This is a genomic window from Shewanella sp. SW1 (assembly GCF_025653545.1).
Taxonomy (GTDB): Bacteria; Pseudomonadota; Gammaproteobacteria; order Enterobacterales; family Shewanellaceae; genus Shewanella; species Shewanella oncorhynchi.
Window position 1 is genome coordinate 288358 of record NZ_JAKKSG010000003.1, and the last position, 42588, is coordinate 330945.

36 protein-coding genes (1 of these 36 only partly in view) are annotated in these 42588 nt (G+C 45.7%); 27 read left to right on the forward strand and 9 right to left on the reverse strand.

What is annotated here, in order from left to right; genetic code table 11:
• Positions 1-429: the final stretch of an S-(hydroxymethyl)glutathione dehydrogenase/class III alcohol dehydrogenase gene (locus L5M71_RS04475; protein WP_006081880.1), read on the forward strand. Its footprint begins 711 nt before the window's first position; 429 of the gene's 1140 nt are visible here — the last part of the coding sequence; its start codon lies off the left edge, out of view; its stop codon occupies positions 427-429.
• Positions 430-594: 165 nt separating this feature from the next.
• Positions 595-1437: an S-formylglutathione hydrolase gene (gene fghA, locus L5M71_RS04480; RefSeq protein WP_261272584.1), complete on the forward strand. Its 843-nt coding sequence runs from the start codon at positions 595-597 to the stop codon at positions 1435-1437.
• A gap of 118 nt (positions 1438-1555) precedes the next feature.
• On the opposite strand, the gene L5M71_RS04485 is transcribed toward fghA, so the two are convergent.
• Positions 1556-2932: an L-serine ammonia-lyase gene (locus tag L5M71_RS04485; protein WP_131524458.1), complete on the reverse strand. Its 1377-nt coding sequence runs from the start codon at positions 2930-2932 to the stop codon at positions 1556-1558.
• Between the two features lie 385 nt (positions 2933-3317).
• On the opposite strand from L5M71_RS04485, the gene nagZ reads away from it, so the two are divergent.
• From nagZ to L5M71_RS04500, 3 genes are all read left to right on the forward strand, one after another.
• Complete coding sequence (nagZ, locus tag L5M71_RS04490; protein WP_263148097.1) at positions 3318-4346, forward strand: beta-N-acetylhexosaminidase; 1029 nt, start codon at positions 3318-3320, stop codon at positions 4344-4346.
• 79 nt (positions 4347-4425) lie between these two features.
• The gene (gene ycfP / locus L5M71_RS04495) at positions 4426-4965 is read left to right on the forward strand and encodes an alpha/beta hydrolase YcfP (RefSeq protein WP_028759796.1); all 540 of its coding nucleotides are present in this window, start codon (positions 4426-4428) and stop codon (positions 4963-4965) included.
• A gap of 184 nt (positions 4966-5149) precedes the next feature.
• Positions 5150-5278 (forward strand): hypothetical protein, encoded by a 129-nt coding sequence (locus tag L5M71_RS04500; protein WP_263205229.1) that lies wholly within the window; start codon positions 5150-5152, stop codon positions 5276-5278.
• Positions 5279-5614: 336 nt separating this feature from the next.
• On the opposite strand, the gene L5M71_RS04505 is transcribed toward L5M71_RS04500, so the two are convergent.
• The gene (locus L5M71_RS04505; RefSeq protein ID WP_263205227.1) at positions 5615-10144 is read right to left on the reverse strand and encodes an NACHT domain-containing protein; all 4530 of its coding nucleotides are present in this window, start codon (positions 10142-10144) and stop codon (positions 5615-5617) included.
• A gap of 503 nt (positions 10145-10647) precedes the next feature.
• On the opposite strand from L5M71_RS04505, the gene L5M71_RS04510 reads away from it, so the two are divergent.
• From L5M71_RS04510 to L5M71_RS04520, 3 genes are all read left to right on the forward strand, one after another.
• A complete protein-coding gene (locus L5M71_RS04510; protein WP_263205225.1) occupies positions 10648-12891 on the forward strand; it encodes a hypothetical protein in 2244 nt (747 codons plus the stop codon).
• A gap of 10 nt (positions 12892-12901) precedes the next feature.
• Positions 12902-14602 carry a toxin-antitoxin system YwqK family antitoxin gene (locus tag L5M71_RS04515; RefSeq protein WP_263205223.1) on the forward strand — a complete coding sequence of 567 codons (1701 nt, stop codon included), beginning with the start codon at positions 12902-12904 and terminating at the stop codon, positions 14600-14602.
• Between the two features lie 598 nt (positions 14603-15200).
• On the forward strand, positions 15201-15476 hold the full coding sequence (locus L5M71_RS04520; RefSeq protein ID WP_028759808.1) for an acylphosphatase: 276 nt from the start codon (positions 15201-15203) through the stop codon (positions 15474-15476).
• Between the two features lie 48 nt (positions 15477-15524).
• Here L5M71_RS04520 and L5M71_RS04525 read toward each other — a convergent pair whose 3' ends face one another.
• The 3 genes from L5M71_RS04525 to L5M71_RS04535 all read right to left on the reverse strand — a co-directional run bounded on the left by L5M71_RS04525 (position 15525) and on the right by L5M71_RS04535 (position 20738).
• Positions 15525-16526 carry a peptidoglycan binding protein CsiV gene (locus tag L5M71_RS04525; RefSeq protein ID WP_263172020.1) on the reverse strand — a complete coding sequence of 334 codons (1002 nt, stop codon included), beginning with the start codon at positions 16524-16526 and terminating at the stop codon, positions 15525-15527.
• Entirely contained in the window at positions 16526-20011 is a 3486-nt protein-coding gene (gene mfd / locus L5M71_RS04530; RefSeq protein ID WP_263205696.1) for a transcription-repair coupling factor, read from the reverse strand. Before mfd ends, L5M71_RS04525 begins: the two co-directional genes overlap by 1 nt.
• An 85-nt stretch (positions 20012-20096) precedes the next feature.
• Complete coding sequence (locus L5M71_RS04535; protein WP_168827490.1) at positions 20097-20738, reverse strand: hypothetical protein; 642 nt, start codon at positions 20736-20738, stop codon at positions 20097-20099.
• 94 nt (positions 20739-20832) lie between these two features.
• Between L5M71_RS04535 and L5M71_RS04540 the strand changes: the two genes are divergently transcribed.
• The 3 genes from L5M71_RS04540 (at position 20833) to lolE (ending at position 24143) form a co-directional block, all read left to right on the forward strand.
• Positions 20833-22065: a lipoprotein-releasing ABC transporter permease subunit gene (locus L5M71_RS04540; RefSeq protein WP_263205221.1), complete on the forward strand. Its 1233-nt coding sequence runs from the start codon at positions 20833-20835 to the stop codon at positions 22063-22065.
• A 135-nt stretch (positions 22066-22200) separates the two neighbouring features.
• Complete coding sequence (gene lolD, locus L5M71_RS04545) at positions 22201-22896, forward strand: lipoprotein-releasing ABC transporter ATP-binding protein LolD (RefSeq protein ID WP_263205219.1); 696 nt, start codon at positions 22201-22203, stop codon at positions 22894-22896.
• On the forward strand, positions 22893-24143 hold the full coding sequence (gene lolE, locus L5M71_RS04550; protein ID WP_263205217.1) for a lipoprotein-releasing ABC transporter permease subunit LolE: 1251 nt from the start codon (positions 22893-22895) through the stop codon (positions 24141-24143). The genes lolD and lolE overlap by 4 nt, the downstream gene beginning before the upstream one ends.
• A 276-nt stretch (positions 24144-24419) precedes the next feature.
• Here the strand turns inward: lolE and suhB are convergent, their stop codons facing one another.
• Positions 24420-25223 carry an inositol-1-monophosphatase gene (suhB, locus tag L5M71_RS04555; protein WP_263205214.1) on the reverse strand — a complete coding sequence of 268 codons (804 nt, stop codon included), beginning with the start codon at positions 25221-25223 and terminating at the stop codon, positions 24420-24422.
• Between the two features lie 153 nt (positions 25224-25376).
• Between suhB and trmJ the strand changes: the two genes are divergently transcribed.
• From trmJ to L5M71_RS04625, 14 genes are all read left to right on the forward strand, one after another.
• On the forward strand, positions 25377-26105 hold the full coding sequence (trmJ, locus tag L5M71_RS04560) for a tRNA (cytosine(32)/uridine(32)-2'-O)-methyltransferase TrmJ (protein WP_263205212.1): 729 nt from the start codon (positions 25377-25379) through the stop codon (positions 26103-26105).
• Positions 26106-26145: 40 nt separating this feature from the next.
• Positions 26146-26967 (forward strand): serine O-acetyltransferase, encoded by an 822-nt coding sequence (gene cysE, locus L5M71_RS04565; RefSeq protein ID WP_028759817.1) that lies wholly within the window; start codon positions 26146-26148, stop codon positions 26965-26967.
• Positions 26968-27345: 378 nt separating this feature from the next.
• Positions 27346-27807, forward strand: coding sequence for a Fe-S cluster assembly transcriptional regulator IscR (gene iscR, locus L5M71_RS04570; RefSeq protein ID WP_006081858.1), 462 nt, complete (start codon positions 27346-27348; stop codon positions 27805-27807).
• 80 nt (positions 27808-27887) lie between these two features.
• Complete coding sequence (locus L5M71_RS04575) at positions 27888-29102, forward strand: IscS subfamily cysteine desulfurase (RefSeq protein ID WP_028759818.1); 1215 nt, start codon at positions 27888-27890, stop codon at positions 29100-29102.
• Between the two features lie 37 nt (positions 29103-29139).
• Positions 29140-29523: a Fe-S cluster assembly scaffold IscU gene (gene iscU / locus L5M71_RS04580; RefSeq protein WP_006081856.1), complete on the forward strand. Its 384-nt coding sequence runs from the start codon at positions 29140-29142 to the stop codon at positions 29521-29523.
• 14 nt (positions 29524-29537) lie between these two features.
• Positions 29538-29861: an iron-sulfur cluster assembly protein IscA gene (iscA, locus tag L5M71_RS04585; RefSeq protein ID WP_006081855.1), complete on the forward strand. Its 324-nt coding sequence runs from the start codon at positions 29538-29540 to the stop codon at positions 29859-29861.
• A gap of 16 nt (positions 29862-29877) precedes the next feature.
• On the forward strand, positions 29878-30402 hold the full coding sequence (hscB, locus tag L5M71_RS04590; RefSeq protein WP_263164781.1) for a co-chaperone HscB: 525 nt from the start codon (positions 29878-29880) through the stop codon (positions 30400-30402).
• 67 nt (positions 30403-30469) lie between these two features.
• Positions 30470-32332 carry a Fe-S protein assembly chaperone HscA gene (hscA, locus tag L5M71_RS04595; RefSeq protein WP_263205210.1) on the forward strand — a complete coding sequence of 621 codons (1863 nt, stop codon included), beginning with the start codon at positions 30470-30472 and terminating at the stop codon, positions 32330-32332.
• Positions 32333-32340: 8 nt separating this feature from the next.
• The gene (gene fdx, locus L5M71_RS04600) at positions 32341-32679 is read left to right on the forward strand and encodes an ISC system 2Fe-2S type ferredoxin (RefSeq protein ID WP_168827498.1); all 339 of its coding nucleotides are present in this window, start codon (positions 32341-32343) and stop codon (positions 32677-32679) included.
• A 157-nt stretch (positions 32680-32836) separates the two neighbouring features.
• Positions 32837-33742, forward strand: a complete 906-nt coding sequence (gene rimK / locus L5M71_RS04605; RefSeq protein ID WP_006081851.1) for a 30S ribosomal protein S6--L-glutamate ligase — start codon at positions 32837-32839, stop codon at positions 33740-33742.
• 113 nt (positions 33743-33855) lie between these two features.
• Complete coding sequence (gene iscX / locus L5M71_RS04610) at positions 33856-34053, forward strand: Fe-S cluster assembly protein IscX (protein WP_028759821.1); 198 nt, start codon at positions 33856-33858, stop codon at positions 34051-34053.
• Positions 34054-34270: 217 nt separating this feature from the next.
• Positions 34271-34438, forward strand: a complete 168-nt coding sequence (locus L5M71_RS04615; protein WP_006081849.1) for a hypothetical protein — start codon at positions 34271-34273, stop codon at positions 34436-34438.
• 197 nt (positions 34439-34635) lie between these two features.
• Entirely contained in the window at positions 34636-35067 is a 432-nt protein-coding gene (ndk, locus tag L5M71_RS04620; RefSeq protein WP_011789197.1) for a nucleoside-diphosphate kinase, read from the forward strand.
• Between the two features lie 361 nt (positions 35068-35428).
• Positions 35429-35872: an Hsp20 family protein gene (locus L5M71_RS04625; RefSeq protein ID WP_028759822.1), complete on the forward strand. Its 444-nt coding sequence runs from the start codon at positions 35429-35431 to the stop codon at positions 35870-35872.
• A 100-nt stretch (positions 35873-35972) separates the two neighbouring features.
• Here L5M71_RS04625 and ilvN read toward each other — a convergent pair whose 3' ends face one another.
• The 3 genes from ilvN to L5M71_RS04640 form a co-directional block, all read right to left on the reverse strand.
• Complete coding sequence (gene ilvN, locus L5M71_RS04630; RefSeq protein ID WP_028759823.1) at positions 35973-36467, reverse strand: acetolactate synthase small subunit; 495 nt, start codon at positions 36465-36467, stop codon at positions 35973-35975.
• A complete protein-coding gene (locus L5M71_RS04635; RefSeq protein ID WP_198572275.1) occupies positions 36467-38185 on the reverse strand; it encodes an acetolactate synthase 3 large subunit in 1719 nt (572 codons plus the stop codon). The genes ilvN and L5M71_RS04635 overlap by 1 nt, the downstream gene beginning before the upstream one ends.
• Before the next feature lie 513 nt (positions 38186-38698).
• Positions 38699-39922: a multidrug effflux MFS transporter gene (locus tag L5M71_RS04640; protein WP_263205206.1), complete on the reverse strand. Its 1224-nt coding sequence runs from the start codon at positions 39920-39922 to the stop codon at positions 38699-38701.
• Positions 39923-40476: 554 nt separating this feature from the next.
• On the opposite strand from L5M71_RS04640, the gene L5M71_RS04645 reads away from it, so the two are divergent.
• Both L5M71_RS04645 and L5M71_RS04650 read left to right on the forward strand, forming a co-directional pair.
• Positions 40477-42333: a choice-of-anchor I family protein gene (locus L5M71_RS04645; RefSeq protein WP_263205204.1), complete on the forward strand. Its 1857-nt coding sequence runs from the start codon at positions 40477-40479 to the stop codon at positions 42331-42333.
• Between the two features lie 98 nt (positions 42334-42431).
• A partial coding sequence (locus tag L5M71_RS04650) for a transposase (protein ID WP_259573881.1) occupies positions 42432-42588 on the forward strand: 157 nt, incomplete at its 3' end.

The window sequence follows — 42588 nt, forward strand, 5'->3', positions numbered from 1 at the left end:
CTCGGCGCGACCGATTGCATCAACCCAAAATTATTGGATAAGCCCATCCAAGAGGTGATCGTTGAGATGACCGACGGTGGCGTGGATTACTCATTCGAGTGTATCGGCAACGTCAACGTGATGCGCAGCGCCTTAGAGTGTTGTCATAAGGGCTGGGGTGAATCAGTCATCATCGGTGTTGCCGGTGCTGGTCAAGAGATTTCAACCCGTCCATTCCAATTGGTGACTGGCCGCGTTTGGCGCGGTTCTGCCTTTGGCGGTGTGAAAGGGCGTTCTGAACTGCCACACATTGTTGAGCGTTACATGGCGGGTGAGTTTAAGCTCGATGATTTTATCACCCATACTATGGGGCTGGAGCAAATCAATGAAGCGTTCGAGCTGATGCACGAAGGTAAGAGCATCCGTAGCGTGATCCATTTTGATAAATAAGCGATTTTGCACGCTAAGTTGATGCTTCAGCTTGATGTGACAAACCGGCAGACAGGTGCAAATCTGTCTGCTGTGTTGCCAACTGATCTGACGATAAGCGCCATGACTAACGCTAAGACTAACGTTATAAATAGCGCTAAAAGATTGAGCTTAAAAAGGACTTGTATGACCATAGAAAATATCAGTTGTAACAAGAGCTTCGGCGGTTGGCATAAGCAGTATCGCCATCAATCTCAGTCGTTAAACTGCGAGATGCGCTTTGCCATTTATCTGCCGCCTGAGGCGGTGAATAAACCTGTGCCTGTGCTGTATTGGCTTTCAGGTCTAACCTGTACCGATGAAAATTTTATGCAGAAGGCGGGTGCACAGCGCATGGCAGCAGTACTTGGGATGGCGATTGTCGCCCCTGATACCAGTCCTCGCGGTGACGATGTGCCCGATGCGGCGGATAAAGCTTACGATTTAGGCTTAGGCGCGGGTTTTTACCTCAATGCGACAAAAGCACCTTGGAATCGTCATTACAAAATGTACGATTACATAGTCCACGAGCTGCCGGCGTTGATTGAAGCCCATTTTCCTGTCACTACCCAGCGCGCCATCTCCGGCCATTCGATGGGCGGTCACGGTGCTTTGGTGATTGGTCTGAGTAATCCGCACAGATATAGCTCAATTTCGGCTTTTAGCCCGATTTCGAATCCGAGTAATGCACCTTGGGGTATTAAAGCCTTTAGCGAGTACTTAGGTGAAAATCGTGAACATTGGCGCCAGTACGATGCCTGTGAGTTGCTTAAGCTCGCGATTAGCGAAGTGCCAGTACTGATTGACCAAGGTGAAGCTGACAGCTTTTTAGATACCCAATTGATGCCACAATCGCTGGTGGATATCGCCCATACCAAGGGTTATCCCTTGGATGTGCGGATGCAAGCGGGGTACGATCACAGCTACTACTTCATCGCGAGCTTTATTGAAGAGCACCTTAAGTTCCATAGCTTGTACTTTAAGCCATAAATAGCCGATTCGGCAGTCACGTCGATGCGTTAAAACAAAAATGCCGCAACTCACTGAGTTATGGCATTTTTTATGGTGCGATTTAAGCAATTAGCGAAAGTGAATTAACACTCAGCACTTAGCACTCAACAATGTTGACCGCTAAACCACCTTTGGCGGTTTCTTTGTATTTACTGCGCATGTCTTTGCCTGTATCCATCATGGTTTTGATCACTTTATCCAGTGAAACCTTATGGTTACCGTCACCGCGTAGGGCCATACGAGAAGCGTTGATCGCTTTGATCGCGCCCATGGCATTACGTTCGATACAAGGCACTTGCACTAGGCCGCCCACAGGATCGCAGGTTAAACCTAAGTTATGTTCCATGCCGATTTCAGCCGCGTTTTCAACGTGCTCAACTGTACCGCCCATGATTTCAGTCAGTGCGCCAGCGGCCATAGAACAGGCCACGCCCACTTCACCTTGGCAACCGACTTCGGCGCCAGAAATTGAGGCATTTTTCTTGTACAAAATACCAATCGCAGCGGCAGTTAATAGATAACGGGCGCAGACATCGATATCCACTTCTTGTACGAAGGTATCGTAATAGCATAATACGGCAGGAATAATTCCCGCAGCACCGTTTGTTGGCGCAGTGACGACGCGATCACCGGCCGCATTTTGCTCGTTGACCGACAGTGCGAATAAATCGACCCAATCCATAGCGGTTAATGGATCGACATTGTTACGGCCTTCGGCTTTCAAACGACGGTACAGTGCAGGAGCACGACGACGCAGTTTTAGGCCGCCAGGTAAAATACCTTCCTTCTGATAACCGCGTTCGATACAGGTTTTCATCGTCTGCCAAATATTCCACAGCTTGGCTTTGACTTCATCTTCAGTGGCTAAACTCAGTTCGTTCGCCATCATTAAAGAAGAAATGCTGAGACCTTGCTCGCCGCATAATTCCAGTAAATGAGCCGCACTCACAAAATCAAAAGGTGCCGATTCAATTTGTGAGGCTGGCGATGCATTACGTTGGCTAATTTCATCTTCATCTAAAATAAAGCCGCCACCCACTGAGTAGTAAGTGCGATCAAAAATGCATTCTCCTTTACAGTAAGCGTACAAGGTCATGGCGTTAGCATGTGCAGGTAGCGTTTTGCGTCTGTGATAGGTAATGCCTTGCTCACGGGTAAACTTAACTACTTTGCCACAGTGCAGCGTTAAGGTTTCGTCCTTGGAGACGTGTTCTAAAATACCGTCGATACTGTCAGTGTCCACGGTTTCGGGATCTTCGCCCATTAAGCCTAAAATCACTGCTTTGCCCGTGCCGTGGCCTTTGCCTGTTTGGCCGAGGGAGCCAAAGAGTTCGGCTCTTAATTCATCAATCTGGGTCACGAGTCCTGAGTCAGTCAGGTTTTGCATAAAGATTTTGCCCGCTTTCATTGGGCCGACGGTATGTGAACTCGATGGACCTATGCCGATCTTGAACATGTCAAATACGCTAATCATGATAGAAGTCCTGTTGTGTCTTGTTTATTATTTTAGTCTGAGTGCATGGGATTGCTCGCTCTGCAGATTGAAGCACGCTAATCTTGCGCGTGTACTCTGGTCAGTGGCGGCGTTCTTTCATGCGAAATCTGCTTGTGTGATACTCTAACGCCAGTATCCCATAGATTAGTGTGACAATTCACATTAGTTTTTTTTATTCGTAATAGTTCGGATAAGCTGAACTTAATTGGGACTTTTTTACAGGCCATTTTATGGCCAAGAATACAGGCTTCGATAGCGCTACAAGAGTAGGTGGCTCGCTTTTTTTAGCTTTTTTGTGAGCGTGAACTACTTATGGCTTGAGTGGTTATTTTTTGAGTATTAATGAATATTTTTAGGGAGAAGTATGAGCTATTTAATGTTGGATTTACTGTCGTTGGACGTCAGTGAGGCTGAATCTGAGATGCTACGCCATCCACAGGTGGGTGGTCTAATCCTATTTTCCCGCAATTTTTCGAGCCGTGATCAGTTGATCCGTCTGGTACAACAGATACGCCAAATCCGCCCAGAAATATTAATCGCCGTCGATCATGAGGGGGGCCGAGTACAACGTTTCCGTGATGGCTTTACCATTATTCCCGCCATGGGCGACATTCTCCCCGCAGCAAAGGGTGATATGGTATTGGCCAAGCGTTGGGCCTGTGAGCTCGGTTTCTTGATGGCGATTGAATTACTGGCTTGCGATATCGACTTAAGTTTCGCGCCCGTGTTGGACTTAAACGGCGTGAGCCAAGTCATAGGTAAACGCAGCTTTAGCCCAGAGCCCGCCGAGGTTATTACATTGGCCGAAAGCTTTATTGCTGGCATGGCCGCAGCTGGCATGGGCGCCGTGGGTAAACATTTCCCCGGACACGGCAGTGTAGTGGCGGATTCGCACTACGAGAAACCCATTGATGAACGTGATGCCGAGGCGATTTTTGCAAAGGATATCCTGCCGTTTAAAGAATTGATCGCAAAAGAAAAGTTATTAGGCGTGATGCCCGCGCACGTGGTTTACCCTAAAGTCGACCCCAACTCTGCGGGCTTCTCTGAATACTGGCTAAAACAAGTGCTGCGTAAAGAACTTGGCTTTAACGGGGTGATTTTCTCCGACGATCTCGGCATGCAAGGCGCAGGATTTGCGGGCGATTACCGTGCAAGGGCCAGCGCCGCCTTAGCCGCAGGTTGTGACATGATTTTAGTGTGTAATGACAATGCGGGCGTAATGTCGCTACTCGATGGCTTTACTTGGCCTGTGAGCGCGCCACAGTATCCTGCAAGTTTACTTAAACCCAATGCCGCGCAAACGGCAGCGGCGCTCGATAATACGGCCCGTTGGGAAAATGCCAAGCAGCTTGCAGAGCAAATTTGTTTGGCTCAACAGGCGAAAGTTTGATGTAGCGCAAGGTGTGAGATCACTCTTTTGCTAGGGTTAGCTAATTCACTGTAATCAAAAATGATTAAAAGGCCTTGATATGATTTTCTATCTTCATGGATTTGATGCTACTAGCCCAGGTAATCACGAAAAAATGCGTCAGTTGCAATTTATTGACCCTGATGTGCGTTTGATCAGTTACAGCACCTTGCACCCTAAGCACGACATGCAACACTTGCTCAAGGAAGTCGCTAAGCAAATGCAGCATAGTGACGATCCCGCGCCGTTAATGGTTGGCGTGGGACTCGGCGCTTATTGGGCCGAGCGGATTGGATTTTTAAATGGTCTTAAATCAGTACTGATTAATCCTAATTTGCACCCAGAAAATAATATGCAGGGCAAGATCGATCGCCCAGAAGAATATGCCGATATTGCCAATAAGTGCGTGTCGCAATTTCGTGAAAAGAATACCCACAAGGCCATGTGCATATTTTCTGTGAATGATGAGATGTTCGATAATCAGCAACTCGCCAGTGAATTAAGCGCCTATTATTCGATTGATTGGGATGACGTTCAACCCCACAAATTCCCCCAACTCGCCGCCCATCTCCCCAAAATAAAAGCCTTTAAGTTGGCTTGATTGATATCGATTGAATAAAAGTATCACTCCTCTTTTTATATTTAAGAGGGGGAGTGGATTTATCTTATCGATTATTCTGCCTTATGGTTTGGCTTTCGTACTTCATGTGGCGGACATATGGCTGTGGCTATTGGGGATAGATTAAGTAGGATTTTAGTGTTGGCTGATATCCACGCATATAGGCTTGCCATGGTATTTACTCACCGACGCGCAGCCAGTCCATCCTTGGATGCTCGACCGCCCCGTCCATGGGGCGGGCGGTCGTCTCGCCAATCACCATGGTTCACCTTTAGTGCATTCACGTAACCTGTAGATTTAAAAGACATACGCAACACACTTTGGGATATTTCCGTGTTACAAAGATCGGACAGAATTTGGTTTTCAGATAACTTCTAGTATCCCAATGACCTACAAATGCCTGCTCAAAATTACTGCACCAACACATTGGGCAGCTTCAAGTTTGAATTCAGCACTAAATGTTTTTCTGGTTGTCGGTCTCATATGTTCACCTAAGGTCATCTATGAGGCAATAATATCACCTCTATTTAGGTGGCCAAAATTAGTGTGCCACTTCATTTAGCCCCAAACTTATGTAAACGTGGTTCCGATTACGATTGCTATAAGATTATTTTGTGAACTAGCTTATGTCTCAATTTTTTGACTCTTCCTTATTGAACCATATACTGCCTACAGGTTTTCCATCTTCATATTTAAACAAGCCGCTATACGCCAAACGGCCAAAAAAATGACTTGCTCCAGAAGAAAACATTTCCTTCTCTCCGCCTATTAACCAGACAATCTCCATATCATTATCATCAAGCCATTTCTGTAATTTATCAGAACGCATTAATGCATATGAAGGGCCGTACTCTTCAAGGCTTGGATCAAAGAATACAAGTTGCCCCTTATGCTCCCAGCGTCCCCATTGACCAAAAGATCTAGACAAATCCATGTCCTTAATCAATTCCTTGGCTGGCATATGAAAGTAGAGTGAGCTATTAAGAGAATAGTCGTTACCGCTTTTTTCCCATTCATATTTAGAAAATGGGACAAAGTGTTCGACTGTAATTTGATCCCTAAAGACCTCTTCTGGTTCTCTCCACCCAGAAAGATGGTGATATATAGTGTGCCAAGGATATTCCCCTAAAAATCCTTCGTGTTGTGTTGATGGTGCGCTGACAATATGAGGATCGCAAAGTATTTTTCCCTCAACTCCTTTGGCTAATGAATCATAATCACCTTTGCGGATGAAAATAGAGTTGATCCTGAACCAACCGTCAAGATAAGGAGCCTCGATATCATCATCTGTATACTTCCTGTTTTCGGACCAAAAGCCATGCAAAACTAGCCAATCAGAATTGTCAGCAGGCATTGTCCTTTGAAGTAACTCAGAGAATTCAGGTATAATCCCTTCATCCCACAAGAAGTTAGTTTTGGCTACCACGTCATTTTCATTTGGGAATGGGAAGTGATAAGGTTGCCACCAAGTACACTGTTTGTTGTGATAAGTTTTGTATTCTCCAGATTGTCTTGCCCAGTTAGTCGGATCAATATCGCGTTTGCTTATTTGCCAAGGCCCTTCATAAATATCATCATCTGGTACATCGCTATAACCTCTATTAATCCAATGGAAGTTATCAGAAAGTCTGGCCAAAAACTCATGGAAGGCCATCCATTGATATTTTTTCCCGACACGCTCCATTGCTCCACCACTGTGGCCGCCACTCCTTCCGTAAGAGCACATTCTTTCAAAATCAGCAAATAGTTCTTCAGTCCAACCAAATTCATGAGAGCGTTTGCAAACCCATCTTTGAGCCCATTTCCTGCTAAAGGGGGCTGGCCCATTATTTCTTATCCCAGAAAGCCAACGATAATACTCTTTCTGCTCGTCGCTGAGTTGTGCGCTTACCATGCTATCAAAATTTTCTTGTTCTTTTCTTTGCTCTTCAAAGCTGCGTTTACAGTCTTCGGAATCATACTTAATTCTTCTAATAGCCTTTAATAACTCTTTTGGTGAAACTGAATTATCACTTACTGGCATTGGTTCTATTTTTGCCAAATATTCTTCTTTCAGATCGTCAGTTAATAGCTCGTGCGCAAATCGTTTCTTAATCTCATATCCATTCTCAATTTTTGGTAAGGCTATAGGTGTTGAAGACCAATTATGCACACAGCCCATGGTGTAGTTTCCAAAGTCACCAGGAAAGCCCATTAAAGAACTCTTTATTCTTGATGAAAATTCATCTCCTGCTATGCGCTCCATCTCTTTTGGTGATGGATTATCCAGTTGTGAGCTGCTCGTATAAGGTGGTCTGAATTGTTCCGGAGTAATTTCTGCCGAAAGCACTCCAATATGCAAGGCATACTCTAAAATTCCTCGGGCATAGTCTCTAAGAAGAATGTGCGAAGGTGGCTCACCATCTCTAAATATTAATTCAAATGTAGTACTCGCTATACCTCTAATAATATCTTCTTTATTGGTATTGCAAACGACACCATATGCTACGGCATAAAGCCTCTCGGTTAAGTATGTATCCTCTAGATGCGAGAAATCGTTTAATAAAATTTCAACAAGATTAGGGTAACTAGAAAGAATTCTTACTAGTGATTTCGTAGATCGATCTCTTATTCTTCTATTCGGGGTAGTCAAAAACCAAATAAGGGTAATAGCACAGAGCCTAATTCGCTCTTCTTCTACAGAATCTAATATGCCAGAGTGTGACCACTCAATAATAGTTCTAATGATAGACTCATATTCATCATCTTCTTCAGAGCTATCACCGTATGCTATGTGTATAGACCAAAAGTGGTCTCTCTCAGCAATAGCTTTTTTTGCAAGATTTCGATGAAGAAACTCAGCATTCCATGGATGATTGGGTTCCGTTGACAATTTCAATAAAATATCCATGGCTGGGTGACTATAGGAATAACCCTCTAGGTTATTTAAAAGCTCCAGCGTCCTTTCAGAAAAAGAGCTTGGGCTCCTCCATAAAATAGTATTCTGAAAAGTCTCATCTAATTGCCGTTTCCCGACTTCAATATCATCAGGAAGCAAATCTTCTAGTTCCCTATTAAAGCATTCAGCAACAATGATAGCCAAGGCTTCGAATATTCCAGAAAAACGATAGTAACCATTATTTTTCAGTAATTCCCCTATAGAACCTTCATCTGAAAAGGCTACTTTAATGTCATCTACCTTATTTACTAGTTCCTGTGCAATAAAATAATCACTAAATCGTTCATATGTAAATCTGATAATAAGATTTCCACGCTGATCTTCTTTATAAGAAACATCCTCAGATAGAATGCCCTCATCGATCAATATGTCGAAAAGACTATCTCCATGATTAGGGTTTGGATCATAATTATTGACCAATCTTCTAACATATTGCTTCAGAAGACCTTCAAGATTATTTGGTAACAGTTTTGAAGCGATATGTATAAGTGTGGACTTAACGATATTCTCATCCGGATTGAACTTTTTCCTTTTGGCTACAACCCTTTCAATACTTGAAACATAGAAATCAAATAATGAGGTAATATAATTAAGCCCTTTTGGAAATGAGTTCTTTTTATTTTGCCTTAGAGCTCGGCAGCATGTTTTCAAGAAAAGTGGATTTGTAAATTCAGGCGCTAATATTGGTGCGCTTGGTTTGAATATGCCTTGCTGGGAAAGAAATTTCTCAGCAGCCCTATGTTCATGCCCCCTAAACCCATGATGCTCTATGCGAGGCAATAAGCTTTCGTCTGCACTATCGGGAAGAATGTAACTTAGATAAGTGCTGCGGCAACTAAACAGAACAGCAATATATGGAAATCTTGATAAATCTGACAAAAATCCTGTTATTTGGTTATGCCAGTCATCTCTATTATTTCCCTCATTTATAGCATCAATGATAATGAGTGCTCTCGCCCCCGATGCTTCACCGGCTGCATCTATAGCTCCTAAGACTTGGGAGCTTCTATAGTTTTGTAAGTCTAATGACTCCTTTAGAAAACCAGTTGGGTTCCCACCTTGATATTGAGCACCTAATAAAAACAATGTGGGTAAATTAATATTGATTCTATGTAAGCTCAGGTCACATAGGAGGTGTGACTTACCTATTCCAGCTTCCCCGTAAAGAAGCGCAGCTTTTGTCTGGGACGAGATCGCCTTTTTTTGCTTTATGAAAGATGCTAGATCATCTATTGCATTGTCTAATTTATACAGACTACTTCTAGAGTTATCCTTTCTTTCAGACCAATCGATTTTATCATGCACATCTTTATATACCTCGGCATATAGCTTAGATAGCTCTTCTAGCAAAGAGTTTATTTTTGATATTCGATTGTGAAAATCCTTGTCAGCAATCCCTTTGCCAAATTCATCCACAACATCATTAAGCTGATCAGCTAAGCTATTTATGCTTTCAATGTTTAATGAAACATCCCCTTTTTTATTTTCTGCTTTTAAGAAAGAAATAACATCTGAGCTAGCGTCTTTTAGCTCTGATCTTCTCTCTTTGAGAAGATCCCACCATGAGAAATTCAAACAAAGGCCATCAAAACTCTTTGCAATTGGCAATTCGACATGAAACTCAGGGGTATACCTATCTCCTAAGCTGTCTTGCGACCGTTTTGCGATACTTCTGAATACCTCTTTCCCGAGAAATGGTTCATTAAACCAATACAAAGCCCTACCTGAGTAAAGGGGGTCATCAAGCGTAAGAAAAGTGGTAATCTCATGCTTACCCCAGTATGAGAATTCAATTTTACGACCAACAGCTTTTGCTTGGCCCTCCCACTTTTTAATGTGCTCTAACCACTGATCCTCGACAGAAACTACTTGTTTTCCACCTTTTCCTTTCTTTCTGCTATCGGCTTTATCTAGAGGTAAGCAGACAATATAATGTGTTAACTTGGAGTGCTTTTCTAAGGCTGTAGTAAATGACTCATCTATTTGTTGCCAACGGGAAGAATTCATTCCATCTAAAAAATATTTAGCTTGCCAGCATATTTCCGAGTCATCTTCAAGAATCCAGTAACATTCAACACCTGCATCGCCTCCAGCGCCATCCTTCTTAACGAATCTCTTTCCATCACCTGGCTTTTGAAGATGGGCAATTTGGCAAATCAACTCTTCAAATCCTGAGTTTTTACTACCATCATGTGTTCTAATGCAAGAGAAGTTAATATCCATATAAGAAGTCTTAAATAACTGAATTAATACCAAATTAAGTACATACTCTATCATTAGAAAAAATAGGTCAATTAATAGCAAAGGAAATGTGTGCTAAATCTTAGGCTAGCCCACAATGGGGCAATCGCTTTTTAGATGAACGAACAGCGAGAGGGTTAGTGAGGATTGGCATTGTTGCACCAGTGACCGTTGGCGGCATGGATGCCGCCGTCGAGCCCTCAGGGACGAGTTTATGGCGTGTCACTGGGGAAGCAATGACAATTCAAGCCGCAAACTGACGACAAAATTATCTTGCTTTGGGGCAAATATCTTTTTAGCTAAACGAACAGCAGAAGTGTTATTTAAGATTGGCATTGTTGTACCTGTGACTATCTAAAAAGGATGCTTAGTCGCGCACTCTGGTGTTGCGCTGGATAGGCATAAATAGCCAAAGCATTTTATTTACTGGGTATGAAAGGGCATAATGCGGCGCTTACTATTTGTTTGAGATACAAGGAATAACCATGAAGTACTTGGTTAGCGTAGTTGCATGCTGTTTATTATCGGCCTGTTCTTTTGGGGATGCTGATGTTGAGTTTACGCCTGAAAAAGGGGAAGAGCGCTCGTATCAGCTGTATAGCACCACTAACATCACTGTAGACAATGGTCAGCGTACCGAAACGGTTAACGCCACGTCACATCAATTGCTGCGTTATAAGGTCCTCGAAACAGGCAAAAACAGTCGGTTTCAAGTGCATGTCGATTATATGAACATGCGCGATGGCCAAGGGAGCGGCGTCAGTAGTGGCCAGCGGGCCGATCGTAATCCCGAAATGCACGCTATTTTCTCGCAGGGATTTGAATTTTCTTTAAATCTAGACGATGGCAGCGTTAAAGAATTCAGTGCATTGAACAAACCTCTATGGCAGGCCCTGCTGGCTGAACGCGGCGCAGAGCTTGAGCAGGAACTGAAAAAGCTCTTTAGCTCATCGGCCTTTCTTAGCACCATACCCGCCAAAGCGGGGGCGGTTGTCGCGCTTCCTGCCTATCAAGGCCACGCGAATGCAAAACTTACCGTCTTGCAAGTCACTGATACTCATGTGTTAGCCAAAGTTGAAAGTGGCGGCGAGCAAGCCAAAATATACGGTCAGCTGATGTTAGAACGTGAGCGGGGGTGGTTAGCGCAGTTAGCCTTAGTGGCAGAAGCGCCGTTTGAGCGCTACGGCTATAAGGGCACAGTGCGCAGCAACGTTATTATGTTGCCGCAGGAGCGCCAGTTGGGCGATCTGACACAGTATTTAGGTTTTTATGATTTCCCAGTATTTGAGTATCAAAAACAACCTGACGTTGTGTTGGATAATGTCAATAAGACCTTAACCCAAGATGCTGTATTTGCCTATGATGCGGGCTACTTTTACCAGCAAGATGATTTATTAAAGCTGACTTATCAGTATGACTTTTCAGGTTTTAAACCCGAAGGCGGGTTTAGCTTAACCGATATCACAGCACACAGTGCGGATGGCACAGTACTGCCGCTGCAATTGAGCAAGGTAGGCAGTTACAGTTATCCAGAACAGGATGGTTTCCATCAGTCTGAGCTGCAGAATTTGCTTATCGGTTGGAATGCGCCGAATGACCTCTTAGCTCAGGTTGCTGAGTTTCGCGCGACTGCCCATTATCGCGGCGCGAAATTAGTCAAACTTAACCTGACCCCCGATCCCAGCAAAACTGTGGTCTTGCAGTATGAAGATATACAGCTGGAACTCTCGCCAATCCCAGATAAATCATTCAGTTATTTGCTGAAATCGCGAGGCAGCACTGACAAATCTTGGTTATACCGGCGCTTTGACGGTGCCGAAGGCGCTATGGTGAAATATCTTTCACCGCCGCCCATTGGGCCGGATTGGTTAACCCCGGCAGAGCAAAATATGGTGGCGTTGGCCTCAGCGGCACAATATGAATCGATCACACAGTTTACCTTTCCCGCAGCGCCGCCGACGCTGACACTCTATGTGAATACTGTGGTTGACAGTGGTGAACTGACTAAGAACATTCGTTTTATTCCGACTCAAGATTACGCGCAAAATGTCGCCTATCCGCCGGCGCAGCAACAGCTGCTTTATAGTGATGATATGTATGCGTCCTATGTTAATCAGCCGCAAGTTACTGCACCTGAAGACCCCGCCTTACTTGAGCCGCAAGTCGTGGCCAAATACGGCGTCAGTTTGCTGTTAACTTCCGAGCAGGCAGCTGTGTGCACGCTCAGTGTTGTCGATGCACCTAAGGTCAACGAGCACACACTGCAATGGACAAACACAAGCACTAACACTAACAACACGGGTTTTGGTGGAGGGCTGGATAAGTTTGTGCTGTATCAACTGACTAGCGCCGATGGGATCCGCCGCAATTTTTACGACATCAATGTCAGCAGCACTTTGGCCTGTACCGGTACGCCCAAATGGCAAGCGCTAGCGTATCAACCCGAGCAAAGCTGGTTGATTGATATCACTCAGTTGCCGAATGTTGATACCCATCAAACCGTGGCCGACTTTATGCGGCGCTATCGTTTTTTAAATGCGCAAAATTTACAGCTAGCTCCTGCTATTCAAGGTGACAGCAGTGATTTTTATCAGCGTCCGTTGCAGCAAGTATTACGTGAGGAACGCTGGTTTGTACTGGCGGGGCGCGCAGCACAGATAGAGCAGCTGACGATAAGCGGCGAACCGGTCAATAAACAGTGGGTTAATACATTCCCTGCGTTACCTTAAGGAGCAGAATATGAGAGTCTTATTACTATTATCTGCACTACTTATGTCGTTTAATCTGTCGGCTGAGCGAATTTTACTCGACGAATTATGGCGGCTTAGCGATGTGCCTGGTGAAGCCATTTATTATCAGGAGCAAGCACCAACAGAGAAAGATGGCGTGTGGCCGCTACAACTCTTTTATCTGGAGACGGATAAACCCGTTTTTAAGGGTAGCGTCAACAGTCCCAATTTAGCCGAGAGTTTTATCGTTGGTGATTTCGAGTTTTTCTACCCCGATGGTCAACTGTCTCGCAAGGGCAGTAGCGATGCGCAAGGGCGCTATCAGGGCACGCATCTGCATTATTGGGAAGACGGAGCGCTCTCGGGAGAGTACCACTACCAGCATGGCCAGTTGCATGGAGATCAGAAAAGTTACCATACTAATGGTCAATTAAGGGAGCTTCAGCATCGTGTGAATGGGGCTGAATTAGGATTATCGCAAAGTTATTTTAACAATGGCCAGTTGCAAACACGCGTAACCTACGGCGCTAACGGTATGGAAGGGCTATATGAAAGCTTTCATAACAATGGTCAGCCGGAGCAAACCGTTAATATGGTGGCGGGAAAAAGAGAAGGCGAGCGACTGTATTGGACAAAAGATGGCTGGTTATACACTAAAGAGTTTTATCTTAAGGGGAAAATACACGGTGAAGTGTTGATTTACCGAGCTGCCGATGTGCTGCAAGAGATTAAACACTATGAGCATGATAAACAGGTGGGAAACCAGCAGCGTTTTGATGAACAAGGGCGGTTAGCAGAGCTGCAAAAGTATGATAAGGATGGTCGTGGAATTCAACATATTACCTATGATAATGCCGGTAATGTTGCGACCCAAACCGACACGCAATACCTTGCTAAAGGTCAGACTAGCACTGAACAGCGCTTCGATTCTGCGGGAAAGTTAACTTATCAATATCAGCAAGATACTGCAAAAGACTGGAGCTTACGTCAGCGTTTTGATGCAGCAGGTGAGCTGATTGAACGTGATGAACAACTCAAGGGGCGATACGATGGCTTGTATATCGGTGCTGGCTGGAACGGTTATATCAGGCGGATAAACTACCGCAAAGGTCAAATGCACGGTGCATATCGAGAAGATAAGGCCGAGGACGGCGGCTTTGTCAGCGGCCAATATCACTTAGGGTTAAAGTCCGGCAAGTGGGTCACAAAAAACGCGGATACGACGCGCAATGAGCAGTTTAACCAACAAGGTGAGCTGAGTGGTGAACAAACAGAAATCGCAGCCGATGGCACGATAATGCGTCGAGAGTTTTATAAAAACGCTAAGTTACATGGCGCGTATTTACTGCGTGGCTTTGATAAACAACTGCAAGCCCAAGGTCAGTATGTTAACGGTCAGCGCGAAGGCCAATGGCTGCTGCAAGATGAAAGCAGCTACAGCATGGTTAAGCTCTGGCATGGCAACTATAAAGCAGGACACGAAGTGGGTCTCTGGCAAGCCTTTTCCGTCAATGGCCATTTATTAGGGCGGGCCCAGTATGATGATAAAGGTCAATTGCAAGGCAAAGGCTATAGTTTTAACGAAGATGGCAGCCTGCTGCAAAGTGATGAGTATCTTGATAATCAACTGCATGGGAGGTCGGTGTACTACTTTAATGGTGAACCCTCATCCGAGTATCGCTATCAAAATGGTCAGATGATCAGCGAGTAGCACTTCATCACCTAACCACACAATCAAGCAAAAACCGGCTAATTAGGTCGGTTTTTTGCTTTTTTGCATCTAGTTTGCTTGCCTTGCTTTATCGTCAGGCATACGCGCCGCTTGTCATTAGAGGGGGACTTCTCAACCCCTCGTTTCGTGTTTACTAACTTGCCAGAACAAACACAATCTCAGCGTTAAACGTCAACACGCCTTTATACTTCTTTGGCTATCACAGGGGGTGTTTTTAAACATGAACAATGTAGATGGGTGTACGAGCTGATTTTCAGCTAAAAGCATTATATTCATTCGGGATGGATAGTTTTACTTTTCAAACTCTTGAAAATAATTATTTATTGTGTAAAGTAGCGACCCTTGCTATTTTGTAACAAAATGATACAGATTTGCTGTTTTATTTGTCCATTTATTGGATATCCCTTTGCGTATGTCGCCCGACACAGCTAGCAGCAGTCTTGTTAGCTGTTTTTTTTGCCTAAATTTAAATATTGTTTGTTTTTTGCTCTACAAATCCATAGGTTAACACTTAGCCTTTGGATAATTGCGGCTATGCTTATTTCTATAACAAGGTTCCGTGAAAAAGGAGCGTGAGATGAAGCGAGTATTAATTAATTTGACGGGAAAAGTGCAAGGTGTTGGTTGCCGTCATGCGACCTTGACTAAGGCCAGAGCCCTTGGTGTGACAGGATATGTAACCAATTGCCGCGATGGCAGTGTTGAAGTACTCGCCCAAGGCAGTGACATTGCTGTTAATGCTTTAATTGCTTGGTGCGAAGTAGGTGTGCCTTGCACTGAGGGATTAACCGTAACGGTAGGAGAAGACGAGGCTGATGATATCTACCTCGATTTCTCCATCGTTCAGTCTTAATTTAAACGTACCGTGTTAACTTAAGAATTGTGCGGGTTGTGTGTTTGTTCAGTATTGGCCAACAGTCTGTATTGATTCGGCATTCTGATTATTTTGCATTGCACTGGGTTGCGCCATCTTGCGGATTTGGATCACCATGCCCATTTCGGGATGATCTAAATAATGGATTTCTTCACTCTTCACACGGCGGTTTTGCTCCAAAGGCACAGACATTAAAAATGGTGTCATGACTTTGGGCGCCGTGAGTGTTGCGCTGGTATCGGCCGCATCACTGGGTACGGCTGGCATTAATTTTCTGCCTTCTTTGCGCAAGTGCAATGCGGTTTCAATATACAAATAGTGGCTTAAATAGATATTCAGTGTGCCATCTAATTCCCATACTGGTGATACAGCAGGTGCAAGCATTGGCGTGCCATCGGCATTAGTCATAGGCTCTGCTTGAGCTTGCTTAATGATTTTTCTGCCATCGAAGTGATAAGTACCTGAGAAATCTTTACCCGCAAATAAGCGTATGGGTACTGAGCCACTCTTACCACGCATAGGTTGTTGCCAAGCCATGTGCAGTAAACTGCGCGTACCACGTTCGCGGGAAATACTATTGATAATGCTCGCGAACTGACTTTGGCTGCGGGTTAACAATACTGGGTTGCCATTGGCTGTAGGATAACTGATCTGTGCGCTGCTGATTTCTGATGGGATCACCGGCGGGTAACGATATTCCACACTCGCAGGCACAGCAGGCATAGGTTCTGACGTCGAGGTACCGTTTAAGGTTTCAGCGCAGTGGCTATTTGCATCGGCATCAAAGACCAGTGTGCAAGGCGCAGATGCGCTGGGTATCGGCGTGATTGCTTGCGCGATAGCGGGGGAGATTAAGTCTATTGCGTTATCGGTTTTCGTCTTGTTCGGCGTATCAGGCCATTGTTCACTTGACTGACTTTGGCGTTCAAACACATAGACTTCAACCTCGAACCAAGCTTCTGCTTGGACGACCTGACTGTGTGATAGTGCAATGAGTGTAGCGATAGAGACCGCGAGTTTACGTAACACTATTTATCTCCAAGACGATGTTGCGATAATTGTTCTAGCAAGAGTTTCACTAAAGCGAGCCTGTCTTTACTGGTTTCGGCTGCAAGGCTGAACTTTAACTTATTCGGTCCTTCCATTCGATAGATTTGTGGCTGGCTTTGGAGTAATCCAATAATAAACACAGGATCTATGACATGATCATCACTAAATTCGATGCTGCCACCTTTACTGTGCACTTCTATTTTAGTCGCACCTAAGCGAGTCGCCTCATGTTTATAGAGGGTCATTTCCATTAAGTTACGCGTCGGTTCAGGTAATAAGCCAAAACGGTCGATCAATTCGACTTTTAACTCATCCAGCGCCGCCTGTGTTTCGCAACCTGCGATGCGTTTATAGAGCGACAGACGAATATTTACGTCGCTCACATAGGCTTCAGGCAGAAGGGCGGGGATACGCAGTTCAATTTCGCATTGCTGATTGAGCATTTGCGCCAGTGACGGTTCTTTGCCTTGTTTTAAGGCTTTTACTGCCGCTTCGAGCATTTCCATGTACAAGCTAAAACCAATTTTCGAAATATGGCCACTCTGTTCATCGCCCAAGAGTTCACCTGCGCCGCGGATCTCTAAATCTTGGGTCGCCAGCATAAAGCCCGCACCGAGATCTTCAAGAGCATCAATGGCTTCTAAACGTTTGCGTGCATCTGGGGTCATACGTTTGGGATGCGGCGTCATCAAATAAGCGTAGGCCTGATGATGCGATCGCCCGACGCGGCCACGCAATTGGTGTAACTGTGCCAGACCAAAGGTATCAGCGCGCTCAATAATAATGGTGTTGGCACTTGGGACGTCGATACCGGTTTCGATAATAGTGGTACAGACTAACACGTTGAATCTTTGATGGTAAAAGTCTGACATTACCCGTTCTAGATCGCGCTCACGCATTTGACCGTGGGCAACGACGACTCGCGCTTCAGGCAATAAATCGATAATGCCTTGGGCACATTTCTCAATACTTTCAACATTATTGTGCAGGTAATACACTTGGCCGCCACGGAGAATTTCCCGCAAAATGGCTTCGCGCACAGTCGCGGGATCCGATTCCCGCACAAAGGTTTTCACCGCTAAACGTTTGGCGGGCGGGGTGGCGATAATCGATAAATCGCGCATGCCCGACATGGCCATGTTTAAGGTGCGCGGAATAGGCGTTGCGGTCAGGGTTAAGATATCCACGTTGGCGCGCAGCGCCTTGATTTTCTCTTTCTGACGCACACCGAATCTATGTTCTTCGTCGATAATCAATAGGCCTAAGTTTTCAAACTTGGCCTCAGATTGCAGTAGCTTGTGGGTACCTATAACGATATCGACTTTGCCTTCTTCCAATTGCTGCAGCACTTGAGTCTGCTCTTTGGCGGTACGAAAGCGTGACATAACTTCAGTAACCACGGGCCAGTCGGCAAATCTGTCTTTAAAGTTTTCATAGTGTTGCTGGGCAAGCAATGTGGTCGGAACTAGCACGACCACTTGTTTACCAGCGTTGACGGCCACAAAGGCGGCGCGCATAGCGACTTCGGTTTTACCAAAGCCCACATCGCCACAGACTAATCTGTCCATTGCGGTCGGCGATTGCATATCGGCTAACACGGCAATGATGGCGCTTTCTTGATCGACGGTTTCTTCGAAGGGGAAGCCGCGGGCGAATTGAGCGTATTCTTCTTCGTCAATTGCGCAGCTTTCGCCGGGACGCGCTTGGCGACGGGCATAGACATCGAGCAGCTCGGCTGCGACGTCGCGGATTTTTTCAATCGCCTTTTTCTTGGCTTTAGCCCACGTCTCGTTGCCGAGTTTATTTAAGTGGGCGTCTTCATCGGCGCCAACACTGTAACGGCTGATGAGATGCAATGAAGACACTGGCACATACAGTTTGTCACCGCCAGCGTATTCTAATTGCAAGTATTCTGCGACCAGTCCACCCGTATCTAGGGTGACTAAGCCCCTATAAAGTGCAACGCCGTGTTCTAAATGCACTATGGGCTGGCCAACTTTGAGTTCGGCCAAGTTTTTAATCAGGGCATCATTACTGATCTGACGCTGTTTTTCACGCCGGCGTTGCTGGGAAATTCGATGGCCGAAGAGTTCAGTCTCACAAATAATACTGATACTTTCTTTGGCGCTGAACTGCAGCAAACAACCGCGTGACAGCGGTGATACGATAAGGCCTAACTTGGCATCACTTTGAATAAATTCATCAAAATGGTTAAACAGCGCAGGTTTTAACTGAATTTTAGCGAGCAATTCAAGCAGCGCTTCACGGCGACCCTCGGACTCGGCGCTAAACAACATGCGTTTGGCGCTGCTGGCATAATCTTGCAGCGCTAGCAGCGGTTGCTTTAATTTATGATTGGCACTGATGTCGGGCAGGGTGCTGGCGGCAATAACAACCGCTTTCGTTGTTTCAGTGCCATCTGTTGGCACTTGCATTTGATAACGTGGCAGCGGTTTAAAGGCGGCAAATAACTCTTCTATGAGTAAATACAGCTCTTTAGGCGCCAGTAATGGCCGCAGCGGATCGACGCGTCTGTCTTGATAGCGATGCTCGACTTCTTGCAGATGGGCGCGCGCCGACTTTTCGATATCGCCTAAGGTGACGAGTTGAGTGTCCTTGGGCAAGTAATCGAATAGGGTGGCGGTGTCATCAAAAAATAGCGGCAGGTAGTTTTCGATCCCCGCCGGCATCAAGTTACGGCTCACTAGCTGATAAACCGATTCCGGCTCTTTGACTATGACCTCGAAACGGCGGCGGTATCTTTGCCTAAAACCTTCGATGGCCGAACTGTCGGTTGGGAATTCCTTCGCGGGCAATAGGCGAATTGAGTCGACAGGTTGCAATGAGCGTTGGGTTTCTGGATCAAAATGGCGAATGGTTTCCACTTCTTCATCGAATAGCTCGATGCGCAGTGGCATATTCATCCCCGTTGGGAAGATATCCAGAATCGATCCGCGAATGGCAAACTCGCCATGTTCATACACTTGCTCCACCGAATGGTAGCCAGTGTCGGTTAAATGCTGGCGTACATCGTGTAACTTGTAGCTATCACCCTTTTTGAGCACAAACACGTTGGCGCTTAAATATGCCTTAGGTGGCAGGCGTATCATCAAGGTGGTGACGGGCACGATAACGATATTTTGCTCAATCTGAGACAGCTGCGATAGCGTTTCGAGTCGCTGGGAAATTAAATCCTGATGGGGCGAAAAACTGTCGTAGGGCAAGGTTTCGCGGTCAGGGAATAATCTGACCTTAATGCCTGTTTTACTGAGCAAATAACTCAGCTCTAACTCTAAGCTTAAGGCGCTTGGCGTGTCACTGGTGACGACTAAGGTCGTTCCCTTATGTTGACGCGCTAAATTGGCGAGTGTAACGGCTTGGCAAACGCCGCCCACGGTGGACAGAGTCTGAATTTGAGTGCCATTTTTGACGGCTGGCGGCGTTAGGGCTGATATGTGAGTCATTGGCGTGCGATAAACTGATTCATTCACAAATAGTTGCAGACATTGTAGAGACTTGATGGCGTAGGTGCCAGAGAAAAGTCAGCGGCTATTGACGCTCGTCTCTGGCGAGTTTGCGTAACTTGAGTTGTTTCTGTTGCACATTGAGGCTGGCTTTGACTAATTGCTCCACGTCAGATTCAAGAATTTGACTGAATTCAAAGTCGGTTTGCCATTGTAGATGTTCAGGTTGAGTATGTTGCTCTGTACTGTCATTACGACTCATATCGCCTTCGGCTTGTGCTATTTTTTGTGCTTGAGTGGCGATGACTTTGCCAAAACAGAGAATGGCAACTAATTCGTCGTGAATAAACAGAGTAATTTTATAGTGGGAGCCAATGTCTAAGGCTGTTGGGGTGAGTAATCTCAGGCCACTGCCACCAAATTGGTTACCAAAGCATTTTTCGCCCTCTTGGGTTTCTTTTTCTAATACATGTTGCAGCACTAAATCTACTTTGCGGGATTGCAGCTTTAAAAAATCCACGACAACTTTTGCCTCGTTATCTAAATGGCGCAGCTGTAGCAAGCAGTTAGCTTCGAGTGTTTTGACTTCGCTGAGCAGTTGAATGCCTAATGATTGCATTGATCTCAGTGCCATTTCTGAGGGTAATGGCTGGGAACTCGGCCATTGGCTTAGGTAGGCGGTAAAGTGGTGAGGCACACTAAAATACGGATTGGTGTCAGTGAACAAGGCTTGCCTCTTTATTTATAGGACCAATACCCCTATTATCGTGCCCATCTTCATGATTTAGCAAGTTCAGCACACAGGACGCAACCCTCTTTCAATGAATCCAGGATTCCCTTTCTATATTGGTTACCGTTATTGGCGGGCCAAAAAAGCGAACGCGTTCGCGTCGTTCATTACCTTATTTGCCGTTTCGGGCATTTTTTTAGGCGTTGCAGCCTTGATCGTTGTCAGTTCAGTGATGAATGGCCTTGAAGGCCAACTTAAGCAACGTATTTTAGGTGCAGTGCCACAATTAACCCTTTATAGCGAAGCGCCGTTAGTCGATTGGACAAAGCAGGCGAGTGCGCTTAAAGCCTTACCGGGTGTGTTAGGCGTTACACCGAGCGTGTCGACGCAGGCCATGGTGCAATCTGCGTCGAATATTCGCGCTGTGCAGGTTTATGGGGTGTTTCCCGAATTAGCGCAAAAGTTATCCTCCGTTGCGCAGCACACTTACTCAGGTGCATTTGAACAGTTGGCGAGTGGCGACTTCAAGGTGATTTTAGGATCTGAGCTCGCACGGCAACTCAAAGTCGCTCCCGGTGATACGGTACGATTATTGAGTGGCGATGGTGTGGTGTACTCCCCATTAGGCCCAGTGCCGAGTCAACGTAAGTTCTTGGTATCTGGCATTTTTGAAATGGGCTCTCAGGTTGATGCCGGCGTTGCATATATCCATTATCAAGATGCAAAGCGTCTAATGCGTCAACCGAGTGAGGCTATTGATCAGCTTAGACTCTATTTAGCCGATCCCTTCAGCGCGCCCGCTTTAGCGTCTAAAGTGCAGGATGTTCTCGCTAAACAAGATATTAAGGTAACAACCAGCGATTGGCGCGATACCTATGGTCACTTGTTTGGTGCGGTAAAAATGGAAAAGAACATGATGTCACTGATGCTGAGCCTGATTGTGGCCGTGGCCGCATTCAATATTGTTTCGGCGCTAGTGATGATGGTGGTCGATAAAACCACGGATGTGGCAGTGCTAAAAACCCAAGGCGTAACCACGCCCGCCGTGATGGGCATTTTTGTGGTGCAGGGTTCGCTCAATGCTGTACTTGGTTTAGTGCTTGGGCTCGCGGTAGGTATACTTATCACTTTGAATCTGAATGGCATTATGACGACCTTAGGCATTTCGATTTTAGGTGCGGGACAGAGTTTGCCAGTAAAACTGGAGTTGATGCAGTTGTCAGTGATTGTGATAGGCACGCTATTGGTCACCTTGTTGGCGACCTTATATCCCGCGCTGCGTGCGGCCAGTGTGCAACCCGCAACTGCGCTGAGATACGAGTAAACCCGTGAGCTTTTATGAATAGTCGTCACCCATGGGCATTCATCCGTGAGTGATGGCTTGCCAAGGTGAAAATAATTTAATGCATTGATTTAATGAAATAAATTGATGCCAAAGCATGTTTAAGAGAGAACTTCAATGCAAGACGTGTTACTGCAAGTGCAGAGTGTCAGTAAGAGTTACCATGATGGCGCCGTGACCACGCAAGTGTTGTCTAATGTCGATTTGCAGGTGTTTAAGGGCGAGCAGTTGGCGATTGTCGGCAGCTCAGGCTCAGGTAAGAGCACACTGCTGCATATTATGGGCACTTTGGATGAGCCAACCGCGGGCAAAGTCTTGTTGCAAGGCGAAGATTTATACCAAGTGTCTAGTGCGCGCCAAGCGCAGATCCGCAATCAAGATCTCGGCTTTATCTATCAATTTCATCATTTATTGCCTGAATTCACTGCGCTAGAAAATGTCGCTATGCCGGCATTTATTCAAGGTAAAGACCGTAAACAAGCACTCGCCGATGCCAAAGTCTTATTGGAGCGGGTAGGGCTAGGCCATCGCATGACCCACATTCCCGCCGAACTATCGGGCGGCGAGCGTCAGCGCGTCGCTATCGCGCGGGCGCTAATCAATCAACCTAAGCTGGTGTTGGCCGATGAACCTACGGGTAACTTAGATGCCAACAGCGGCGATGCGGTTTATGAGTTGATCCGCGAGCTGGCCGATCAGTTAGGTACGGCGTTTGTGGTGGTGACCCATGATCATAAATTGGCTGTCCGTATGGACCGCCAACTGATGATGAAAAACGGTTACTTGCAATTAGCGGCGGAAACCCAAGTATGAAAGGACCGTTAGCCCTATCCATTGGTTGGCGTTTTTATCGCGCCCGCCAATCCAACAGTTTTATTAGTTTTATTTCCTTTGCATCGACTGCCGGTATCGCTTTAGGTGTGGCGGTATTGATCATAGTTCTGTCTGCAATGAATGGTTTTGAGCGCGAGCTAGAGCAAAGATTACTGGGTGTAGTGCCGCAGGCGGACATTGTCGGGGTGGACGAACCTATCGTCAATTGGCAGAGTGTTGCGCAAGGTGCACTACAAATTGAAGGTATTCGTGGTGCTGCCCCCTTTATTCGCATGCAAGGTTTAGTGCAGAAGCCTGGTGGTTTTCAAGGCTTAGCCGTGGTGGGTATTGATCCGAAAGAAGAAACGAAGGTTTCAACTTTGTCACAGTTTATGAGTGATGCAAGCTGGCAGAGTCTGAGCCAAGATGAGAATCATATCGTCCTTGGCGAGAGTTTATTGACTAAGTTGGGGCTTGAGGTGGGTGATACGCTGGCCTTATATGTGCAGGATATCGATCCCGACACGGCAGGCAGTTTACGTGCGGCGAAGAGCCATCGTTTTGTGGTGTCAGGCACCTATCATCTGGGCGGCGAGCTTGAACTGACAACCGCTTATATTCCATTGCAATACGCGGCGCAGATCTTGAACATGAATAACGGTGTAACGGGTGTGCGTATTAGCGTCGATAAAGTGTTTGATGCACCAGTAAAAGTGCGCGAACTCGGTTATGCGCAAAAGCAGTCTGTGTATATCAGTGACTGGACCCGTACTCAAGGGCATTTATATCAAGATATTCAGTTAGTTCGTACTGTGATGTATTTAGTTTTAGTGCTAGTGATTGGTGTGGCCTGCTTTAACATCGTCTCCACCTTAGTGATGGCGGTGCGGGATAAAGCGTCCGAAATTGCGATTTTGATGACCATGGGCCTGAGTCGTTTGGCTGTGATGGGGATTTTCATGGTGCAGGGTGCGTTAAACGGTCTGCTTGGCTGTGGTCTTGGCGGCATTATTGGCATTAGTGTGGCGCTGAATTTAAGTGCGATTGCGAGCTCAGTTGAGCAGTTACTCGGTATTCAACTGCTCTCGGCCGATGTTTACTTTGTCGATTTTTTACCGTCTGAATTGCATGTTTCGGATGCGGTACTGGTGATTGTTATGGCGTTTGTGATGAGTTTAATCGCGACTTTGTATCCCGCTTGGAAGGCGAGCCAAATTTCACCAGCACAAGCGTTAGCGGGTAGATAACTGGATAAGTGGTTGTTCGTCCTGTTAGCCGATTTGGGCTGAAATCAGTGCAGATGTTTTCAGGACACTCCTTTCTTCCCAATGACTATTGCTTAATTACTATACTATTTCTAAATACGATATTGTGGCGACTGAGGACTTGATAACTCGAGTACTTAAGGCTTTAGAATGAAAACCACATAAACAAAAAGGCCAGTGGGCGCTCTTAAAGAGATTACCACTGGCCTTTTTTGTATTTGTTTTATGCGTTTATTTAAAGCTAAGTGTTAATCTTGATTAACGCTTTAAGCCTTCGTTCAATAATGGACGCATGATCTTCACTAATTCTGTGGTCACCTTAGGTGAGCCAGCAACGATGTTGCCCGAAACCAAATAGTTATGGTTACCAGTAAAATCAGTCACTGTACCGCCTGCTTCGCGGCAAATCAGATCGCCAGCAGCGATGTCCCATGGCTTTAAGCCGATTTCAAAGAAACCGTCCAAACGACCCGCGGCAACATAGGCTAAATCTAATGCGGCAGAACCTGCGCGACGTAAGTCAGCACATTGGCCGAAGACTTCGCCGAAAATAGCCATGTAAGTTTCAGTGTGTTGACGCGCCTTGAATGGGAAGCCAGTACCAATAATGGTAGGCGCTAATTCATTCACGTTGGTAACACGCAGACGGAAATCATTGAGTTTGGCGCCTTTACCACGGACGGCGGTAAAGAGTTCTTCACGGACAGGATCGTAAACAACGGCAACTTCAGTCTTGCCTTTGTATTGCAGAGCGATAGAAACCGCGAAGTGGGGAATGCCTCTAACAAAGTTGTTAGTGCCATCCAGAGGGTCGACTATCCAAACATAGTCTTTATTCTCACCGCGGTTTTCGCCTTTCTCTTCACCCACGATAGTGTGATCAGGGTAAGATTTACGAATTTGGTAAGTAATTGTCGCTTCTGCTTCCTTGTCTACACTGGTAACAAAATCGTTGATACCTTTTGAACTGACTTCGATACGGTCAAGTTCAGTATAGGCGCGCATAATAGTTTGGCCGGCCGCGCGGGCAGCGCGTACAGCAATCGTCAGCATCGGATGCATTGCAATCCCCTGGATGTTAAAGAACGTTAAAATAGCGGGCGGTATTATACTCGATTTGATAGTTATATCAAATACCGATTTTCATATAAGCATTCGGCAATGGCTGTGATAATATTCGTCCCCAACGTTTTATGAATTAAATTAAGTTGTTTCATGCTAAGTAATATTCGAGTGGTTTTAGTGGGGACTTCGCACCCCGGCAATATTGGTTCTACTGCCAGAGCGATGAAGACTATGGGTCTGTCTACTCTGTATCTTGCAGAGCCCCGGGTTGAGCCCGACGGTCATTCCATAGCATTAGCCGCGGGTGCATCGGATATTCTGAAACATCTTGTGAAAGTGGATTCACTTGCTGAAGCGATTGCCGATTGCAGTCTAGTGATTGCAACCAGCGCGCGCAGTCGCACCTTAGATTGGCCCATGTTAGAGCCAAGACAAGCTGGGGTGAAATTAGCGACCGAGGCACTTAAAGGCCCTGTTGCGATTGTGTTTGGCCGTGAAAACCATGGTTTAAGCAATGAAGAGCTGCAACAGTGCACTTATCATGTGGCTATCCCTGCAAATCCAGAGTACAGCTCGCTTAATCTGGCGCAAGCCGTACAAATCATTTGTTATGAAACCCGCGTTGCCCATCTCGCGCAAAAAGATGTTGCCGAAGAAGAGCTGACTGAGTATCCCTTGGCTGCCGATCAGGAACGTTTTTTCGCACACCTTGAAACGACACTGTTATCAACTGGATTTATCATCAAGAACCATCCTGGACAAGTGATGATGAAACTTCGCCGCTTGTTTAGTCGTGCACGGATTGAGAGTCAGGAAATGAATATCCTCAGGGGTATTTTGACGTCAATTGAGAAAGTGGCGGGTTCTAACGAAAAATAGCCAAACCTTAATAATTAACACTAATCGCGAAGGATAAACAATGGGCGTGATAGCTAGGCTAAAAGAAGATATTGAATCTATATATCACCGTGATCCTGCGGCGCGTAGCGCGTTTGAGATCTTGGTTAACTATCCAGGCATGCATGCCATTTGGTTGCATCGGATAAGCCATAAGCTATGGAAGCGCGATTGGCGCTTAACGGCACGTTGTTTATCGACGTTTTCCCGTTGGTTGACAGGAGTTGAAATCCATCCTGGGGCAACCATAGGTCATCGATTTTTTATCGACCACGGTATGGGCGTTGTGATAGGTGAAACGGCTGAGATTGGTGATGATTGCACCCTTTATCACGGTGTCACGCTTGGTGGAACCACCTGGCAGGCGGGGAAACGTCACCCGACGTTAGCCAATAACGTGGTGGTGGGCGCAGGGGCAAAAATCCTCGGTCCTATTACCATGCACGATGGTGCGCGTGTGGGTTCGAATTCTGTTGTGGTGAAAGATGTGCCCAAAGATACCACGGTTGTGGGGATTCCTGGGCGCGTGGTGGCTACACCGTCACCGCAATCGAAAGAGAAAACTGAACGCCGCAGCGCGATGGCAAAAAAATATGGCTTCGATGCGTACGCGGTATCACCGGATAATCCCGATCCGGTGGCCAATGCAATAGGGCAGATGCTCGATCACATGCATTTGATGGACTCGAAAGTTCAAGAGTTGTGTCAAGCCATTCAAGGGCTAGGTGGTAATGTCTGCACCGAAAAACTGCCAGAGCTTGATATGGGCGAGTTTAATGATGCAGAAAAAGCGGCAGCGGAAAAACGCCATAGTGCATTAGATGAGTTTGATCCGAGTATCTAAGTTTCAAGAAATGGTTCAACGAAATGATTTAACTTAGTGGTCTAACTTGCTTAAGGGCTGACCCTCACAAGGGTTTCGTTTAGCGTTTTACTTTAGCTCATCCTGTTGTAAAGGCGCATATTGCGATCAAACCTGAGTTTGATCGCGCCATAGTACCGAGATCACTTTTATCCTGCGTTTATATCGTGCTAGTTGTCGATTAATTGGCGCTTTAGCATTGAATCTTAGGCTAGAAAAAGGTTAAATACCCCACCAAGATGAAAGGGTATTGGTTATGTGCACACTCATATACTTGAGTGTTTTAGTAGGTTTTAATACTTGACTGAATTACTCGGGTATGTTGAAATAATGCATACCTGTTCGGGAGCTATGGTAGTTATGAAACTTACATCAAAAGGTCGTTATGCAGTAACCGCTATGCTAGATGTGGCAATCCACTCAGCATCGGGACCAGTTCCCTTAGCGGATATCTCTGAAAGACAAGGGATTTCGCTTTCCTATCTGGAACAACTCTTCGCTAAGCTAAGAAAACACGGTTTAGTTGCCAGTGTACGTGGACCGGGCGGTGGTTATCGCTTAGGTCTAGAAGCCAATGATATTTCAGTCGGCATGGTTGTCCATGCCGTAGACGAGTCTGTCGATGCGACTCGTTGCCAAGGACTTGGCAATTGCCAGAGTGGAACTCGCTGTTTAACCCATTCACTTTGGGGCGATTTAAGCAAACAAATTTCCGATTTTTTAGATGGTATCAGTCTTGCCGGCTTGATGCAGAAGCGAGATGTGCAATTTATCTCACTTAAGCAAGACACTATGCAAAAGGAACAAAGAGTCAGTTTATAGCGGCACTTTGTTATATATAAAAATAATTTTTGTACGTTGTATGTAGCCTCTACCAGAGACTGCTCAGTACGGAGTGTGTTATGAAGCTTCCTATCTATTTAGATTATGCCGCCACCACGCCTGTTGATCCTAGAGTCGCGGAAAAGATGTTCCAATGCATGACAATGGACGGCATCTTTGGTAATCCGGCCTCACGTTCACACCGCTACGGCTGGCAAGCCGAAGAAGCGGTGGATATTGCTCGCAACCAAGTTGCCGAGTTAATTAACGCCGATCACCGCGAAATTGTGTTTACCTCTGGCGCGACGGAATCGAACAACTTAGCGATAAAAGGTGTTGCTCATTTCTATCACAAGAAAGGCAAGCACATCATCACCAGTAAGACTGAACATAAAGCGGTTCTCGATACTTGTCGCCAATTAGAGCGTGAAGGTTTCGAAGTGACTTATTTAGAGCCTGCTGCAAACGGCATCATTCCGATGGAACGTTTAGAAGCGGCAATGCGTGACGACACTATCCTTGTCAGCATCATGCACGTGAACAACGAAATCGGTGTTATCCACGATATCGATGCAATCGGTGAACTATGCCGTTCAAAAGGCATCATTTTCCACATGGATGCGGCGCAAAGTGCAGGCAAAGTACCTATCGATGTGCAAGCCACTAAAGTGGATTTGATCTCGATTTCTGGTCACAAAATGTATGGTCCTAAAGGTATAGGCGCACTATATGTTCGTCGTAAGCCACGCATTCGCTTAGAAGCGCAAATGCACGGTGGTGGTCATGAGCGTGGCATGCGTAGCGGTACGTTACCAACGCATCAAATCGTAGGTTTAGGCGAAGCTGCTGCAATCGCAAAAGCGGAAATGGCCTCTGATGATGCCCGTATCGGTGCATTACGTGACAAATTATGGAATGGCATCAAGCACATTGAAGAAACCTATATCAATGGTGATGCGATTGACCGTGTTAGCGGTAGCCTCAACGTCAGCTTCAACTATGTTGAAGGTGAGTCGTTAATGATGGCTCTGAAAGATTTAGCTGTTTCATCGGGTTCGGCTTGTACCTCAGCCAGCCTAGAGCCTAGTTACGTATTACGTGCACTTGGCTTAAACGATGAAATGGCACATAGCTCGATTCGTTTCTCAATCGGCCGTTTCACAACCGAAGAAGAAATCGATCACGCTATCGAAGTAATTACTCAATCTATTGATAAATTAAGAGAAATGTCTCCTTTGTGGGAAATGTTTAAAGATGGAATCGACCTGAACCAAGTTCAATGGGCACATCATTAATTCTGACCTTTACAATAGATAATTTTGGAGCAGTACCATGGCTTACAGTGAAAAAGTGATAGATCATTATGAGAACCCTCGTAACGTTGGTTCTTTTGATAAAAACGATCCTTCGGTCGTGACCGGTATGGTAGGCGCGCCTGCTTGCGGTGACGTGATGAAACTTCAGTTGAAAATTGGTGCTGATGGCATCATTCAAGACGCTAAGTTCAAAACCTACGGTTGTGGTAGCGCGATTGCGTCTAGCTCACTGGTAACTGAGTGGGTTAAAGGTAAGACTATCGAACAAGCTGCGGCGATCAAAAACACGGATATCGCTGAAGAATTGGCATTGCCACCAGTGAAGATCCACTGTTCAATTTTGGCTGAAGATGCCATTAAAGCTGCTATCGACGAGTACAAATCGAAACAAGCTAAGTAACATCTGGAGTTAAGATGGCGATTACAATGACCCCAGCGGCAGCCGATCGTGTCAGATCTTTCTTAGTCAACCGAGGCAAAGGTGTAGGCCTGCGTCTCGGCTTAAGAACATCAGGCTGTTCTGGTATGGCTTATGTACTTGAGTTCGTTGATTCTTTAAATGATGATGATGAAGTGTTTGATATCGAAGATGTGAAAATCATCATAGATGCCAAGAGCCTTATCTATCTTCAAGGGATCGAGCTGGATTTTGTTAAAGAAGGGCTGAATGAAGGCTTCCAATTTAATAATCCTAACGCAAAAGGTGAGTGTGGTTGTGGTGAGAGTTTCACTGTTTAACCGCTAAAGTTGACGCATGAATTATTTCGAGCTGTTTAAATTTTCCCCTGCCTTCGATATTGATACCGCCTTACTTGCAGAACGCTATCGCGAACTGCAACGGGCGGTTCATCCCGATAAATTTGCCAATGATACTGATCAGCAAAAATTGCTGTCGGTGCAGCGCACGGCGCAAGTCAATGATGGTTTTCAAACCTTAAAAGATCCCATTCGCCGCGCTGAGCATATGTTGTCGCTGCGTGGAATTGAATTAAGCCATGAAACCACGACAGTGAAAGATACCGGCTTCTTGATGCAGCAAATGGAATGGCGCGAGGCGTTAGAAGATATACGCGATAGTGCCGATCCTCAAGCAAGTATTGACGAGCTATATCAATCGTTTGCAGAGTACCGCGCGCAACTCACTCAGCAACTGACTCAACTATTAACCAGTGAGCAGGCTGAAGATGCATTGTTAGCGGCGGATCAAGTTCGCAAACTCAAATTTATGGCAAAATTACACGACGAGTTGACCAGAGTCGAAGACGCTCTGTTAGATTGATTTTCCGTGTTTATGTTACTTTGCTGACTCAAGTACGCTTGAGTTGGCATTACTAAGTTGGATATATATGGCCCTTTTGCAGATAGCTGAGCCCGGTCAAAGTGCCGCGCCGCACCAACATAGACTTGCCGTTGGCATCGATTTAGGTACGACCAATTCTTTGGTGGCGGCCGTTCGAAGTGGAGAGACGGCAACCCTGCCGGACGAACTTGGACAGCATTCATTACCTTCTATCGTGCGTTATACCCAAGATTCAGTCGAAGTCGGCGCACTTGCGGCGTTGAGTTCGGCGCAGGATCCGCAAAACACGATCGTTTCGGTAAAGCGTTTTATGGGCCGCAGCCTAGCGGATATTCAAGCTGGCGAGCAATCATTGCCCTACGAGTTTGCCGAAAGCGAAAACGGTTTACCTTTATTTGTGACTCCCCAAGGCCAAGTGAATCCCGTGCAAGTGTCTGCGGAGATTTTACGTCCGCTGATCGCCCGCGCTGAAAAAACCTTAGGCGGCGAACTGCAAGGCGTAGTGATCACTGTGCCTGCGTATTTCGACGATGCTCAGCGCCAAGGCTCTAAAGATGCTGCAGCTTTGCTGGGTGTTAAAGTGCTACGTTTGTTGAATGAACCGACGGCTGCTGCGATTGCCTATGGCTTAGATTCTAAGCAAGAGGGCGTTATTGCCATCTATGATTTAGGCGGCGGTACTTTCGATATTTCTATTTTGCGCTTGAATCGCGGTGTATTCGAAGTGTTAGCCACCGGTGGTGACTCAGCGCTTGGTGGCGATGATTTCGATCATTTACTGCAAGCACATATGCAACAAGTGTGGCTGCTTAGCGACATCGACTCACAATTAAGCCGTCAGTTGTTGATTGAATCGCGTCGAGTCAAAGAAGCCTTAACGGATGCAGCAGAAACTGAAGCAAAAGTGATCCTTGCCGATGGTACTGAACTGACGCAAATCGTTACTAAAGCTGAATTTGATGCCATGATTGCGGCATTGGTGAAAAAGACGATTGCCAGCTGTCGCCGTACCCTGCGTGATGCGGGCGTCACGACGGATGAAGTGCTTGAAACTGTGATGGTTGGCGGTTCAACGCGCGTGCCATTAGTGCGTGAACAGGTCGAAGCTTTCTTCGGTAAACCACCGCTGACATCTATCGATCCCGATCGTGTTGTCGCCATTGGTGCGGCCATTCAAGCCGACATTTTAGTGGGTAACAAACCCGAATCGGATTTGCTATTGCTCGATGTGATCCCTTTGTCATTAGGCATAGAGACCATGGGCGGCTTAGTTGAAAAAGTGGTGTCGCGTAATACCACGATTCCGGTTGCACGGGCGCAGGAATTTACCACCTTTAAAGATGGTCAAACGGCCATGGCATTCCATGTGGTGCAAGGTGAGCGTGAGCTCGTTGCCGATTGCCGCTCACTGGCGCGTTTTACCTTAAAGGGTATTCCGCCGTTAGCTGCAGGCGCTGCGCACATTCGGGTGACATTCCAAGTAGATGCTGATGGTTTACTTAGCGTGACCGCGATGGAAAAATCCACCGGCGTGCAGTCTAGTATTCAAGTTAAGCCGTCTTTTGGTTTATCGGATACTGAAATTGCCACTATGCTGAAAGATTCGATGAAGTATGCTAAAGACGATATCGGTCGTCGTATGCTGGCCGAACAGCAAGTGGAGGCGGCGAGGGTACTCGAGTCTTTACATGCCGCGTTAGCGAAGGATGGCGATTTGCTGAATGCCGATGAGCGTGCTCAGATCGATGCTACTATGGCCAATGTGGCGCAAGTGGCTACGGGCGATGATGCCGATGCGATTAAACTCGCGATTGAAAAACTGGATGAGCAAACCCAAGATTTTGCTGCCAGACGTATGGATAATTCTATTCGAGTGGCATTTAAAGGCCAGTCGATCGACAACATATAGGTGATGTAATGCCCCAATTAGTCTTTCTTCCCCATGCCGAGTTGTGCCCTGATGGCGCTGTGCTTGAGGCGAATGTTGGTGAGACCATTCTCGATGTTGCGCTGCGTAATGGCATCAATATCGAGCATGCCTGTGAAAAGTCCTGTGCTTGCACGACATGTCACTGTATCGTGCGTGAAGGCTTTAATGATCTTGAGCCAAGTGATGAGCTAGAAGATGACATGTTAGATAAAGCATGGGGACTCGAGCCCGAAAGCCGTCTATCTTGTCAGGCTAGAGTGGTCGACACTGACATGGTGATTGAGATCCCTAAATACACGGTTAACATGGTTAGCGAAGGCAATTAATATTGCTTCGATAATGATTAAAACCAGTCCACGTGACTGGTTTTTTGCTTTTGGCGTTGAGCATTTGTGCAACTAATCTTGTCTATGCCTCTAGTTGTTTGATTTATCCTTGCGCAGGCGTATTATGCGCTCAAAATTAATGGTTGCCGGAGACCAAATGAGAATAGCGATTTTATCGCAAGGGCCAGAGTTATATTCAACGAAGCGACTCGTTGAAGCGGCTCAATTACGTGGTCATGAAGTACACGTAATCAATCCCCTTGAATGTTATATGAATATCAATATGCGGCAATCGAGTATCCACATTGGCGGGCGAGAGTTACCTGCATTTGATGCCGTGATCCCCCGTATTGGGGCGTCGATTACCTTTTATGGTTCGGCGGTGTTGCGCCAATTTGAGATGATGGGCGTCTATGCCTTAAATGATTCAGTTGGAATTTCCCGCTCACGGGACAAATTGCGTTCTATGCAGCTGATGTCACGCCGCGGTATTGGTTTGCCTATTACCGGTTTTGCCAATAAACCGAGTGATATTCCTGACTTAATTGATATGGTGGGTGGCGCGCCTCTGGTGATTAAATTACTCGAAGGCACCCAAGGCATTGGCGTGGTATTAGCCGAGACCCGCAAAGCGGCTGAGAGCGTGATTGAAGCCTTTATGGGCCTGAAAGCCAACATCATGGTGCAGGAATATATCAAAGAAGCCAACGGCGCAGACATTCGCTGTTTCGTGCTCGGTGATAAAGTGATTGCCGCCATGAAACGTCAAGCTATGCCCGGTGAGTTCCGCTCTAATTTGCACCGTGGTGGCACGGCGAGTTTAGTCAAACTAACTCCTGAAGAGCGCTCTGTGGCTATTCGTGCGGCGAAGACGATGGGATTGAATGTGGCAGGGGTTGATTTGTTACGCTCAAACCATGGCCCAGTGATCATGGAAGTGAACTCTTCACCAGGGCTTGAGGGGATTGAAGGTGCCACCACGAAAGATGTGGCGGGTGCTATTATTGATTTTGTTGAAAAAAATGCGATTAAAGTAAAAAAGGTGACGCAAGCACAGGGTTAACACCCTTGGTGTCGAGTATTGACTACGGAATATCAACACTTGATTCACCTCCTTATGGGTAACGGCGTTAAGCACTAGCTTACCCATTCAAGCGAACCGAATAGGGGAAAACGATGACATTAACTTGGATAGATTCGTTAGATATTGCGTTGGAATTACTCGAAGCACACCCAGAGGTGAATCCCACTCAGCTGCATTTCACCCAACTGTATGAGTGGGTGTTAGCTTTGAATGATTTTGCAGATGATCCTAAGCATTGCAATGAAAAAATACTGGAAGCAATTCAGCAGTGTTGGATTGATGAAAAGTAGTGAGCACAGTTGTGGTACGGCTTTTTATGTGAGGCATCTTGTCCTTCAGAAGATTAACTAAGGTGATTTATCTCACGTATTTGCAGTGGCGCAGAGAATATTTGGCGAGAGTTTGATCACAGTCAAGTTCATTTTCAGTGGATATCGTAATTTGTTGTATATTGGTTAAGGCATTTATATGGCTTAACTTTATTATCGCAACTGCAAGGATGTTCACATGAAACTTTTGCTTGTATTGTTATGTATGCTTGTCCCTTCAATGGCTTGGGCTCATCCAGGTCATGGCGGTGTCGGTTTATTCCATCACTTGTTAGATCTTGCACCTGCAGTCATTTTAGTCGCTTTGATTGCATGGGCTGGTATTTGGGCAAAAAATAGAAAATAATCCCATTTTTTAATGAGTTAATGAACCCTGCTAAGGATTTATCCTCCTAGCGGGGTATTTTGTGTGATCAAACTGATTACGAATAAAGCGAATGTGCGCAATATCTCAGACTAATTTGCTATAAAGATAGGATTTAGCTTTTAAATTTCGTATAATCCGCGCGAATTTTTTAAACTTGCTGACAAAGGAAGCTAGTTATGGCGATCGAACGCACATTTTCTATTATCAAGCCAGATGCTGTTGCAAAAAACCACATCGGTGCTATCTACAATCGTTTTGAAACTGCTGGTCTTAAGATCGTTGCAGCTAAAATGTTACACCTGACCAAAGAACAAGCTGAAGGTTTCTATGCTGAGCATAGCGAGCGCGGTTTCTTCGGTGCTCTGGTTGCATTTATGACTTCTGGTCCAATCATGGTTCAAGTATTAGAAGGCGAAAACGCTGTTTTAGCTCACCGTGAAATTTTAGGTGCAACTAATCCAGCTCAAGCAGCTCCTGGTACTATCCGTGCTGATTTCGCAGAAAGCATTGACGAAAACGCGGCTCACGGTTCAGATGCTGTTGAATCTGCTGCTCGTGAAATTGCTTACTTCTTCAGCGCTGAAGAATTGTGTCCACGCACTCGTTAATTCGATGCTAAGACTAAAAAAGGAGCCTAGGCTCCTTTTTTATTGGCTGCAATTTAGTGAATATAGATTTCCGTATTGCAATGACGCTAATCCCTTTATACAAATCACACGTCAATTCAAAGTGTTAAAACTTAATTAGAGTTTGTTTTTATTAGTCTTTTTAAATTTTGCACATTTTTTAATTTTCTTGCTTGAAATTTTCTCTCCCGTCCTTATATCTATTTCAGGATCGCTCGATGAGGATCCTAGTGTGAATTCTGTGCCGTAAGGACAGAAGATTTAACTCGGCAGACTCTACAAGCGTTTTCATCGTGAAAACCGTCCGCCAATTCTCCATATTGCTTAAGACAAGGATATGAATATGCGTAATTATGATCTAGCTCCCCTGTACCGTAGTGCCATTGGTTTTGACCGTTTAGCTCAGCTGGCAGAACATGCCGCCGCTAATAATGGCAATACTGGCTATCCCCCATATAACATTGAATTATTAGGCGAAAATCGCTATCGCATTACTATGGCCGTGGCCGGATTCTCAATGAATGAACTTGAGATCAGCAGTGAAGGTGAGAAATTACTGGTGAAAGGCAATAAAGCTGAAAGCCAAACCGAGCGTAAATACTTGTACCAAGGCATAGCGGAACGCGGTTTTGAGCGCACTTTCCAACTGGCAGACTATGTCACTGTGCTCGGCGCAAGTTTAGAAAATGGCTTACTCAATATTGATTTAGTGCGTGAAATCCCTGAAGCGTTGAAACCACGCAAAATCGAGATCACTTCATCGCGCTTGCTAGACAGCCAGTCATAATTGACACTGTGGTAACCACCTAAAAACAAGGGGAGCATAATGCTCCCCTTGATGTTTTTGTGTTCACGCAAAAAATGTCCGCGAGATTTCCGTGAGAAAGCTACGCTTTCATGGCCTTTTCTCCGCGAGCCAAACCCACCACGCCGGAGCGAGAGACTTCGACCAATTTAGTCACTTCACCTAGCGCATGGATAAACGCATCGAGTTTCTCTGATGTGCCGACCATTTGGATGGTATATAAATTGGCGGTGACATCGACAATTTGGCCGCGGAAAATGTCCGCCATCCGTTTAACTTCTTCCCTAAACTCGCCTTGGGCGCGGACCTTAATAAGGGCTAATTCGCGTTCAATATAAGCAGACTCGGTAATATTCGAAACTTTTAACACATCGATGAGTTTATGTAGCTGCTTCTCTATCTGCTCTAACACCATTTCATCGGCAACGACCGTGATGTTAAGCCGCGATAGTGTGATATCGTCCGTTGGCGCCACCGTTAAACTTTCAATGTTATAACCGCGCTGTGAAAACAAACCGACCACACGAGACAGGGCGCCGGATTGGTTTTCTAATAATACAGATATAATTCGACGCATTAGCATTTCTCCGTCTTAGTCAGCCACATTTCATTCATCGCACCACCGCGGATCAACATGGGGTACACGTGCTCAGTTTCATCCACCATGATGTCGATAAAGACCAGTCTGTCTTTCATCGCTAGCGCTTCTGCCATTTTTGACTCAAGTTCGGCGGGATCGCTGATCGTCATACCTACATGGCCATAGGCCTCGGCAATTTTGGCAAAATTGGGTACTGAATCCATATAGGAATGTGAGTGACGGCCAGAGTAAATCATGTCCTGCCATTGTTTAACCATGCCAAGGAAACGATTGTTTAAGTTGATAATTTTAACCGGCGTATCATATTGCAGCGCGGTCGAAAGCTCTTGAATGTTCATCTGAATTGAACCATCACCCGTGACACAGACAACTGTGGCATCAGGCATCGCCATTTTAACCCCCATCGCTGCGGGTAGGCCAAATCCCATGGTGCCTAGACCCCCTGAGTTGATCCAGCGGCGCGGCTTATCGAACGGATAGTACAAGGCGGCAAACATCTGGTGCTGGCCAACATCAGAGGCGACATAGGCATCGCCATTGGTCAGCTTATACAAGGTTTCAATCACTTGCTGTGGTTTGATGCGACCACTGTTTTTGTCATAGGCCAGACAATCGCGGCCGCGCCATTGCTCAATATCATTCCACCAAGTGGCGATGGCATCGTTGTCATTGTGCTCGTTCGATTCATCTAACAGTGTCAACATGCTGTCTAAAATACTGTCGGCCGACCCTACGATGGGAATGTCGACGTGGATAGTTTTTGAAATAGACGAGGGATCGATATCTATGTGCAAAATGGTCGCGTTCGGGCAATATTTTTCCACATTATTAGTGGTTCTATCGTCGAAGCGCACACCAATACCGAAGATCAAATCGCAGTTATGCATAGTCATGTTGGCTTCGTAGCGACCGTGCATCCCTAGCATGCCTAGGCTGTTTTTGTGGGTACTTGGAAAAGCCCCCAGTCCCATGAGTGTGCTGACGACGGGAATATTTAATCTCTCAGCTAATTGTAAAATTTGCTTATCACAACCCGAGATAATGGCGCCACCACCGACATAGAGCACAGGCTTTTTAGCCGCTAATAGTGCCTGTATTCCACGACGGATCTGTCCTTTATGCCCCGAGGTTGTCGGGTTGTACGAGCGCATTTTCACGCTTTCGGGATAAATATATTCGTGCAGCAGCGCTGGGTTTAAGCAATCTTTTGGTAGGTCGACGACCACAGGCCCAGGACGGCCGGTAGAGGCAATATAAAAGGCTTTTTTTATCGTTTCAGGGATTTGAGTGGGATCTTTAACTAAAAAGCTATGTTTGACCACTGGACGAGAGATACCGATCATATCGCATTCTTGGAAGGCGTCATTACCGATAAGGTTGCTCGGTACTTGACCCGATAATACGACGAGGGGAATAGAGTCCATGTAGGCGGTGGCAATACCGGTAATCGCGTTGGTGGCACCGGGTCCTGAAGTGACTAATACCACACCCACTTTACCCGTGGCACGGGCGTAGCCATCGGCCATGTGTACGGCGGCTTGTTCGTGGCGAACGAGTATGTGTTCAATACCTGGGATAACGTGCAGGGCATCGTAGATATCTAAAACTGAACCGCCAGGATAGCCAAAAATGTGCTTTACGCCTTCATCAATCAAAGAACGCACTATCATGCTGGCGCCGGATAACATCTCCATGTGGAACTCCTATTGCATAGTACCGTTACGGTAAACAGTATTTTGTTACAGCGACGGTAATCGCTCTAAAAATTAAGCCTGAAGGGTAATTCAGACTCCGAAATGCTGAACTGACTTCGTAGAAGACAAGTGATTCATCCTTAGGATGCAGCAACTGTTGCAATGAACAGAATTTCATCATATTCAAAAAAAACAACATTTCAAGCCTTTTATGTAAAAAATAACCAACTTGAAACAATTTCACGTTTGAATGGCTGGATAACTTGCTGGAATCGCCAAGTAATCTAGGCTGATTTATGGGCTTATCTTATATTTTTCAGATTTTTAGATGCTTAAAAAGCAAAAACGGCACTAAAAGTGCCGTTTTGCTGTGGGACGTTAGATAAGCAGATACTTAACTGTTGCGATTAAATATTACTTATTTGCTACAAAAAGCCAATGCGCTGTTTTCACGCGATCAAACATGTGTTGCCGATGAGGCATTGGTATCCATGATTTCTTAAAAATAGACCCTTAAACCGTCGGCTGTATTTGATGCTTTGGACGATTGAATTGGCAAATGCCGACTAACACAATAGAGCCTAACATGAGGGCAGAGAAAGGCACTGCTGTGCCATCATAGAACACCGCTAATAACGGCCCCGCTAACGCGCCACAGCCAAATCTTAATGTGCCAATAACCGCCGTTGCCGTTCCGGTTTCTTGTTTGAACTTCATCAGCACTATCGCATCGGCGTTGACTGACATCACCCCTAGGCTGCCCATCAAAGGAATAAGCATGATCACGGTAAAATGATAGCTCATATCCAGTAGGTTGACGGTTAATAAACCAGCTCCCGCAATAGCGCCAAAAAAGGTCGATACGTGCAACATACGCAGCGAACCATAGCGGCCGACAATGCGAGTATTAATGATATTGGCCAACATCAAGGCGCCAACGTTGGTGCTAAACAAGATGGCAAAATAGGATTTATCTAAGGCAAAGACTTCCATATAAACGAAGGGGGATGCGGTGAGATAACAGAAAAACGCAAAAGACGTTAACACGCCGCTGGCAATGTTTAACTTAACGCCAGGTCGGGAAAATACGGTCGCATAGGCACCAAGAAATGATTTTTGGCTGCGGGTATCCATATCTTTATCACTGGGCATTTTTAGCGCAAACAGCACGAGTAATAACAGGGTTGCGGCATAGGCAGATTGAATGAAGAAGATTAAATGCCAATCACCGAGTTCTAAGATAACGCTGCCAATGCTAGGTGCCAGTAATGGCGCTAACATCATGATTAAACTCACGTAAGACATACCTTTGGCGGTATTATCGCCATAGACTTCTTTGATGTATCCCGGTACCACCACAGTCGCTGCTGCGCCGATAAAGGCCTGCAAAAAGCGTAGTCCAAGAAAGATTTCGACTTGACCAGCAAAACCAATCAATAAACTTGTTAGCATAAAGCCACTCAGCCCCATTATCACCATAGGGCGACGGCCAATGCGGTCAGCTAAGGGACCGAAACACAACATGCCCAGTGCATAACCTGCTAAGTAGATACTCAGGGACTGTTGCACTGTTGTGATATCGGTATGAAAACTAAGGGCCAATGTCGACATCGCAGGTAAGTACATGTCGATGGCCAATGGTGTGATCGCGACAATCGCCGCTAGCATGGGAATAAGCAGTGCTAAATTCGGTATACGTCTGCCGTTATGGGCTGAAGGTTGTGATTGTGGGTCCACTGTTACCTCGGGTGGCGAAAGAATTGAAAGCGTATTTCTCAGGGTTATGCGGCGCGGTTTAAATTGTACTAGGACAATTCACTTTAATCCGTCCATTTTTAGCCAGCATCTTGCGCTAATTGGCGGTGTTTGGGGAAAAGTGAATTGTGCTTCGATCAATTTTCACGGTAAGGCATTAAGCAATAGCATAGTAAAGCGCTAGGACAAATAAACCAATCTTTGCGATGATTTCTTTACTGTATTTTACCGATTAAATTGTAACTAAGTGGTAAGTTTGATTATCGAGGCATCACTTTAGTGGATTGAGCCGTTATCTTCACAAGATTCTTCATTTAAATCTTTCTTATCAAGTCTTTCTTATCAAATTGCAGCCCTTTGTAACTCAGTTCTTTACATCTTGGTCCTTCACATCCTTATGGTTCAAACTGACTCATTCAAAAGTGTGAGTTGTCATCTGAGTGTCACTGCTTTGTCATCTAGGTGTCTTTTATGCTGACTAATTTAGTGGGCTTTAGCTTCACCCTACTAAAAATAAAATATTCAGGAATGACACGATGAAAACACAACGACTCCCGCTTGCAGCCGCCATTATGGCGAGCTTATTGCTCGGTGCTTGCAGCGGTGATGATGGCGACAACGGCTTAAATTCACTGGTTAAAGTGACCGCATTAACTATTGGTGATGCAAATTGTCCCGCCGGTGGTCAGCGTATTGATACCGGATTAGATGCCAACCATAATGGACAATTGGATGACAATGAAATTGCAGTCGCGCAAACCCAATATGTTTGCCTGCCACAAACTGCAAGCTTAAAGGCTGAGTTAATTGGTCGTCATCAGACTGGCGTTTATGGCTTAAGTGCCGCCGAAATTGTTGAATATCATAGTGCTTCAAACCGTATTTTTGTGGTCAATGCGATTAGCGGCAAAGTCGATATTATCGATGGCAGCTTATTAGCGACTGCATCAAACGCCACAGATCCTTTAGCATTGAATAATCTCGATAAATTAGCAGAACTCGATGTTGCTAAGGATGTGGGTCAAGCCTTTATGGGTAGCGTGAATAGCGTGAGTATTTCAGGCAACTTGTTAGCGGCTGCCATTGAGTGTGGTGACTCTGCAGGCAATAAAACCCAAGCCAATGGTTTTGTGGCTTTTTATCAGCTTAACGGCACAGATGCTCCGCAGTTTATCAGCGCCGTCGAAGTCGGTGCTTTACCCGATAATGTAGTGTTCACCCACGACGGTAAAACCTTACTCGTGGCCAATGAAGGCGAACCTAATCCTGCTTATACCTTAGATCCTGAAGGCAGTGTTGCGCTGATTGCTATTACTGACGGTAAGCCTGCAGCCGCTGCGACCATCATAGATTTTAGTGTGTTTAATCAGGGCGGTGCGCATGCAAGTGAAATCACCGCTGACATTAAAATTAATGGTCCAATGGCGAGTGTGGCGCAGGATTTAGAACCTGAATATATCGCCATTAGCCATGATAACCGCCGTGCATTTGTCAGTTTACAAGAGAACAATGCTATTGCCGTGATTGATATCGCCAATGCGAAAGTCTCGAAGATTTTACCGCTAGGCCTCAAAGATTACGGGCTTGATGTGAATAAAATTGATGCGAGTGACAAAGATAATCTTGTGAACCTGCAAAGTTACACAGGGGTGTACGGCATGTATCAACCCGATACCCTTGCTAGTTACCGTTGGAATAACACTGACTTTATTGTGACTGCGAATGAAGGTGACTCCCGTGACTATGCGGCTTTTTCGGAAGAAGCCCGCGCAGGGGATTTAGTGCTCGACTCGAATCATCCGCAATTTGCCAACGCGAAAGATAAAACCCAATTAGCGCGTCTTAAGGTAACGAAGAGCATGGGGGACGATGATAAGGATGGCGACTACGACAAAGTCGTGAGCTTTGGTGCTCGTTCCTTCTCGATTTGGAATGCTGATGGTCAGCAAGTGTTTGACAGTGGCAGTGATTTTGAACGTATTACCGCCGCACTACTGGGGGATAAGTTCAACAATAACAACGAAGAAAATAAAGGTGATAGTCGCAGCGATGACAAGGGGCCAGAGCCAGAAGCTTTAGCCCTAGGCCAAATTGGTCAACGACTATATGCCTTTGTTGGTTTAGAACGTACCTCTGGCTTTATGATCTATGACGTGACTAATCCTTTTGATGTGCATTTTGTCGACTATGTTGTGAACCGTGATTTTGAAGCTGACTTCGTTGTCGATACCGCTACAGGTGCAGTTAAAGGTGATGCAACATTGGCGGGTGATTTAGGGCCAGAAGGGATGAAATTTGTCAGTGCCGATAAAAGCCCTAACGGTAATCCTTTGTTAATCATAGGCAATGAAGTTAGTGGCACCACGAGTGTTTACCAACTTAAGATTAAATAGTGGTGCACTAGGGTCTGTTGATCTTTCGAGAGTAATTTTTAGACAGCATGGCAAGACGTTATAATTTGCTTCGCCAAAAGTAACCATAACCTCAAGCCATGCCAAGACTTATGCTAACCGATGCACGCTGGGAAAAGCTATTTCATTTAATGAAAAGCACAGGCCGTGTTTATGACAAACCTGAACATAGACAAACATTCGAAGGTATTCTTTACCGCCTTAGAACAGGTATCCCTTGGCGAGATTTACCTAAAG

Coding starts and splice junctions, on each gene's coding strand:
- fghA (WP_261272584.1), top strand. CDS start 595: ATGACCATAGAAAATATCAGTTGTAACAAGAGCTTCGGCGGTTGGCAT.
- L5M71_RS04485 (WP_131524458.1), bottom strand. CDS start 2,932: ATGATTAGCGTATTTGACATGTTCAAGATCGGCATAGGTCCATCGAGT.
- nagZ (WP_263148097.1), top strand. CDS start 3,318: ATGAGCTATTTAATGTTGGATTTACTGTCGTTGGACGTCAGTGAGGCT.
- ycfP (WP_028759796.1), top strand. CDS start 4,426: ATGATTTTCTATCTTCATGGATTTGATGCTACTAGCCCAGGTAATCAC.
- L5M71_RS04505 (WP_263205227.1), bottom strand. CDS start 10,144: ATGGATATTAACTTCTCTTGCATTAGAACACATGATGGTAGTAAAAAC.
- L5M71_RS04510 (WP_263205225.1), top strand. CDS start 10,648: ATGAAGTACTTGGTTAGCGTAGTTGCATGCTGTTTATTATCGGCCTGT.
- L5M71_RS04515 (WP_263205223.1), top strand. CDS start 12,902: ATGAGAGTCTTATTACTATTATCTGCACTACTTATGTCGTTTAATCTG.
- L5M71_RS04520 (WP_028759808.1), top strand. CDS start 15,201: ATGAAGCGAGTATTAATTAATTTGACGGGAAAAGTGCAAGGTGTTGGT.
- mfd (WP_263205696.1), bottom strand. CDS start 20,011: ATGACTCACATATCAGCCCTAACGCCGCCAGCCGTCAAAAATGGCACT.
- L5M71_RS04540 (WP_263205221.1), top strand. CDS start 20,833: ATGAATCCAGGATTCCCTTTCTATATTGGTTACCGTTATTGGCGGGCC.
- lolD (WP_263205219.1), top strand. CDS start 22,201: ATGCAAGACGTGTTACTGCAAGTGCAGAGTGTCAGTAAGAGTTACCAT.
- lolE (WP_263205217.1), top strand. CDS start 22,893: ATGAAAGGACCGTTAGCCCTATCCATTGGTTGGCGTTTTTATCGCGCC.
- suhB (WP_263205214.1), bottom strand. CDS start 25,223: ATGCATCCGATGCTGACGATTGCTGTACGCGCTGCCCGCGCGGCCGGC.
- trmJ (WP_263205212.1), top strand. CDS start 25,377: ATGCTAAGTAATATTCGAGTGGTTTTAGTGGGGACTTCGCACCCCGGC.
- cysE (WP_028759817.1), top strand. CDS start 26,146: ATGGGCGTGATAGCTAGGCTAAAAGAAGATATTGAATCTATATATCAC.
- iscR (WP_006081858.1), top strand. CDS start 27,346: ATGAAACTTACATCAAAAGGTCGTTATGCAGTAACCGCTATGCTAGAT.
- L5M71_RS04575 (WP_028759818.1), top strand. CDS start 27,888: ATGAAGCTTCCTATCTATTTAGATTATGCCGCCACCACGCCTGTTGAT.
- iscU (WP_006081856.1), top strand. CDS start 29,140: ATGGCTTACAGTGAAAAAGTGATAGATCATTATGAGAACCCTCGTAAC.
- iscA (WP_006081855.1), top strand. CDS start 29,538: ATGGCGATTACAATGACCCCAGCGGCAGCCGATCGTGTCAGATCTTTC.
- hscB (WP_263164781.1), top strand. CDS start 29,878: ATGAATTATTTCGAGCTGTTTAAATTTTCCCCTGCCTTCGATATTGAT.
- hscA (WP_263205210.1), top strand. CDS start 30,470: ATGGCCCTTTTGCAGATAGCTGAGCCCGGTCAAAGTGCCGCGCCGCAC.
- fdx (WP_168827498.1), top strand. CDS start 32,341: ATGCCCCAATTAGTCTTTCTTCCCCATGCCGAGTTGTGCCCTGATGGC.
- rimK (WP_006081851.1), top strand. CDS start 32,837: ATGAGAATAGCGATTTTATCGCAAGGGCCAGAGTTATATTCAACGAAG.
- iscX (WP_028759821.1), top strand. CDS start 33,856: ATGACATTAACTTGGATAGATTCGTTAGATATTGCGTTGGAATTACTC.
- L5M71_RS04615 (WP_006081849.1), top strand. CDS start 34,271: ATGAAACTTTTGCTTGTATTGTTATGTATGCTTGTCCCTTCAATGGCT.
- ndk (WP_011789197.1), top strand. CDS start 34,636: ATGGCGATCGAACGCACATTTTCTATTATCAAGCCAGATGCTGTTGCA.
- L5M71_RS04625 (WP_028759822.1), top strand. CDS start 35,429: ATGCGTAATTATGATCTAGCTCCCCTGTACCGTAGTGCCATTGGTTTT.
- ilvN (WP_028759823.1), bottom strand. CDS start 36,467: ATGCGTCGAATTATATCTGTATTATTAGAAAACCAATCCGGCGCCCTG.
- L5M71_RS04635 (WP_198572275.1), bottom strand. CDS start 38,185: ATGGAGATGTTATCCGGCGCCAGCATGATAGTGCGTTCTTTGATTGAT.
- L5M71_RS04645 (WP_263205204.1), top strand. CDS start 40,477: ATGAAAACACAACGACTCCCGCTTGCAGCCGCCATTATGGCGAGCTTA.